General features: G+C 51.0%; 56 protein-coding genes, 1 riboswitch and 1 other annotated feature (1 of these 58 running past the window's edge). Of the genes, 36 read left to right on the top strand and 20 right to left on the bottom strand.

From position 1 onward, the window contains the following. Positions 1-5,021 carry the 3' portion of a carbohydrate binding domain-containing protein gene (locus JRJ22_RS24525; RefSeq protein WP_206101928.1) on the top strand. Its footprint begins 37 nt before the window's first position, so the window shows 5,021 of its 5,058 coding nt (coding positions 38-5,058); its start codon lies beyond the left edge, outside the window; it ends in the stop codon at positions 5,019-5,021. A 98-nt stretch (positions 5,022-5,119) separates the two neighbouring features. Here JRJ22_RS24525 and JRJ22_RS24520 read toward each other — a convergent pair whose 3' ends face one another. Next, positions 5,120-5,686, bottom strand: coding sequence for a GbsR/MarR family transcriptional regulator (locus JRJ22_RS24520; protein ID WP_206101927.1), 567 nt, complete (start codon positions 5,684-5,686; stop codon positions 5,120-5,122). 255 nt (positions 5,687-5,941) lie between these two features. Here JRJ22_RS24520 and JRJ22_RS24515 point away from each other — a divergent pair, with 255 nt between their 5' ends. The 7 genes from JRJ22_RS24515 to JRJ22_RS24485 all read left to right on the top strand — a co-directional run bounded on the left by JRJ22_RS24515 (position 5,942) and on the right by JRJ22_RS24485 (position 13,749). Beyond that, the gene (locus JRJ22_RS24515) at positions 5,942-7,141 is read left to right on the top strand and encodes a quaternary amine ABC transporter ATP-binding protein (protein ID WP_206101926.1); all 1,200 of its coding nucleotides are present in this window, start codon (positions 5,942-5,944) and stop codon (positions 7,139-7,141) included. Further along, on the top strand, positions 7,138-7,971 hold the full coding sequence (locus tag JRJ22_RS24510) for an ABC transporter permease (protein ID WP_206101925.1): 834 nt from the start codon (positions 7,138-7,140) through the stop codon (positions 7,969-7,971). The genes JRJ22_RS24515 and JRJ22_RS24510 overlap by 4 nt, the downstream gene beginning before the upstream one ends. Positions 7,972-7,984: 13 nt before the next feature. Then, the gene (locus tag JRJ22_RS24505; protein ID WP_232380944.1) at positions 7,985-8,860 is read left to right on the top strand and encodes a glycine betaine ABC transporter substrate-binding protein; all 876 of its coding nucleotides are present in this window, start codon (positions 7,985-7,987) and stop codon (positions 8,858-8,860) included. Between the two features lie 265 nt (positions 8,861-9,125). Next, positions 9,126-9,737, top strand: a complete 612-nt coding sequence (locus JRJ22_RS24500) for a TVP38/TMEM64 family protein (protein ID WP_206101923.1) — start codon at positions 9,126-9,128, stop codon at positions 9,735-9,737. Between the two features lie 141 nt (positions 9,738-9,878). Then, on the top strand, positions 9,879-11,039 hold the full coding sequence (gene yunB, locus JRJ22_RS24495; protein ID WP_332461344.1) for a sporulation protein YunB: 1,161 nt from the start codon (positions 9,879-9,881) through the stop codon (positions 11,037-11,039). Positions 11,040-11,155: 116 nt separating this feature from the next. Then, positions 11,156-11,824 carry an alpha/beta hydrolase gene (locus tag JRJ22_RS24490; RefSeq protein WP_206101922.1) on the top strand — a complete coding sequence of 223 codons (669 nt, stop codon included), beginning with the start codon at positions 11,156-11,158 and terminating at the stop codon, positions 11,822-11,824. Between the two features lie 224 nt (positions 11,825-12,048). After that, entirely contained in the window at positions 12,049-13,749 is a 1,701-nt protein-coding gene (locus JRJ22_RS24485) for an alpha amylase N-terminal ig-like domain-containing protein (protein WP_206101921.1), read from the top strand. 22 nt (positions 13,750-13,771) lie between these two features. Here JRJ22_RS24485 and JRJ22_RS24480 read toward each other — a convergent pair whose 3' ends face one another. After that, entirely contained in the window at positions 13,772-14,860 is a 1,089-nt protein-coding gene (locus JRJ22_RS24480) for a M23 family metallopeptidase (protein WP_206101920.1), read from the bottom strand. A gap of 255 nt (positions 14,861-15,115) precedes the next feature. Here JRJ22_RS24480 and lipA point away from each other — a divergent pair, with 255 nt between their 5' ends. Next, positions 15,116-16,018, top strand: coding sequence for a lipoyl synthase (gene lipA, locus JRJ22_RS24475; protein ID WP_206101919.1), 903 nt, complete (start codon positions 15,116-15,118; stop codon positions 16,016-16,018). Positions 16,019-16,414: 396 nt separating this feature from the next. Continuing rightward, entirely contained in the window at positions 16,415-17,020 is a 606-nt protein-coding gene (locus tag JRJ22_RS24470; protein WP_206101918.1) for a YutD family protein, read from the top strand. Between the two features lie 85 nt (positions 17,021-17,105). Here the strand turns inward: JRJ22_RS24470 and JRJ22_RS24465 are convergent, their stop codons facing one another. The 4 genes from JRJ22_RS24465 to ylbJ all read right to left on the bottom strand — a co-directional run bounded on the left by JRJ22_RS24465 (position 17,106) and on the right by ylbJ (position 22,165). Then, positions 17,106-18,548 carry a S41 family peptidase gene (locus tag JRJ22_RS24465; protein WP_206101917.1) on the bottom strand — a complete coding sequence of 481 codons (1,443 nt, stop codon included), beginning with the start codon at positions 18,546-18,548 and terminating at the stop codon, positions 17,106-17,108. Positions 18,549-18,613: 65 nt separating this feature from the next. After that, entirely contained in the window at positions 18,614-19,780 is a 1,167-nt protein-coding gene (locus tag JRJ22_RS24460; protein WP_206101916.1) for a copper amine oxidase N-terminal domain-containing protein, read from the bottom strand. 182 nt (positions 19,781-19,962) lie between these two features. Then, the gene (locus JRJ22_RS24455) at positions 19,963-20,766 is read right to left on the bottom strand and encodes an NAD kinase (protein ID WP_206101915.1); all 804 of its coding nucleotides are present in this window, start codon (positions 20,764-20,766) and stop codon (positions 19,963-19,965) included. A 133-nt stretch (positions 20,767-20,899) separates the two neighbouring features. After that, positions 20,900-22,165 carry a sporulation integral membrane protein YlbJ gene (gene ylbJ / locus JRJ22_RS24450; protein ID WP_206101914.1) on the bottom strand — a complete coding sequence of 422 codons (1,266 nt, stop codon included), beginning with the start codon at positions 22,163-22,165 and terminating at the stop codon, positions 20,900-20,902. Positions 22,166-22,529: 364 nt separating this feature from the next. Here ylbJ and JRJ22_RS24445 point away from each other — a divergent pair, with 364 nt between their 5' ends. After that, positions 22,530-22,913, top strand: a complete 384-nt coding sequence (locus JRJ22_RS24445) for a globin domain-containing protein (RefSeq protein ID WP_206101913.1) — start codon at positions 22,530-22,532, stop codon at positions 22,911-22,913. 31 nt (positions 22,914-22,944) lie between these two features. Next, positions 22,945-23,646 carry a DUF2225 domain-containing protein gene (locus tag JRJ22_RS24440; protein WP_206101912.1) on the top strand — a complete coding sequence of 234 codons (702 nt, stop codon included), beginning with the start codon at positions 22,945-22,947 and terminating at the stop codon, positions 23,644-23,646. A 120-nt stretch (positions 23,647-23,766) separates the two neighbouring features. On the opposite strand, the gene JRJ22_RS24435 is transcribed toward JRJ22_RS24440, so the two are convergent. Together JRJ22_RS24435 and JRJ22_RS24430 are read right to left on the bottom strand one after the other, a co-directional pair. After that, on the bottom strand, positions 23,767-23,997 hold the full coding sequence (locus JRJ22_RS24435) for a hypothetical protein (protein WP_054942935.1): 231 nt from the start codon (positions 23,995-23,997) through the stop codon (positions 23,767-23,769). Beyond that, positions 23,994-24,176: a YycC family protein gene (locus tag JRJ22_RS24430; RefSeq protein ID WP_206101911.1), complete on the bottom strand. Its 183-nt coding sequence runs from the start codon at positions 24,174-24,176 to the stop codon at positions 23,994-23,996. The genes JRJ22_RS24435 and JRJ22_RS24430 overlap by 4 nt, the downstream gene beginning before the upstream one ends. A gap of 129 nt (positions 24,177-24,305) precedes the next feature. On the opposite strand from JRJ22_RS24430, the gene JRJ22_RS24425 reads away from it, so the two are divergent. Both JRJ22_RS24425 and JRJ22_RS24420 read left to right on the top strand, forming a co-directional pair. Continuing rightward, positions 24,306-26,105 (top strand): M3 family oligoendopeptidase, encoded by a 1,800-nt coding sequence (locus tag JRJ22_RS24425; RefSeq protein WP_206101910.1) that lies wholly within the window; start codon positions 24,306-24,308, stop codon positions 26,103-26,105. A 473-nt stretch (positions 26,106-26,578) separates the two neighbouring features. Continuing rightward, positions 26,579-26,992 carry an O-methyltransferase gene (locus tag JRJ22_RS24420; RefSeq protein WP_206101909.1) on the top strand — a complete coding sequence of 138 codons (414 nt, stop codon included), beginning with the start codon at positions 26,579-26,581 and terminating at the stop codon, positions 26,990-26,992. Positions 26,993-27,117: 125 nt separating this feature from the next. Here the strand turns inward: JRJ22_RS24420 and JRJ22_RS24415 are convergent, their stop codons facing one another. Both JRJ22_RS24415 and JRJ22_RS24410 read right to left on the bottom strand, forming a co-directional pair. Further along, the gene (locus JRJ22_RS24415; protein ID WP_206101908.1) at positions 27,118-27,351 is read right to left on the bottom strand and encodes an alpha/beta-type small acid-soluble spore protein; all 234 of its coding nucleotides are present in this window, start codon (positions 27,349-27,351) and stop codon (positions 27,118-27,120) included. 101 nt (positions 27,352-27,452) lie between these two features. Next, complete coding sequence (locus JRJ22_RS24410) at positions 27,453-28,427, bottom strand: aldose 1-epimerase (RefSeq protein ID WP_206101907.1); 975 nt, start codon at positions 28,425-28,427, stop codon at positions 27,453-27,455. Between the two features lie 135 nt (positions 28,428-28,562). Further along, positions 28,563-28,802, top strand: a binding site (T-box leader). A gap of 61 nt (positions 28,803-28,863) precedes the next feature. Here JRJ22_RS24410 and trpS point away from each other — a divergent pair. Next, the gene (gene trpS / locus JRJ22_RS24405; RefSeq protein WP_054942930.1) at positions 28,864-29,853 is read left to right on the top strand and encodes a tryptophan--tRNA ligase; all 990 of its coding nucleotides are present in this window, start codon (positions 28,864-28,866) and stop codon (positions 29,851-29,853) included. Here the strand turns inward: trpS and JRJ22_RS24400 are convergent. Together JRJ22_RS24400 and JRJ22_RS24395 are read right to left on the bottom strand one after the other, a co-directional pair. Next, on the bottom strand, positions 29,850-30,044 hold the full coding sequence (locus JRJ22_RS24400; protein ID WP_054942929.1) for a hypothetical protein: 195 nt from the start codon (positions 30,042-30,044) through the stop codon (positions 29,850-29,852). The two genes, trpS and JRJ22_RS24400, sit on opposite strands and share 4 nt — an antisense overlap. 209 nt (positions 30,045-30,253) lie before the next feature. Further along, positions 30,254-31,258 carry a metal-dependent hydrolase gene (locus JRJ22_RS24395; RefSeq protein WP_206101906.1) on the bottom strand — a complete coding sequence of 335 codons (1,005 nt, stop codon included), beginning with the start codon at positions 31,256-31,258 and terminating at the stop codon, positions 30,254-30,256. 259 nt (positions 31,259-31,517) lie between these two features. Between JRJ22_RS24395 and cyoE the strand changes: the two genes are divergently transcribed. Beyond that, on the top strand, positions 31,518-32,441 hold the full coding sequence (cyoE, locus tag JRJ22_RS24390) for a heme o synthase (RefSeq protein WP_206101905.1): 924 nt from the start codon (positions 31,518-31,520) through the stop codon (positions 32,439-32,441). Between the two features lie 17 nt (positions 32,442-32,458). Beyond that, a complete protein-coding gene (locus JRJ22_RS24385) occupies positions 32,459-33,076 on the top strand; it encodes an SCO family protein (protein WP_206101904.1) in 618 nt (205 codons plus the stop codon). A gap of 75 nt (positions 33,077-33,151) precedes the next feature. On the opposite strand, the gene JRJ22_RS24380 is transcribed toward JRJ22_RS24385, so the two are convergent. Both JRJ22_RS24380 and JRJ22_RS24375 read right to left on the bottom strand, forming a co-directional pair. Continuing rightward, complete coding sequence (locus JRJ22_RS24380; RefSeq protein ID WP_206101903.1) at positions 33,152-33,508, bottom strand: DNA primase; 357 nt, start codon at positions 33,506-33,508, stop codon at positions 33,152-33,154. A gap of 197 nt (positions 33,509-33,705) precedes the next feature. After that, positions 33,706-34,878: an MFS transporter gene (locus JRJ22_RS24375; protein WP_206101902.1), complete on the bottom strand. Its 1,173-nt coding sequence runs from the start codon at positions 34,876-34,878 to the stop codon at positions 33,706-33,708. Positions 34,879-35,134: 256 nt separating this feature from the next. Here JRJ22_RS24375 and JRJ22_RS24370 point away from each other — a divergent pair, with 256 nt between their 5' ends. From JRJ22_RS24370 to JRJ22_RS24310, 13 genes are all read left to right on the top strand, one after another. Then, positions 35,135-35,575 (top strand): hypothetical protein, encoded by a 441-nt coding sequence (locus tag JRJ22_RS24370; RefSeq protein WP_206105287.1) that lies wholly within the window; start codon positions 35,135-35,137, stop codon positions 35,573-35,575. A gap of 3 nt (positions 35,576-35,578) precedes the next feature. Beyond that, on the top strand, positions 35,579-36,724 hold the full coding sequence (locus tag JRJ22_RS24365; RefSeq protein ID WP_206101901.1) for a transglutaminase domain-containing protein: 1,146 nt from the start codon (positions 35,579-35,581) through the stop codon (positions 36,722-36,724). 98 nt (positions 36,725-36,822) lie between these two features. Continuing rightward, the gene (locus JRJ22_RS24360; RefSeq protein ID WP_206101900.1) at positions 36,823-38,961 is read left to right on the top strand and encodes a peptidoglycan D,D-transpeptidase FtsI family protein; all 2,139 of its coding nucleotides are present in this window, start codon (positions 36,823-36,825) and stop codon (positions 38,959-38,961) included. 59 nt (positions 38,962-39,020) lie between these two features. Beyond that, positions 39,021-39,764 carry a Cof-type HAD-IIB family hydrolase gene (locus tag JRJ22_RS24355; protein WP_206101899.1) on the top strand — a complete coding sequence of 248 codons (744 nt, stop codon included), beginning with the start codon at positions 39,021-39,023 and terminating at the stop codon, positions 39,762-39,764. Between the two features lie 17 nt (positions 39,765-39,781). Next, positions 39,782-40,267: a DUF456 domain-containing protein gene (locus JRJ22_RS24350; RefSeq protein WP_206101898.1), complete on the top strand. Its 486-nt coding sequence runs from the start codon at positions 39,782-39,784 to the stop codon at positions 40,265-40,267. Positions 40,268-40,293: 26 nt separating this feature from the next. After that, complete coding sequence (locus tag JRJ22_RS24345) at positions 40,294-41,922, top strand: putative polysaccharide biosynthesis protein (protein WP_206101897.1); 1,629 nt, start codon at positions 40,294-40,296, stop codon at positions 41,920-41,922. A gap of 111 nt (positions 41,923-42,033) precedes the next feature. Beyond that, a complete protein-coding gene (locus JRJ22_RS24340) occupies positions 42,034-42,378 on the top strand; it encodes a thioredoxin family protein (protein WP_206101896.1) in 345 nt (114 codons plus the stop codon). 103 nt (positions 42,379-42,481) lie between these two features. Next, entirely contained in the window at positions 42,482-43,408 is a 927-nt protein-coding gene (locus JRJ22_RS24335; RefSeq protein ID WP_232380943.1) for a COX15/CtaA family protein, read from the top strand. Between the two features lie 28 nt (positions 43,409-43,436). Next, positions 43,437-45,209 (top strand): UbiD family decarboxylase, encoded by a 1,773-nt coding sequence (locus JRJ22_RS24330; protein ID WP_206101894.1) that lies wholly within the window; start codon positions 43,437-43,439, stop codon positions 45,207-45,209. A gap of 34 nt (positions 45,210-45,243) precedes the next feature. Then, complete coding sequence (locus tag JRJ22_RS24325; RefSeq protein WP_206101893.1) at positions 45,244-45,972, top strand: Cthe_2314 family HEPN domain-containing protein; 729 nt, start codon at positions 45,244-45,246, stop codon at positions 45,970-45,972. Positions 45,973-46,095: 123 nt separating this feature from the next. After that, positions 46,096-46,235, top strand: a riboswitch (SAM riboswitch). Between the two features lie 100 nt (positions 46,236-46,335). Next, positions 46,336-47,352 carry a methionine ABC transporter ATP-binding protein gene (locus tag JRJ22_RS24320; protein WP_206101892.1) on the top strand — a complete coding sequence of 339 codons (1,017 nt, stop codon included), beginning with the start codon at positions 46,336-46,338 and terminating at the stop codon, positions 47,350-47,352. Beyond that, positions 47,352-48,020 carry a methionine ABC transporter permease gene (locus tag JRJ22_RS24315; protein WP_206101891.1) on the top strand — a complete coding sequence of 223 codons (669 nt, stop codon included), beginning with the start codon at positions 47,352-47,354 and terminating at the stop codon, positions 48,018-48,020. The genes JRJ22_RS24320 and JRJ22_RS24315 overlap by 1 nt, the downstream gene beginning before the upstream one ends. 54 nt (positions 48,021-48,074) lie before the next feature. After that, complete coding sequence (locus JRJ22_RS24310) at positions 48,075-48,953, top strand: MetQ/NlpA family ABC transporter substrate-binding protein (protein ID WP_206101890.1); 879 nt, start codon at positions 48,075-48,077, stop codon at positions 48,951-48,953. A gap of 182 nt (positions 48,954-49,135) precedes the next feature. On the opposite strand, the gene JRJ22_RS24305 is transcribed toward JRJ22_RS24310, so the two are convergent. Continuing rightward, a complete protein-coding gene (locus tag JRJ22_RS24305) occupies positions 49,136-49,384 on the bottom strand; it encodes a NifU family protein (RefSeq protein WP_054942914.1) in 249 nt (82 codons plus the stop codon). 82 nt (positions 49,385-49,466) lie between these two features. Between JRJ22_RS24305 and JRJ22_RS24300 the strand changes: the two genes are divergently transcribed. Beyond that, entirely contained in the window at positions 49,467-49,721 is a 255-nt protein-coding gene (locus tag JRJ22_RS24300) for a YuzB family protein (protein ID WP_206101889.1), read from the top strand. A gap of 13 nt (positions 49,722-49,734) precedes the next feature. Here JRJ22_RS24300 and JRJ22_RS24295 read toward each other — a convergent pair whose 3' ends face one another. Beyond that, the gene (locus tag JRJ22_RS24295) at positions 49,735-50,796 is read right to left on the bottom strand and encodes an NAD(P)/FAD-dependent oxidoreductase (RefSeq protein WP_206101888.1); all 1,062 of its coding nucleotides are present in this window, start codon (positions 50,794-50,796) and stop codon (positions 49,735-49,737) included. A 40-nt stretch (positions 50,797-50,836) separates the two neighbouring features. Next, the gene (gene mqnE / locus JRJ22_RS24290; RefSeq protein WP_206101887.1) at positions 50,837-51,943 is read right to left on the bottom strand and encodes an aminofutalosine synthase MqnE; all 1,107 of its coding nucleotides are present in this window, start codon (positions 51,941-51,943) and stop codon (positions 50,837-50,839) included. A 299-nt stretch (positions 51,944-52,242) separates the two neighbouring features. Between mqnE and JRJ22_RS24285 the strand changes: the two genes are divergently transcribed. The 3 genes from JRJ22_RS24285 to JRJ22_RS24275 all read left to right on the top strand — a co-directional run bounded on the left by JRJ22_RS24285 (position 52,243) and on the right by JRJ22_RS24275 (position 53,964). After that, a complete protein-coding gene (locus JRJ22_RS24285) occupies positions 52,243-52,602 on the top strand; it encodes a HesB/IscA family protein (protein WP_054942910.1) in 360 nt (119 codons plus the stop codon). Between the two features lie 217 nt (positions 52,603-52,819). Beyond that, positions 52,820-53,245, top strand: coding sequence for a hypothetical protein (locus JRJ22_RS24280; protein ID WP_206101886.1), 426 nt, complete (start codon positions 52,820-52,822; stop codon positions 53,243-53,245). Positions 53,246-53,295: 50 nt separating this feature from the next. After that, a complete protein-coding gene (locus tag JRJ22_RS24275) occupies positions 53,296-53,964 on the top strand; it encodes a DUF4304 domain-containing protein (protein ID WP_206101885.1) in 669 nt (222 codons plus the stop codon). Between the two features lie 237 nt (positions 53,965-54,201). On the opposite strand, the gene JRJ22_RS24270 is transcribed toward JRJ22_RS24275, so the two are convergent. Both JRJ22_RS24270 and JRJ22_RS24265 read right to left on the bottom strand, forming a co-directional pair. Then, a complete protein-coding gene (locus JRJ22_RS24270; protein ID WP_206101884.1) occupies positions 54,202-54,411 on the bottom strand; it encodes a hypothetical protein in 210 nt (69 codons plus the stop codon). A gap of 88 nt (positions 54,412-54,499) precedes the next feature. Continuing rightward, a complete protein-coding gene (locus JRJ22_RS24265) occupies positions 54,500-54,841 on the bottom strand; it encodes a DUF805 domain-containing protein (protein WP_206101883.1) in 342 nt (113 codons plus the stop codon). A 349-nt stretch (positions 54,842-55,190) separates the two neighbouring features. On the opposite strand from JRJ22_RS24265, the gene JRJ22_RS24260 reads away from it, so the two are divergent. Beyond that, positions 55,191-55,853: a YheC/YheD family protein gene (locus tag JRJ22_RS24260; RefSeq protein WP_206101882.1), complete on the top strand. Its 663-nt coding sequence runs from the start codon at positions 55,191-55,193 to the stop codon at positions 55,851-55,853. A 323-nt stretch (positions 55,854-56,176) separates the two neighbouring features. Continuing rightward, positions 56,177-56,320 (top strand): sporulation histidine kinase inhibitor Sda, encoded by a 144-nt coding sequence (gene sda, locus JRJ22_RS24255; protein ID WP_082452054.1) that lies wholly within the window; start codon positions 56,177-56,179, stop codon positions 56,318-56,320. 141 nt (positions 56,321-56,461) lie between these two features. On the opposite strand, the gene JRJ22_RS24250 is transcribed toward sda, so the two are convergent. After that, entirely contained in the window at positions 56,462-57,436 is a 975-nt protein-coding gene (locus tag JRJ22_RS24250; RefSeq protein WP_206105286.1) for an NAD(P)/FAD-dependent oxidoreductase, read from the bottom strand. Positions 57,437-57,671 lie beyond the last annotated feature (235 nt).

Raw genomic sequence — 57,671 nt, 5'->3', positions numbered from 1 at the left:
TCCTAGTAACCGGCCTGCTTACGCCGGTGGGCAGCGGGACCGTTACTGCAGCGCCAGCGTCAAATCTACAGCAGTCTGTTGCAGCAAGTAATATGAAAGCGTTTACCGATGTGAAAGCAGACCATTGGGCTGCCCGGTCGGTGCAGCGCTGGAGTGACACTGGCATCATCGGAGGGTACGCAGACGGCACCTTTCGTCCGAATAACCAGGTGACGAAGGCGGAGTTCGCTGTCATTATGAACCGGATCTTTAATTACAGGGCCGAGGCAGCTGTGCTTCCTGCCGATGCTGCAGGGCATCTCTGGTTCAGCAAAGATATCGCCAAAGGCATAGCTGCAGGATATTTAAGCGCGGACCCGGCTAACCTGATTCATCCTTCTGCGATGCTCTCGCGTGCGGAGGCAGCGGTGGCGCTGCAGAAGATTTTCCGGCTGGAAGCCGCTAAACCGGATGCGGTTTACACGGATTTGGCAGGCGCCGGCAGTGAGCTGACCGATGCCATTACGGCACTTACGGCAGCCGGTTATTTACAAGGCTATCCAGGGGGCTTATTTAAGCCGGGTGGAGCGATCAGCCGCGCTGAGCTGGCCCGGATCGTGGATCTGATGGTTCCCGGTCTCGTTACGTCGGCGGGAGAGGTTTCTTTGGGAACAGTAAAAGGCAACGTAGTGCTGAACAGTACTGATATTCTTTTGCAGGACACGGTAATCGAAGGCAATCTTTACCTTACCGAAGGGATTGGCGAAGGTAACGTCATGCTTCAAGGGGTGCAGGTCACGGGTACAACCTTCATTCGCGGAGGCGGAGAGCATAGCGTAAGCCTGGATAACAGCAAGCTTGGAAAGGTAGTGGTGGCCAGACCCGGCGGCAATGTGCGCATTCAGGCCAGCGGCGGGACAGCCGTGGGAACGGTACAGCTGGACTCCGGGGCAACACTGGAGGAAGGGAAGCTGACCGGGGCTGGATTTACGGATGTTGAAATCCGCCCAGGAGCCAAGGCGGTGACATTGAAGGGGGAGTTCAGCAATGCCAGTACAGCGGATAACCGAGCAGGCAGCTTAGCGCTAAGCCTCTCCGGCAAGCTGGGTAAGCTGATTTTGAATACCCCAAGCCAGGTTCTGCTTGCCGGCAATGCCCGGGTCGCAGAGCTGCTGATATCCGCGAATGCCGCGGGCACAGCGCTGCTGGGCAGCGGCAGCTTCGGTGCTGTCACGAATAATGCCGAGGGCGTCACAAGCGGAGGTAGAGCGCTAACTAAAGGCAGCAGCAGTGAGCTGAAGGTGGCTGCACCAGCCTCCAGCCCGTCTCCGGTGAGCGGAAGCTCCTCCGGCTCCGGCGGTACAGCGGCCCCGACGGATGCACCAACACCGGCAGCGACGCCGACAGCAACAGCAACACCAACACCAACACCAACACCAACAGCTACACCAACAGCTGCACCAACAGCTGCACCAACGCCAACAACCACGCCTACACCAACGCCAACGTCAACACCAACAGCAAAGCCAACACCTGCGGCGGATCCATGGACGCTGGTGTGGAATGATGAATTTAATGATGGTGTTATCGATCCGGCAAAGTGGACTTATGATCTTGGAGACGGTTCGGCTGTCGGCAATCCCGGCTGGGGCAACAATGAGCTGGAATGGTACACAAATGACGAGAAGAATGTAAAAGAAGCGGACGGCAAGCTCATTATTACCGCACGCAAAGAGGCGCAGAATGGTAAGGAATATACATCCTCGCGGATTAAGACCAACGGGCTGTTCGGCAAGAAGTACGGCAAATTTGAGATCCGGGCGAAAGCTCCGACCGGCAAGGGCTTCTGGCCGGCGATCTGGATGCTGCCGGAGAATTATGAGTACGGCAACTGGGCCGCATCCGGCGAGATAGATATTATGGAAGGCTGGGGCAGCCGTCCGAACACCGTTGCCGGCACCATTCATTACGGATCCCAGTGGCCGGATAATGTGTACTCCGGCAAAGAATACGTATTCCCGGATAACGGAACCATCGGACAGTACCACACCTATTCGATTGAATGGGAGCCAGGGGAAATCCGCTGGTATGTGGACGGTGTGCTCTACTCGACCAAAAATGACTGGTACAGTCTCAGCAGCGGCCAGCCGGCTAACAATGCCTACCCGGCACCGTTCAACCAGGAGTTCCATCTCCTGCTGAATCTGGCTGTAGGCGGCAACTTTGACGGCAATCCGACAGAGGAGACGGTATTCCCGCAGTCGATGGAAATCGATTATGTACGGGTATACGAGCTGACAGGCAGAGCGTACCGTGAGCCGGTGCCGGTAACACTTGCGAAGGAGCCTTATCTGGAGGGCTCACTTGCTCCGCTGGCGGACGGCAACTTTATCCATAACAATGGATTCACGGAGCAGGTGGAGGGCGATGCCGGGTTGGGTATTCCGAATACAGCGCACTGGGTGCTGTACAAGGAACCAGGAGCCGATGCAGCAGTATCGCTCGAACCGCTTGGCGGAGCGAATTTCCTCAAGGTAAACATCAGCAGCGCAGGCGGAAATTCCTATTCGATTCAGCCGCAGGCAATCGTGTCATTGGCTAAAGGAAGATTCTACAAACTCAGCTTTGATGCGAAGACGGATGCCACGCGGAGCATGAATGCGAGGCTGACCGGCGGAGCATCCCGCGGCTATCAGGCGTATTCGCCGGGACTCAAGGCTGAGCTGAACGGAACATTGGGTCACTATGAAATGATGTTCCAGATGAAGGAGAATTCCGATATTGCAGCACGGGTTGAATTCAACCTGGGCACGAACAGCTCGCCGGTGTGGCTGGGCAATGCCCGGTTAGAAGAGATCGACAGCATTCCATTCGAACATGACAGCGCCAAGACGCCGCTCGGCAGCGGTAATCACTTATACAACGGCACCTTCGACCTCGGTGAGACAGACCGGCTGAGCTACTGGCATACCGCAGCTTCCGGCGGGGCAGAGGTCAGCAGCAGCGTTGACGATGAAGGGCGGCTGCGTCTGCAGATCACGGGCAACGGTGCTGCAGGGGCGGATGTACGGCTGCTGCAGAAGGGCATTTATCTGGTGCAGGGCCAGGATTACAAGCTGACCTTTGACGCGGATGTCACTTCCGCGCGGACAGCAACAATAGAACTGCTCGGCAAAGATGGAACGCTCTATACCTCGAAGGAGGTGCAGCTTACTGAGGGGGCGCACAGCATCACTGCCGAATTCCCGGGACTTGCCGGAGCTACGGATCATGAAGGACAGTTCGTTGTGCGCCTCGGCGGCGCGCCGGGCATCGTACGTCTGGACAATTTCATCCTGCTTCGCACCAGCACCTATTTTGATCCGTCTCTGGTCTATTATCCGCTGGTCAATGGAGATTTCAGCTTTGGATTTAACAGCTGGGAACGCCTGTTGACCGAGCAGGGCGGACAGAGCGCGGCAGCCGTAACGGACGGGGCCGCTAAATTTAGCATTACCAATACCGGCAGCCAGAATTATTCGGTCATGCTGTTCCAGAACGGGCTGAAGGTGGCTGGCGGAGAGGAATACATCATTGAGTTCGATGCCAAATCCAGCGTCGCCCGCAAGATCAGCGTCAACGCGGAGAATGCGTCTTATAAGCCTTCTTTTAGCCGGATCATTGATGTGTCGCCGGACGGTGCCCATTACAAGTTCGAATTCCGCCAGGGTGTGAAGGATACGCTGTCGCTGAAATTTCTGATGGGTAAGGTGGATGGTGTCAGCATTTCCGGATCCCATGACATCACCATCGATAATGTGAAGTTTGAGATCAAGAACGCTCCCGCTAAGCCGCAGGAGCTGCAGAGCGACAGTACCAATAACAGAGTCGGGCAGCCGATTGAGCTGACATTCATGGACAATGCCGCCTGGCGCAGCAAGATTAGCGCGGTCAAGGTGAATGGCACTGCAGTAGCAGAAGGACAATACACGATTCAGCCCGGCGTCATCACTATCCCCGCAGCAGCCTTCCCGGCTGAAGGCAACTACACGGTCACAGTGGAAGCCAGGGGTTATGTGAATGCGGCTGTCACGCAGGCCATTCTGGCGAATGACAATAATCTGGTGGTTAACGGGTCGTTTAGCAACGGCCGCACCGGCTGGTCCACATGGTCCGGGGAGGGCGGGGCTGCTGCATTTAGTGTAGATGAGGGTGTGGCTAATATCGCGATCAGCGCCGCCGGCAGCCAGACTTGGGCTAACCAGTTCTTCCAGGAAGGCATCCGGCTTCAAGCCGGCAAAACCTATGAGCTGAGCTTCAAGGGCAAATCGACGGTACCCCGGCAGATTATCGTGGAATACAGCGGAACTTCTGCCGCTTCTGCACAGGCGCGGTTTGACATTACGGCCACTTGGGCGACCTATAGCGCACAGTTTACAGTGGCGGACGGCAGTCCGCTGAAGCTGAATCTTCTGATCGGCAGCAGCGCGGGTGACGATAAAACGGCAAACAGCACGCCGCATACGCTATCCTTGGATGACATTGCCATTAGAGAGGTAACTACCGGTACACCTGTGGAACCGGCTAGCGGCACACTGGATAACGGAACCTTTGATACAGTAAAAGGGATGGCCGGCTGGACGCAGTACTTCGACGGAACCGGCTCCGCCAAGGCCATGAACGGGGAATTGGCTGTCAGCCTGACGGGAACCGGCGGAGCCCATTACAGTGCACAGGTGGATTACGCGGAGCTGAAGCTTGAACAGGGCAAGACGTATAAGCTGACGTTTCAGGCCCGCTCCGACATTGACCGGCTGATCGAAGTGGCTGTAGAGCATAAAGGCGGGGATTACACCAAATATCTGCCAGCCCGGCAGGTTGCGCTGACGGACGAAATGAGCGAATACAGCTATACCTTTACTATGGATGGGGCAACGGATTCCTTGGCGCATCTGGTGTTTCTCATGGGACTTATCGCAGGCAACAGCGCGGAAACGAATCAAGCGGTTAAAGCAGGCAATCAGATTGTAATTGATAACGTAACACTCGTAGAGATTCCTTAAGCGGAAATAATAATAGCTGCTGGAACAACAAATGGCCGTGGCCCCTTAAATGGGGACACGGCCATTTTTGAAAATATAAGAATTTATTTGATATACGATTAGGTTTCCTTAGGAATAAGTTCAAAAATTTTGCCGGTTTCCAGCGCCTCGATCAGCTTCAGCAGCCAGCGGTAGTATTTGATGGCTTCCTCAATTTTGGCTTCATCATTCGTCAGCAGCCGCAGCACCTCCGCATCCTCCGCATCCTCCGCGTATTCGGTCTGCATCGCTTTGATTTCGGCCAGTGACTTTGCCAGTGCAGTCATATTGCCCTCCACGGCTTTGCGCCACTTAATGGAGAAATAATCGCTGAAATTCTGATGCCAGTCAGGCACGACCTCGAACAGATCCTTGCGCGTTCCTTTTCCCCACACTTTGTCAATCATCTTAAGATCAAGCAGCGTACGGACGCCGGTGCTCATAGAGGTCTTGCTCATCCCCATGGTGCGGCTTAAATCATCCAGCGTTACGGGGCCCTCATTAAAATACATATATCCATATAAATGCCCGATGGACAGTGTAATTCCGTACAAATCCATATTTTTGCCGATGGAATCAATCACCCGTTCGCGGGCCTTGCTGATTCGCTGTATCTGCTCGGGCGGAAGCCCTTCTAAATCGTTCATGATGTCCCTCCTGAGGAATAGGCTGATAGACTGTAAACCTCTCAAATGTATTGTAATCAAATCCTTATCGATAAGTAAAGAATTCATGCGGAACGGAATATGGCGTAAAACAGAGTATTCTTTATGTAAAGTACGTAAAGTTAAAACTGTACACTAAATTTTTAGCGTATACGGGCTTTGCGTGTCTTTTCACAACTCCGCTACACTTAGTGAGAAGCAACTACCTGAATAACATAAGGGGAAAAGGAGGTCACCATGGCAATTATAGAGGTGAAGCAACTTACCAAAGTATTCGGTAACGATGCAGGACGGGCTCTTCCATTACTGGAACAAGGCTGGTCCAAAGAGAAAATTGCCCGGGAGGCCAAACTGACGGTTGGCGTCAATAAGGCCGAATTCAGCATCGGCGAAGGAGAAATATTTGTCATTATGGGCTTGTCGGGCAGCGGCAAATCGACGCTAGTCCGTTTATTGAACCGTCTGATTGAGCCCACCGGGGGCCAGGTTTTGTTCAAAGGCAAGGATGTAGTCAAGATGAATTCCGAAGAGCTGCGTACGTTCCGGCGTAAAAATATCGGTATGGTATTTCAAAAGTTTGCCCTGTTCCCGCACCGGACGGTGCTGGCCAACGCCGAATACGGCCTTGAAGTGCAGGGTGTAGATAAAAAAGAGCGGACCAGACTTGCGATGGAGGCTCTGGAGCTGGTAGGCCTGAAAGGCTGGGAGAACCACCGCCCTGATCAGCTTAGCGGCGGCATGCAGCAGCGTGTGGGCCTTGCCAGGGGACTTGCCAATGATCCCGATATTCTGCTGATGGATGAAGCCTTTAGTGCGCTTGATCCGCTGATCCGCAAGGATATGCAGCAGGAGCTGCTGGAGCTGCAGGCCAGAGTGAAGAAGACGATCGTCTTCATCACCCATGATCTGGATGAGGCGCTGCGCATCGGCGACCGGATTGCCCTGATGAAGGATGGCGTGATTGTGCAGATCGGCACACCGGAAGAAATTCTTATTCAGCCGGCCAACAAATATGTAGAACGGTTTGTCGAGGATGTGGATTTGTCCAAAGTACTGACCGCTTCCCACGTCATGCGCCAGCCGGAAATGATACGTCCGGAGCGTGGACCCCGGGTTGCCCTGCAGCTCATGCGGGACAGCGGCGTATCCAGCCTGTACGTGGCGAATAATGAAATGAAGCTGCAGGGTGTGCTTACGGCGGACGATGCTTCAAGAGCGCTGAAAGAAAATAAAAGCATTCTTGAAGTACTGCAGCGGGAAATTCCCCGTGTCGGCCCGGATACCCTGCTGAATGACCTGTTTGAGCTAATGTCGGAGACTCATCTGCCCGTTGCAGTGGTCGATGAGAATGACCGGCTCAAGGGGATTGTCATTAAAGGGGCCGTGCTGTCTGCACTGGCCGGCAACGCGGTTCCGGAAGGAGGTACAAACTCATGAATATTCCCAAAATTCCTATAGGTAAAGGCGTAGAGTGGATCGAGGATTGGCTGATGACTTACTTCGGTCCGCTGTTCGACCTGATTCACGCTATTATCGGCGGGATGGTCACCGGGATTGAAACGGCCTTGACCTTTCTTCCGGCGATTGTGCTGACTATTATTATAGCCGCGCTTGCTTATTGGATCGGCAAATGGCGTATGGCGCTGTTTGCGGTGATCGGGCTGCTGCTGATTGATAATCTCGGCCTGTGGAGCCCGTCTATGCAGTCGCTGGCGCTGGTATTGACCGCCTCGGTACTGGCTGTACTGATCGGCGTTCCGGTCGGCGTGCTTTGTGCCCAGAGCAAGACGGTGCAGAATATTGTGACTCCGGTGCTCGATTTTATGCAGACCATGCCTGCGTTTGTGTATCTGCTGCCTGCGGTATCCTTTTTCTCGCTGGGCGTCGTTCCCGGAGTGATTGCTTCTATTATATTTGCGATTCCGCCAACGATCCGGCTAACGAATCTGGGAATTCGGCAGGTATCGCCTGAGCTGGTAGAAGCGGCGGATGCCTTCGGATCTACGCCAGGCCAGAAGCTGTTCAAGCTTCAGCTGCCAATTGCCCTGCCGACCATAATGGCCGGCATTAACCAGACGATTATGCTGTCACTGTCCATGGTTGTCATCTCTTCGATGATCGGTGCGCAGGGCGTAGGAGCCTACGTATACCGGGCGGTATCACAGGCGAAGACCGGAGCGGGCTTTGAAGCGGGTATTGCGATCGTCATCATTGCGATTCTGCTCGACCGCCTGACACAGAAGCTGTTCAAACCCAAACAATCATAGGAGTGTGATGAGATTGATAAAGAAAAAAAGTATAGGATTACTGCTAACAGTGCTGCTGGTAGCTGTCTTGGCCGGATGTTCATCCGAATCAAGCGGCGGGAAAACGGTGAAGCTGGCTTACGTGGCCTGGGATTCGGAGATTGCCAGCACTTATGTTGTTAAGGAAGTGCTGGAGTCGAAGCTCGGGATGAGCGTGGAGATGCTGCAGGTGGATGCCGGCCCGATGTGGGCAGGTGTCGCTGACGGAAGTGCCGATGCGATGGTGGCAGCCTGGCTGCCCGGCACACATGCTTCATATCTGGAACAATACGGCGATAAAATGGAAGATCTGGGCGCGAATCTGGAGGGCACAAAGACCGGCCTTGCTGTTCCGACGTATGTGGATATCAACTCGATTGAAGATCTGAAGAACAGTGCATTGGCCGGAACGCTGCAGGGCCGGATTGTCGGCATTGAGCCGGGAGCCGGGATTATGATGTCTACAGAGCAGGCTATCGCAGACTATGGCCTGAGCGATTATACACTGCTCGAAAGCTCATCGGCGGCAATGGTTCAGGAGCTGGAAAAAGCGTATCAGAACAATGAGCCGATTGTAGTGACGGCCTGGACCCCGCACTGGATGTTCGCCAATATGGACCTGAAATATCTGGAAGACCCTAAAGGTGTATACGGGGGAGCCGAGGAGATCCATACTATGGTGCGTACGGGCCTAGCGGAGGATATGCCGGAGGTGTATCAATTCCTGGATCAATTCAACTGGACGCCTGAAGATATGGAACAGGTTATGGTTGATATTCAGGCCGGAGCAGCACCGGAAGATGCAGCCAAGAGCTGGGTGGAAGAGCATGCCGATCAGGTGGAAAGCTGGACTGTTCAGGCACAAGAATAGCATAACCGGGCGGCTTGTCCGCTTTTGCAGCAGTTGAAAATGTATGCTATGATGAAAAGAATATATGGCTACAAAATTGTAACCGTCCCTGAGGTGACGGTGAACCTGTTTTTTAGCCGTGATTGTTCTTTACATACATTTTCATACGCACCATATAATCCTTGTTCAATAAACACCCCGTAAGGGGTGTTTTTCTTGAAAAATAAACCATATATAAGTACTTAGCGGAGCTGATGAAGCAATAGCCGAGAAAGGAGACAGCTCCATGACAGAGATCATAAACAACTGGATTGATTGGCTGCTGCAAAGTCTGGGCCTGAGCGGTCCCTACATTTTACTGGCGACGATTCCTCTTACCCTGCTGCAGAGTTTATTCGGGTTTTTTCCGCTGGCTGTACTGATTGTTCTGCATGTATCCGAATTTAATATCATTGGCGGGATGCTCGTCAGCTGGATGGCCTGCAATTTAGGCTCGGTGCTTGTTTATTTCCTGTTTCGCAGATACCTGTTTGGCTGGTTCGACCGGAAATGGCGCTCCAAGCTGAAGCGTTATGACAAGTGGCAGCGTTATCTCGACCGGTACGGGATCTGGACACTGGTCCTGCTGCGTACCGTGCCCATTATGCCCAGCAATATTATTAATTTCATGGCCGCGGTCTCGCCGATTAAAGCCCGGGCTTATATCTGGGGCACGGTGCTTGGCAACCTGTCCTACATCTGGCTGTTTGGAACGATTGGTTCTTCCCTTATTGTCCCGCGGGAGGAATGGAACGGGTTCCTGCTCTGGTATGCGGTATTCATCGCGGTTCTGCTCGGAATCTTTGTGCGTTTCCACTGGGGACATTTGCAGGAGGATAAGCGGAAACGGATGGAGTAGCACCCTATTAATCATCGTACAAGAACGTTTCTTACAGTGCCTGCACTGGAGGGACGTTCTTCTTTTTTGCCCCCTGTCTGAATACCCTATAGTAATTAGAGGCGGCTTGACCGCAGGGATATCGGGAGGGACGAACATAACATGGGCAGAATTCGTAAATGGGGAAGCCGGAGAGCCGTGATGCCGAACCTTGGCCGCCTGCGGCTGCCGAAGGTAAGCTTGCATGGCTTGCCGAGACCGGCAGGGCGCAGCCCGGCATTCAAGGCGAAGCCGTCGAGAGCGGGAACTACGCGTCAGGCGGGGCGCAGTCCGGCCTTTAAGGCAAGACCGCGGGGCTCCGCTAGCCGGCTGTCCGGCCAGGGCATGACCGGCGGAGTCCGGGGCAGCGGGAAGCTGTTCAGGCTGCCGGGCAGCAGCGGCGGCAGGAATGGGGGCAGCGCCGGAGCTGCACCGCGTCCGCGCAGGCGGGGGCGCTTCTGGCTCATTCTGAGCCTTGTGCTGGTACTGGGTGTGCTGCAGGGCCTGCGTTATGTGGAGAAGCATTTGCGTCCGCCGATCATCCATCTGGCCCAGATCAGGGTAAAGCAAATCGCCACGGAATCGATTAACAAGGCGATTACCTCCCAGGTTGCCGATGGGGGGGACGCGGAGGCGCTGATCGACTGGAAAACGGATAAGAATGGCAAAATCTCAGGCTTCATGCTTAATTACAGAGAGCATATGCGGATAACTTCACAGGCGGCAGAGGTCATCCAGTCCACGCTGCAGGAGCTGCATAACCGGACAGAGCATATTCCGCTCGGCCAGGCGCTGGACAGTCCGCTTATTGCCTCCTTCGGTCCCGATGTTCCGATTAAGATTGAACCGCAGGGAGCGGTGAAGGTAGAGCTGAATACCCGCCAGAAAAATGCGGGCATTAATATGATTCTCGTCGAGGTATACATTCATATCGTTACCGAAGTCGCCGTCGTCGTTCCATTTGATATGGAGCCGCAGGTGGTGGATACAGAAATTCCTGTGTCCTATCTGATGGTTGTGGGAGATGTGCCGATGTATTATTACGACAACCAGGGCAGGCCTGTCGGAGAGAACGGCAGCAACGCGCCGGGGATTGCAATTCCGGCGCCTGAACAGTCCGGAGCCAAGACCGGGGGAACGGATAACGGGGCAGATGCCGGGGAAAGCGGAACAGGCGCGGATCAGGGCAACGGTTCTGCAGACATACCGTCTTCCGGCAGCGGGAATTCAGGAAACGCGGGGAATGCGGAGAACAGCAACACAGATGCGGGCGGAGGGGAGTAACCCTGAATTAAACCTTGACGATTATACCGTTAAGGTTTAATTTTCAATAAATGGATAAAATAAGCCGCATAACTCAAACTCTGCGGTATATCCACTATAGGAAAAGAGGACAGGTCATGAACGGCTGTTTATTCATTCACGGCTTCACCGGCGGCGAATATGAAATCTCCCCGTTGTCACAGTTTATGGAGCAGCATAATTACCATTCCCGGACGTTTACATTGAAGGGCCATGGCGGCAGCAGACAGGATCTGCTGCAGTCAGACCGGTTTGACTGGCAGAAAAGTGCTGAAGATGAATTGAATAAGCTGCTTGAAGAATATGAGGCGGTTCATCTTATCGGTTTTTCCACCGGTGCGCTGATCGCCTCCCATCTGTCTGTGCAATATCCTGCCCGTATCCAATCACTCACACTGCTGTCAACGCCTGTATTCCCGCTGAATCCGCTGGAGATTCTGAGAACCTTGGGCAGTTTGACCATGCTTAAGAATTACTTCAGCAAATTCGGCTCCACACCGGCAAAGGCTACCCGGGAGTTTCAGCGGCTCGTCCGTGAGAGCTTTGACATCTACCCGCAAATAACAATCCCCACCCTGATCGTGCAGGGCAAAAGGGACCATCTGGTAAAGACCAAAAGCGCAGGCTTTCTTAAGCAGGCTATTCCCTCCGAACGCAAGCAGGTGCTCATGATAGAAAAAAGCGGCCATATGGTCTGCCATTGCAACGACAGTAAGCGGGTTATGAACGAAGTGCTGCAATTCATTGAAAGCTCGGGAGCTTCATGACGAGCATGGAACTTGGGGAACAGCGGTATCCCCCACGATGAGCCTATTTCACATCAGTCTGTGGAATAGGCTTTTGTTGTATGGAATACGTCTGAATTACATTGACAACATATCCAGTACATGTTAATTTCGATTGAGGGAAACCGGTTTCCTAGCATCGGGAAATAGTTATTTTTATCAATAGAACCGGATTAATCATCCCTTCAAAAGGAGACTGTATAAATATGCCGACACACTGGTTTTTCTATCATACGGCCGAAGATCCGTTTGCTTTTCCCGCCGGCCCGGGTGCATTGAAGCTGCGGTTATTCGTGCAAGGCGGCCAGCAGTTATGCTGTACCGTAATTCATTCTGACCGTTATGATTCACCCGGCAGTGAACAGCCGCTGCTGATGGAACGGATCGGTTCTGCCGGTGCCTACGAGATTCATGAGGCCGTCATTTTAACGGAAACCGGTAAATGCAGATATTTATTTCATGCCCAGAATCCGGCAGGTGAGTATGTATGGTTCGGAGAGAGGGGAGTGGCTGGAAACAGAGAGCATGCCGGGTCTTTTCAGTATGCTTATATGCACAGGCCCGAGGCGCTGAAGCTGCCGTCATGGAGCACCGGGGCTGTTGTCTATCAGATATACCCCAGCAGCTTCAACCACGGAACCCTGCAGGGTATCACCGAAAAAATACCATATCTCCAGGAGCTGGGAGTAACGGCTATATACATGACCCCTATCTTCGAGTCACCTTCTGAACATAAATATAATACTTCGGATTATTACCGGATTGACCCGGCCTTTGGCAGTATAGACGACCTTAAGGCACTCGTTGAAGAAGCGCACCGCCATGGCATTAAAGTATTGCTGGATGCAGTGTTCAACCATGCGGGAGATACGTTTTTTGCGTTCAGAGATGTCCTGGAGCATGGTGAGCATTCACGCTATAAAGACTGGTTTTTTATCCGTTCCTACCCGGTCCGTCAGCTTCCCTCTCCTACCTATGAAACCTTCGCCAAAGCAGAAGCTTCTATGCCAAAGTTGAATATGGATAACCCCGAGACAGCTGATTATATGCTTGCCGTGGCCAAATATTGGGTACGTGAAGCGGGAATTGACGGCTGGCGTCTGGATGTGGCGAATGAAGTGAATCCGCAGTTCTGGACACGGCTGCGCCGGGAGCTGAAAGCGGAGTTTCCCGAACTGCTGCTGATTGGGGAAATTATGCATGCATCCGGCCCGTGGCTAAGGGGAGATCAGTTTGATGGCGGGATGAATTATGTTCTGCGGGAGGCGGTGCTGGAGTTTTTTGCACTGCAGGCGAGCGGTCCGGTGCGCTTTATGGAACAGCTGCTTCATGCTGAAGCCCTATGCAACGATCAGGCCAACTCGGCCATGTTCCAGCTGCTCGGAAGCCATGATACAGAGCGCTTCCTGACAGCCTGCAAGGAGAATGGACGCGGCTGGGACCGGGAAGGCACGGCACTTAAGCGGATGAAGCTGGCTGTTTTTTTTCAGCTGACTTATATCGGCATTCCGATGATTTATTACGGAGACGAGGTTGGCATGGAGGGGGCGACCGATCCGCACTGCCGGAAACCCATGCTCTGGCAGGCGCAGGAGCAGAATGCGGAGCTGCATGAATGGTACAAGACGCTGATTGCCCTCAGAAGACAGCATACCATCCTGCAAAAGGGTACTTTCCGCCCCTGGTTCACAGACGAAGTGCGGGGTGTGCTTGGCTTTGTCCGGCGCTGGGAACAGGATAAGATCGGCGTGATTATTAATAATTCTCCGAACGCCTACCAGCTTGAACTATGCAGCCTCCATTCTGACAAAAATGTGATGACCGACCTGCTCAGCGGGGCAACCATCCGGAATTCTGGCCGAATTCTCGCGGAGATTGAACCCTTCGGCTGCTTGCTGCTGTACTGAAATCCGCCATGTTCAAGAATGCTTATTTGTTCTTCTTATTTTTCCGGAGCGCCCGGTACTCCTGATTCTCCCACTGCTTCAGCAGCGGATATGGATCAAAGGCCCATTCCGTAGTGCCGCGGTCACGATAAATGCCGTAATGCAGATGCGGAGGGAATTTGCCTTGAGTGCCGGGGCTGCCGTAGCCGGAGCTGCCGACCCAGCCGATAATCTGGCCTGGTGTTACAATATCTCCGCGTGTGACCGACTTATCGTAACCGGATAAGTGCGCGTAGTAGTGGTAGCGGTTTTCAATATCCCGGATACCAATCCGCCAGCCGCCATAGCGGTTCCAGCCTTTCGTCTCAACAATGCCGAAGCAGGTGCTGCGTACAGGCAGGCCTTGAGGGGCAAAAAGGTCCGTTCCTTCATGAATGCGGGCACCTCCCCAGCTTCTGCCTGTGCCCCAGGTGCTGCGGTAAGCATATTTATTTCCGAGGGGCAGCGGAAAGGCGCTGCCGGATAAATCCAGCCGTCCAAAATGCTCGTACAGCTTGGCAAACTGGGCCACCCGCTGGGCGGCACGGCCGTTATGATAATATTCCCAGACGCCGATACTGAAATCATTGGCAGAATTCCCGTATTTCAGCAGATGTCTTGCCATGCTGTAGAGCTGATCGGCATCGTTAGAAGAATCAGCTAGGCCATCTCCAGAACCGTCAACCCCCATTCCGCCAAAGAAACTGATCGAATCCGGAGAAGTATCCGCCTGGTCCGGATTCAGCGGGCCGGACCATACCGGTCCAGGAATACTGATGGCGGTAATGCGGGAGGATGCTAAAGCATCTGCGGTTGATTTTTTCTTGGCGATGGTCCGTTCGTATTGATCAATCGCAGCGAAGCGGAACCAGGGAATGCCGGTGGCTGCACTCATCTGCTCATACAATTCTTTTCGCGCTGCCGCAGGGTCTACTATGCTTGCTGCGGAAGAGCTGCCGGACTGGACTGCAGGAGGGTTGACCCTCCGGGCGGCTTCAGCGGCGGCAGCCTGGCTTGCACCCCACAGCATTGCGGCTGCGGACAGGCACAATACGGTTCTCCATGGTAGGGTCTTTTTGAACAAGGCAAGCATGATAACTACCTCCTATAATCCGGGCGTGGAATAACGGCAACGGCCTTAGCTTAGGCAGCTGCCGGGTGCTTTTGTTATAGATTGGAGCAAAAAGCTGTTTTTTATCCGTATCTGCCAAAGCTCCTGAATGGGGAGATAAAATTTAGTCAGGCAAATTTCACAAAAACAGGCAATTGCCTATTGCACATGCTATAATATGAGGCAGCAACTTTTAACCATGAGACTTATATTCAGGTGAAAGCGGGGTTTATTATTTTGACTAACCGAACAGCCAAACAGCCCAAGCCAGACTGGATTAGAATTAAGTTAACGACCGGTGATAATTATCAGGATATTAAAGGCATGATGCGGTCCAAAACTTTACATACCGTATGTGAGGAAGCACGCTGCCCGAATATTTATGAGTGCTGGGCGAACCGCACGGCTACCTTTATGATTCTCGGTGACATTTGTACACGTGCCTGCCGGTTCTGTGCTGTTAATACAGGCCAGCCTACAGAGCTTGATCTTCTCGAGCCGGAACGCGTTGCGGAAGCCGCAGAAGGAATGAAGCTTAAGCATTGTGTAGTAACCAGCGTAGCCCGTGATGATCTGAAGGATGGAGGCGCCAGTATCTTTGCCGAGACCGTGGCGGCTATCCGCAAGCGGCTTCCGCTATGCAGTGTGGAAGTGCTGATTCCTGATTTTCTCGGAGACCGGGAGAGTCTGGAGATTGTTATGAACAGCCGCCCGGATATCCTGAATCATAATATCGAAACCGTAGAGCGGATGTCTGACCGTGTACGGGCAAAAGCCAAGTACCGCCGGTCCCTGGAGCTGCTGCGCCGGGCCAAGGAGATGAAGCCGGATATTCCGACCAAATCGAGCATCATGCTTGGCGTAGGCGAGGAATGGGACGAGATCCTGCAGGCCATGGATGATCTGCGGGCAGTAGATTGTGATATATTGACATTAGGGCAATATCTGCAGCCTTCCGACAAGCATTTGGACGTGGTGAAATACTATCCGCCGGAAGAATTCGCTGCGCTTAAGGAAGAGGGGCTGAAGCGCGGTTTCAGTCATGTGGAGGCAGGGCCGCTTGTCCGCAGCTCGTATCATGCGCATGATCAGGTCAAGTCCGCTGCTAAGACCCGTGAGGAGCGTTCTGTGAGCCTGTAAGGCTTGGGGATTTCAGAGAGGTTTATTTGGTTATTTTGTTAATTTTGGTTTTGTGGTTTAACAAAATGCTCAGTAACACAGTCACAATTAGTATTATTTTTTGTTTAGTCTTAAGTGTTTAAACTTAAGATTTAAGTTAATAAAGGTGGGGGGTTGGAGCGGGAGCGATCAACTAACCTTCGGGTTTGCTACACCACCCCCGTTGATGGGAGTCATGGAGAGGGATTTTGGAATTGGAGGAGCGGCAGCGTTCGCCTTTGTTGTCTGATTTCAACCGCTTAGCGGTTTAATCGAGGAAATCAGACAACAACAGCGGCCGGAAATCCAAAATCCATCGGAATGACAGGCTCCATCAACGCTCCCCCTCAGATAAAATGAAAGGCAGGCGACACACGCTTGATCGTTATAGGTGGAAAAGGCTACGAGCTGATGCTCGATCATAAAGACGGCTGGAACCCGGAGGCATTCCGCGGGCGTTACAGCGAGGTCCTGGACCGTTACGATTATATCATCGGCGACTGGGGCTACAGCCAGCTGCGCTTAAAAGGCTTTTACCGGGACAATCACCCTAAGGTGAACCGGGATACAGCGATTTCCGGCATGGTGGATTATATTAATGAGTATTGCAACTTTGGCTGTGCCTATTTTGTGCTGCATAAGCTGAAGGAACTGCCGAAAGAGGGTACCTTTAAGGATATTCTGATCAAAGAAATTCCTGAACCCGGCTCGGAAGAGGAGTCCTTAGAGGAATCCGCAGAGACAGCGGCAACCAACCGAGAACAACGGGAGGCTCCAGCCAAATCCTCAACGAATGGAGGGGCTTCCTCCAGAGAGCATACCAGCAAGGATAGACCGGTACGCGAGCATCAGAGCCGGAATCACCGGAATAAGGACTCGCAGGGCAAGAAGAACCATAAAGAGTCTCAAGGCAGACAGCACAACCAACATTCGAATCACTCGAACAACCAGGCTCCGAATCCGCCGCAAAACCCTTCGAATTAAGGGCGGTCTATCAAAAAGAGCACCTCATCAGCCATTAAAATGGTGTGATGGGGTGCTCTTTTCGTTTTACTGTGTGATGAAGATGTTATTTAACTGATAATTTCAATTGTTTTGTTGAAGCATTGTAGCTCCAAGTGAACGCGGGAAACTTCTTCGCGAAAGCACCAAGTTCAATCAAAGTTTCATAGTCCTTGGAAATGGCATCTTTGGAGGCCAGCGTGAAGCCAAATGCTTTGCCGGCTCCGTTCGTGAGCAATACCTTCTTGTTTTTGGCATCCCAAGTAATGTCACTTTCCACAAGCGCTGCGAGAACGCGTGCCGAAGCATATACCTTATTTCCCTGCTTCACCAATCCCAGGTTTCCGGCAAATGCATGACCGTTGACGTCCAGGATATGGTTATCGCCGGCCAGGGTGATGCTGGTCAGACCTGCAATCTGCAGGGCAGTGATCAGCTGAGCCGTGGAGCCCTCTACTTCAATATCCGGAGCCAGTCCGATATGGTTGAAGTCTTCTTTATTCGGCGTCAGATATTTCATGGTGGTCAGCTTAAGCATATCACCATTGGAGACCGGAAGAAGGCTCTGGATCCGAGCCTTGCCGTAAGATCGGGTACCGACAATGGTTGCCAGCTTGTTGTCCCGCAAGGCGCCTGTCAACGCTTCAGAAGCGCTGGCAGTATATTCATTGGTGAGTACAACCACCGGTACGCCAATTTTGCTGCCGGCAGTAATCGTTACCGGAGTCAGCGCGCCGCTTTGATCAGAGGTGTACATCATAATCCCTGAATCTATGAATTTAGAAGCAATATTATAGGCAGAATCCATATAGCCGCCTGTATTATCGCGTAAATCCAGAACCATTGATTTCATACCGGCTGCCCGCATGCTGTCTAGAACTGTAGAGAATTCTTCATCAGCATTCTGGCTGAAACCGGTAATCGTGATATAGGCGGTATGATCACCAATGATATGACCGGTGACTGAGGCCGAAGTGATATCATTTCTAGTCACGCTGATGGTTTTGCTAACGCCGTTTCTGCTGATGAGCAGGGATACCTTCGTTCCCGCGGTGCCGGCGAGTTCATCACCCGCAGTGTCACTTACCGCAACTCCATTGATTTTGAGGATGGTGTCCCCGCGTTTCAGGCCGGCCTGCTGAGCCGGTGAACCTGCAATAACCTCTTCAATATATAGCTCTTTAGTAACAGGAGTATATACCAGTCTGACACCGATGCCTACATATTCAAGATCAACCATACTCTCAAACTCAGCGGCTTCTTCTTTGGTAAAGTAGGTGCTGTAAGGATCCTCCAGTGTGTTAACCATTCCGTCAATCGCGCCGCGGATCAATGTATCCTGATCTACGCCTTCTACATTATATTGTTCTAAATACTGCATGATTTCATTAATCAGATCGGTATTCGAAGAGGTCTGCGTGCTGTCGGCGGCCAGAGCTGCTGGCGAGAAGATGACAGACAGTGCCAGACAGCCGCTGAGAACAGCAGTGATCACTTTAGGTGATTTCATTAGTGGATGCACCCTTTGAGTTTATTTGGTAATGCGATGGCAATGCTTCCGAGCTTGCTGCCAGCCTAATCGAGATAGTAGAAATCATCGATCGTCCAAGTTCCTGTCTCCGATTGATAGAACAGGAAGAGCATTGGCTGTTCGTAGATCTCCCCGGTCCCAGCATCCTTCACGGTAACTTCTGCATAAACAGCGGCTTCATCTGAAGCATAGTAAAAAATATTTGAAGTATTCAGTGTGTATTGAAGATCGTAATTATCGAAAATATCCTGCAAATCCGCCTTGCTTGAGGCATCATACTCTTCCCCGTATGAGCTCATCTGGGCCATCGTTCCATCGATGTTCTCGCTGGTCATTGCCTGGAAGTACTTGCCGAGATTGTCCTTGATGGTGGTTGCATAGCCTTGCGGAATATTGGCGGATTTCATGCCTTGTTCACGTGTCAGCAGTACTGTCTTGTCCTGTGTATTGATTTCGGAAATTTTCCAAACACCATTGACGCGGACGAGATTGTACAGATATTCGACTTTCTCATCCGGGATATAATATCCGCCAGTCCGGATCTCATTCTCGACGGTGTATACAGTAGCTTCATCACCTTGAATACTTAGGATTTTAAAAGTCTCAATGGTGGTTTTCATATCATAATTCTGGAAAAAGTCGTTCAAGGAAGAGACCTCATCCGTATAGCTGTCCCCGTCATCCACAAGGGAGTAATAGCTGACGGCTTTTTCCTCATTATAGTATTGAACGGCCTGTTTAATGAGTGCTGTAATAGCTTTCTCATCGCTTGCTGCTGTCGAGGCAGCTGTGGTGATCTTCACACTTCTGTTAACTGCATCCCAGACCGCAGTGCCGCCAGTCGCCTCAGCTACAAAACGGAGCGGGACGTAGGTGGTGCCTTTGCTGGAAACAGGGGCTACGGTCAGTTTCTTGACCATACCGTTAACGGAAGCGCGGTTGCTGCCGATTTTGAGGCTGATTGTAAGATTAGCGCCGGTACCGGTAACCGTTCCAGTCTTGGCATCCCATAATACCTGCATCCCAAGCTTCTCAAAAACAACCCGGAAAGGTACCAGAACAGAGTTATTATCAAGATATGGGGCGCCGGCAGGGAAGGTAAGACTGCTGCCGTTGACATAGACGGAGATCGGTTTGGCGGCGGCAAAAGCGGGGACCGCAAGCACGAGAGCCAGTAGACTTACTCCAATTAAGGACAATAGTTTTTTCAACAGTTTCTCTCTCCTTTAAGTAGCAACACTATGTAAAATAGGTTCATTATACCATTTGATTTTTCTCTCTGTCTATCAATTCATGTCAGATAGAATAGAAAAGTTTGTAAAATTTACCTGCGCATAAAAGAGCCGGGATTGCTTGCATTTCCCGGCTAGTGAATCATAGGTGAGTCCGATCCTCAGATCAGAAAAGCTTCGCGGACACGGTTCCAGAAAGGGAACGGGCGGTACCGCGCAAAGCTTATTTTTTTGTCGGATACTTGGCAGCGGACAGAAATCAGATCATCCACAGGAATATTGTTATGGTCAACCGTCAGCAAAAGACGCTGATCCTTCCGCGAAAAAATGTCGCAGTGATGATGCTTGGGCAGCATAAGAGGTGAACCCATCGTACGGAATACCCGATTATTAATGGAAGCTATTTCGGCAATCTGCAGCGCTTCTATTGAAGGATGCACCATTGCGCCGCCAAGGCTCTTGTTATAGGCTGTACTGCCTGACGGCGTAGAAATGCACAGTCCGTCCCCGCGGAACATTTCGAAGGTAACATCATTGATATCCATCTGGATGACCACTGTTCCGTCAACACCCTTTAGAGTGAACTCATTAAGCGCAATGTGGGAAGTAGTACCGGATTTCTTGTGAATTTCCAGCTCCAGCAGCGGATAGCGCACGATACGCGGCTGATGTGGTGCTAAATCGGTTGTTCCGCACATATGGTCGATCAGAGCAGGCAGCTCCTCTGCCTTCCAATCTGCATAAAAGCCCAGATGACCGGTATGCACGCCGACAAAAGCTAGATTGGGAATCTGATCGATAAACGTATGAAATGCATGCAGCATGGTCCCGTCTCCGCCAATGGAGATGACGATTTCCGGAGACTCTGCATCCAGCTCCAGGTTACGCTCCGCCGCCAGCTTGTGAAACTGCTCCGCAAGTTTAATGGACAACTCGTCTCCGCGGTCCAGAACATAATATCTCAAGATGTACAGGCTCCTTTGTATGTTTCAGTCATACAACGATCATAATCAATCTTGACCTGGAACACAATATTTGAACCTGTAAAGAATCGCCGCGGCGGTGTGCAAAATGCTTGAAGGGATCCTAATAGTCTGCTTAGGGCCGCGGCCGGAGCAGCGGAGTTTTTCGCAGCAGCCAGACCAGCAGCGACAGCACCAGGGCTGCTCCCAGCAGCACACCCAGCAGACCGAGGCTGGCGGCCAGGCCGGAGACTGGTGAAGAAGAGAATCCGGTAAAAGCAGGTAAAGAGCCGAAGCCTGCAGACAGCCTGGAACCAACGACAGGTTTCCAGAGAAGGAGCAGCAAGACCGCCGACAGGAAGGCATGCACCAGCCTTGCTGCCATAAAGGGCAGATAGCGCAGGCCTGAGCCATTCAGTATGCTTGCTACCTGGGCGTGAACCGATAATCCGCCCCAAGAGAGGATGAAGGCTGCCGTCGCTGCTTTGAACTGCAGGGGTACTGAGGCAACGGCTTCACCGGCTGAACGGGCGCCTATCGTCACCTCGAAGAAACCGCTGGCAAGCGCCGCCGACAGCCCGGGCGGGAAACCCGCGAAGGACAACAGGCTGCCAAGGACGCTGAACAGGGCTGACATAACTCCGGCGCGGGTGAGCAGCTCCATTAGAACGTTGAAGAATACAACCAGGCCTCCGACGACAATAATAAGCTGCAGTGAAGACTGCACTGCGCTTTTGAGCAGCTCGCCCAAACTCCGTCCGTCCCTTCGCCGGGCCTCAGCCATGGAGTTCAGCGCCAAGCGGAGCCTTCCTTCGCGTTGTCCCTCCGCAGCCTGTGACAGCCCGGGCGACCCGCCAAGGAGTGTAGAAACGGCAGCGGGTTTGTCCTGGCGTCCGTGAAAGGACATCAGAAGACCCACAATCAATCCGCCGCCGTAGTGCGACAGTGCCAGCACAAGCCCTAAGGAGGCATCATGAAAAAAGCCGACCGATACCGCACCCAGCAGAAAAATCGGGTCCGAGGAGGTTGTGAAGGCCACCAGCCGCTCGCCTTCCACCCGGCTGATCAGTTGCTGCTCGCGCAGCTTTGCGGTTAATTTGGCACCGACTGGATATCCTGATACATATCCCATGGCGGCCACGAAACCGCCGCTGCCGGGGATATTGAACAGCGGGCGCATGAGCGGATCGAGCAGAGCCCCGAAAAGATGCACTACCCCGAAGCCAAGCAGCATTTCGGAAATGACGAAGAATGGAAACAGTGAAGGGAACAGTACGTCCCACCAGATGGCCAGCCCGCGCAGTGCTGCGGCAAGCGTATTTGCCGGGTGCAGCAGCATCAGCAGCATACAGCCGGACAGGAGCAGGCCCAGCAGCGGTCCGCCCAGCTTTTTCAAAGTCATAAGCAACGCCTCCCCGTCTATGGTTAGATGTATGCAGAAAGTAGGACAAACAGCACAAAAAAGTTAGGAAAGCGATTACATTTCTCTGTGATTTTCAGCTTGAATTATGGTATTATAAAATTAATTAATGCACACCTTTTTTATATTAATAATTAGGGATGGAGTGATGGTGATGAGTGTAGTTGCCGGAGTTCTCGTTTGTGCTTTTGTCTATGTTATCCGGGTCTCGCTCGTCCCTCCAGGTGATGAGGAATTTAGGACCTATTAAATAACTCCCAAGGTGCTAAACTTAGGTTTAGCGCCTTTTTTTTTGGTATAATAAATTTAGCCTTACATTAATATGGAAGAAAGCTGGTAACCTCCGATGAATCCAAACGCTAGTCTATATGACAACCTGGGGGGCGCTGAGGGACTACACCGTCTGGTGGAAGTGTTTTATGCCAAGGTGCAGCTTCATCCGCAGCTAAGCCCGTTATTCCCTGCCGATATTACTCCTGTTATGGAAAAGCAGTATCAATTTCTCAGTCAGTTTTTTGGCGGACCTGCACTATTCTCACAGCAGCATGGCCATCCGATGATGAGAGCAAGACATATGCATGTTCCAATTACACCGGAGCGTGCTGAAGATTGGCTGGACTGTATGAAAGAGGCGCTGGAGGAAACCGGTGTAGAGGAACCGCTCCGTTCATTTGTTTTGAGCCGGCTTGCTGGACCCGCACATCATTTTGTCAACATGCCTGAGGAATAAGGAGTAGTTGATCGCGAAAGGATGAGGGCATTTGACAGAGTTAGTCCCCCTGTATTCAATTAACGTAATTTGCAGCAACTGTGAACATGAATTTTCCACCTCACGGGTGCGCCCAAGCCTTAAAAGAGCCATACGCCGTGATGCAGATTTCTGCTCCTACTACAAAGATGAGAACCCCGATTATTATGTGGTGCGCGTCTGCCCGAAATGTGGGTTTGCCTCCACGGAGAATTCAGCCGACAAACTGGCCGACTGGCAGCGCAAAGCATTTAACGAACAGGTAGGAAGCCGTTGGAAGAACCGCGATTTCGGCGGCAAACGCAACTGGGAAACCGCTCTTGAAACCTACAAGCTTGCACTGATATGCGCTCAATGTATCCAGGACAAGGAACGGATTATTGCCAGCCATCTGCACCATATCGCCTGGATGTACCGTTATAAGGGCGAGACGGCGCTGGAGCAGCGTTTCCTGCGGTATTCCCTGGATGAGTATATCAAGGTATTTGAGAACGACGGAATGGGCGGCAATGATGCCCGCCTGATGTTTCTGATTGGTGAGCTGAACAGACGAATAGGGGAGTATTTGAACGCAGTGAAATGGTTCTCGCGCCTGATCAATGACCAGAGGATTATGGATGCTGCGATGATCCGGGCGGCCCGTGAGCAATGGACGCTGCTGCGTGAACAGATGCGCGGTGAAAATGTTGATCCGGACAGTATTCCCAATCTATAGCCGATAGCGGAGTGCAGGTATGTGCAGACAAAAAAGCGCAAAACAGAGCGAGCCCTCTTTTGCGCTTTATAGCAGCTGTCTTGTTAACAGCGGTATTATTGAGTTGTTTATTCCGATAACTCAGCGGACAACACGGTCAAACAGCAGATAGTCGGCGTCATTATCGATGACCGTTGGGCTTGTACTGCAGCAGGGGAAAACCAGCAGCTTTTTTTTGCCGTCGCGCACGAGCTGCAATTCCTTCGGCTTCATCGGCAAAAGCACATTTTCCTCGTTGCAGAATGGACAATATTGTACATACAGGTCACCATAAATAATGTCATAAGGCCAGGTATGGCTGAAAGGGATCATTCGGTTCCCTTCTCAGGTGATGCCTCTGTTCCGCTAGTACCTTCACTCTGCTTCTTGGATAATTCGGCGATTTTTTGCAGCAAAATATGTTGAGGCATATGCATCAAGTGTTCCAGGGGAACGCCCAGCTGTTTGGATAGGGTGATCGCTGTTTCCGGTGAAATTTGCAGTGGTTTCATGTTGCAGCCCTCCTAAGTTTAATGTTAGCTGTGGAGCCGCTGGCGCCACGCTTTTCGTAATTCACTTTACCATGGCTTCAGGCCAAATACAAAGAAAACCAAATGATAGCAAAGGAATGGTGGAAATCAATGAAACAACCGATATCGTTAACCTGGGATTTGGATTCTATTTTTCCGGGAGGCTCATCCTCTCCCCAATTTGAGGACTTTCTTAAGAAGCTCGAAGCGGATATTGAGTCTTTGCGCAAGCAGGTAGCTGGTGCAGAATCTCCTGCTGACGCAGACGCTACCACAGCGCTGGATGGCGTAATTGAGCTGCTGCAGAGCTGTGCCGGCCGCCTGACCCAGGCAGCGGAATTTACCGGCTGTCTGGGTGCCCAGAATCAGCAGGACAAAGGAGCTGTCCGGCTGTCCTCTAAAGTAACAGGGCTGCGCGCCGGGTTCGAGGGGGTCAGCTCGCAGTTTGACAGTGTACTTCGCCAGACATCAGACGCGGTTTGGGCACAGTGGATGGCCCGTCCTGAGATCGCACCGCTCTCTTTCGTACTAAGTGAAAGCCGTGACCTGGCCCGTGAGAAGATGAGCCCGGAGCTGGAGAGCCTTGCGCTGGAGCTTGCCGTAGACGGCTACCATGGCTGGAGCGAGCATTATGAGACGATTGTAGGCTCGATCCAGATTCCCTTCGAAGACAAAGACGGAACGAAGCTGTTGTCTGTCGGTCAAGCGTTCAACAAGCTGAGTGATGACGACGAGAGTGTACGTGAGACCATGTTCCGGAAATGGGAAGAGGCCTGGGCTGCTGCTGCGGATTACAGTGCCGACACCCTCAATCATCTGGCAGGCTTCCGCCTGAAGCTGTACAAGGGAAGAGGCTGGGATGATGTGCTCAAGGAACCGCTTGGCATCAACCGGATGTCACGTGCCACCCTGGATATGATGTGGGATGTAATTACCAGAAACAAACCTGCACTTGTATCGTATTTGCAGCGGAAAGCCAAGGTTCTCGGCAAGGATGCATTGTCCTGGGTCGACGTTGATGCACCGGTCGGCAAATCCTCCGGCAAAATTCCTTATGAAGCAGCAGCAGCAGACATTGTAACGCAATTCCGCAAATTCAGTCCAAGGATGGCGGATTTTGCCGAGCATGCTTTCGACAATAACTGGATTGAGGTCGAAGACCGTCCGGCTAAGCGCCCAGGCGGCTTCTGTGTATCTTTCCCCGAGAGTAAGGAATCACGCATTTTTATGACCTATAGCGGCACGCCTTCCAATGTTTCGACACTGGCGCACGAGCTGGGCCATGCCTATCACTCCTTCCTGCTCGATGACCAGCCGCTGTTCAATCAGAACTATGCGATGAATGTCGCGGAGACAGCCTCGACTTTTGCCGAAGTGATTGTAGCCGATGCTCAGGTGAAGGCATCCACTGAAGCTGATGAGAAGCTAGCCTTACTTGAAGCAAAAATTCAGAACAGCGTTGCCTTTTTCATGAATATCCACGCCCGTTTCCTGTTTGAGACCCGTTTCTACGAGAAGCGCAAAGAAGGTCTGGTTAACGCCGAAGAACTGTCGGCACTGATGGAAGAAGCCCAGAAGGAAGCCTTCTGCGGGGTCCTGTCTGAATATCACCCGCATTTCTGGGCGTCCAAGCTGCATTTCTATATCACGGATGTACCGTTCTACAACTTCCCGTATACTGTCGGGTATATGTTCAGTACGGGGCTGTACCGGTTAGCCCTGCAAGAAGGTCCATCGTTTGCTGATAAATATGATAGCCTGCTGCGGGATACCGGTGTGATGACACTGGAGGATCTGGTCTTGAGACATCTAGGCGTTGATCTTAAGAAGCCGGACTTCTGGCAGGGAGCTGTCGATTTGATTGTTGAAGATATTAACGAATTTCTGCGGATGACCGAGCAATTTGCTTAAATGTTTGTCAAAAGTTAGACAATTCATTTTTTTTGAATAATGGTTTATAATGCCAAAACTATGTGTGAACGCGCAAAAGCCCCTGTTTAGGGGCTTTTTTTGACTGCTTATTTGTCGAAAATAGTCGTTATATAACGGGAATTCTATTTATCGATAATGAAAATTGCGCATTTATAGGGATATTCACCCAATTATGTTGAATAATGTTGTGGCGCTGAATTTAGTATCCTATAATGAGCCTAAAGCCTTATATAAGGCCCGCTAGACATAAATGTGAAGGTGTTTTTCTGCAAAAACTGAACAAGTGAAAAAGCATTGCTAACAAAACTTAAGTTTATGCTTACGAAGCCAGTTTTGTACGAAGAATAAGCGAAGAAGCATTGCTAACAAAACTTAAGTTATGCTTCCGAAGCGAGTTTTGTACGAAGAATAAGCAGAGAAGCATTGCTAACAAAACTTTTAGGAGGAACAATATGCTACGGACGGAACAACTCTCGCTAGCGAGACAGGTGGATTTAGTGTTTAAGGAACTGCAGGAGGAATTGTCAGGGCTAAATTCCGGCACGGTTTTTATGCAAATCAGGAATAATGTCATCGGCAAGTTTGGTATCCGCCATAATCCGCTGTCCGGCCGCGGTGGTGCAATTATAGCAGAGCCTGATGGACTCAGCTCCGGCCAGCAATCTTCGTTCCGGCTTATGGCGCTGGAGAGCCTCAAATACAAACGGCGCTGGACACACGGCGAGATCAGCTATGAATTTGCGGTCCGCCAGGGAATGGTGGTTGTCGATGCAATTCTTGAGTCGAATTACAATATGGCCAATCTGATGATCCGCGCACCGAAAGTCCCGCATTCCGGGGATGCTTCTGATCAATATTTCGGCTGAGCTATACATAGATTACCCCTTAGCAAAAAGCCCGCCTACGCTTCGGCAAGAAGCGATAGACGGGCCGAAAAACTACTCCGTATCAGGTATTAGCCTGCCGGATAAATCCACTTAAAATAAGGCTACTACGAACGACCAGACAGTTGTTGTTCTGCCAGTTGTACCAGACGTTTGGTGATATATCCTCCCAAAGAACCTGTTTCGCGGGAAGTATAGTTACCGTAGTAACCATCTTGAGGAATCGTTACACCAAGCTCTTGTGCTGCTTCATATTTCAACTGCTGCAGCGCTGCAGTCGCTTGTGGAACGACCAGGTTATTGGAACGGCTTCCACGACCTTGTTGACCTGCTTGACCCATGTTTGTTCACCTCCTTCGTCCGTTGTGAAGATAGTATGGGCGCAAGGAGAAGAAATCATGCACGAGATCAGAAGGTTTTAAGGATGGTAATTATATGAAGTTTAGAGCTTAGGATAGATCATTTCTAGGTTGCACGGCAAAGTCAGTGTTTCACCAGGGTTCAGTGTAATTAACCCTGTGAAGGAATCATCCTGCTGAAGGTTTGGCGCGTCCGGCAGCCAGGTATAGGGCTCGGCACACAAATACTGTTCCGCCGGGCCTTTGGTGTAAACCACCCAGTGGCGGAAATGCGCTTTGTCCGCAGTATAGCGAATCCCGTACCCGTCTTCGCGCATCAGCAGAGCTTCTACCGGCTGTCCATCTCCAATTCTCAATACTGTGTCCAGATCCGCACCCTCCAGGTTCATTCCCTGATTTAAGGAATCCAAAGCCCGTAGAGGTAGCAGTTTGCCGCTCGGCAGCAGCTCAGGGCTCAATTCGTAGATGCTTTCAACCGGCATTCTCAGGTTCCAGCGCTCCGGTTCACCATCGATCATGAACCAGGTATGATATCCAATTCCGAAAGGAATGCTGTTAGACCCCAAATGAGTAACCTTCAGCGTCTGCTGAAGCCGGGCATCCTGAAGCCGGAATGTCATTTCAAGCCGCAGCGGCTCCGGGAATTGCCCCATCCAGTGGGCATCGTCTGCAGTATTGAATTCCGTCGTTACTGCGCAGCCTTCTTCATCTTCTTCGATATCGCTCACACACCAGGACTGCGTCCGGTGCAGGCCGTGAATATGGTTATATTCAGCTGTATTCTGATCGAACTGGTACCGGATGCCCTCAAACTCAAATTGTCCTTTGCGTATGCGCCCGGGGGGAACTAAAAGCGGGATGCCGAAATGGTATGGCTTCTGCATATAATAAGCTAAGTCACTTTCATCAGGCCTGCGCAGGATTTGCCGCTGTTCCTTGTGGTCCCATAAGGAAATAACGTTGTTTCCAAGCCGCGGCAAAAGCGTGACTTCCAGCTCGCGGCTATGCAGAATATAAGTATCATAACCGCCCCACTGCCCTTTGGTCACCTGTTTCATGAGAGATTTGCTCCTTTAACTTAACTTGATCGCAAAGAACACGAATATCCTTATCATAACAGATTTATGTACCCGTGGTTAGGCGATTTGACAACTTCTCTGTATCGCTCTATGATGAATGCATTAAGATATGATGACAATGTGATGACAGGGACAAGTAAGCGGAAAGTGCACCTTCAGAAAGCCGGTGGTTGATGCGAACCGGTGGGACACTCCTGACTGAATGGACCCTCGAGCGCCGTGTTTGAACAGGCAGCAGGCCTAAGTAGACCGGACGGTTCTTCCCCGTTAACGGAAGTTAAGGCTGTTTGGAGGGTATTTTGAGAAATGTCCAAACGGCGAATAAGGGTGGCACCACGGTCTCACGTCCCTTGCGGATGTGGGACCTTTTTGCGTTCACGGAAAGTGGAAAAAATTGATGGAGGCAGGTACTATTATGGCTAAAAAAGTATTATCAGGCATTCAGCCCAGCGGTTCACTTACACTGGGCAATTATATCGGTGCTATTAAGAATTTCGTAAAACTGCAAAATGAGCACGAATGTTTCTTCATGGTGGTGGATCTGCACGCCATCACGGTCGCCCAGGATCCTGCAGCGCTCCGCGAGAATTCGGAATCGGTAGCGGCGCTTTATCTGGCTGCCGGCATTGATCCGAAAATCTCGAATGTCTACATGCAGTCGCATGTGCCTCAGCACGCAGAGCTGGGCTGGATCTTAACTACGCTGACCGCCATGGGTGAGCTGGAGCGCATGACACAGTTCAAGGACAAATCCTCCGGCAAAGACTCTGTCGGCGCGGGATTGTTCGTGTATCCGTCACTGATGGCCGCGGATATCCTGATCTATAATGCAGACCTGGTACCAGTTGGGGAAGACCAGAAGCAGCATCTGGAATTAACCCGTGATTTGGCGGGCCGCTTCAATCACCGGTTTGGAGATTTCTTCACTGTTCCTGAGCCTTATATTCCAGAAGTGGGTGCACGGATCATGTCGCTGGATGACGCCAGCAAAAAAATGAGCAAAAGCAATCCAAACGCCGGCAGCTATATCGCATTGCTGGATACACCGGATATCATCCGCAAAAAAATCAGCCGTGCGACAACCGACTCGGGCCGTGAGGTTGTGTTCGATCCGGCGAACAAGCCGGAAATCAGCAATCTGATGAGCATTTATGCCGAGTGCTCCGGCATGAGTCTGCAGCAGATTGCCGACAAGTATGAAGGCCAAATGTACGGAGGCTTCAAGAAGGATCTTGGTGAGGTCCTGGTAGCTACGCTTGAGCCGCTGCAGCAGCGGTATCATGAGATCCGCAGCTCCGGCACCCTCAGTGACATCCTTGCTGAGGGGGCGGAACGCGCCCGCAATGTAGCTTCCCAGACTCTGGCTGGAGTTAAGGAGCGGATGGGCTTCCTGCCTTACCGTTAAGAGGACTGCTGTCTACTGTTCTCCTGTTTGCGTCTAAGCCGGGCTTTCAGGATAAACCCCCAGCCGATGTTGAGAACACACAGAACGCCCAGCAGCAGTGCCAGCCAGATATTATAGCTGATACAGATGGAGGCGGCTGTAAGAATCAATATTGATGAGGTTGCGAACCAGAGTGACAGACCTTTACCCATACATGCAGCCTTCCTTTCTATACTAGCAAGTGAATGAACCCGTAGCGCTCCCGCGCTGCGGGTTTTCTTTGACGTGATCAATAGGTGAAAACGCTTTATGGTGATTGTGCCTGAAGCTGCGCCAGGCGTCAAGAGGGGATACAACAAAGCAGTGATCCTCCGGTTACGGGAGGACCACTGCTTTGTCGGCTGTTTCATTTGCTCCAGAGCTACAGCTTCATCGAGCCGGGATCAATCGCAAAGCGCTCGTCCAGCTTCTCGCTGCTGAGCCAGCCCACATAGGTATTGAGCGGATGATACTGGCCGTCCATCACGAGCACCGCCACGAAAGGGAATTGCTTGCGGTGTAAATAACGCACATCCCCCCAGCGTACAATATAACCAGAGGTCAGTTCTTCGACCTCGGCTACGGCGTAGGAGGTAAAATAAAGAAAGGCCTGAATATCCGGATGTGACTTGGAATGCTCTACAGCGGGGTGAGTGGAGCACACCGCATGCTTAAACCATTCGAGACGCCCGCCATTCAGTAAACCGACATTGTAGCTGCCATCCGGTTTGGCTTTAACTACATTCCAGCGGGAAGGCGAGATCGTAGGGATGACGAAGTAGCGGTCACCCGGATCGTGGTGCACATCCTTATTTTTGATGTTGCGTGTAATCCGAGCGTGCACAAGCGTCCGCCAGATGTAGTACACGGCCACGCAGATATACAGAATGATAAACAAGGGGGCCGGAGGAATAATCCCGCTGATCCAGAGAATAATCGCGGCCGCATGGCTGCCGAAGATAAATGGATCAAAGATATGGATAATGTTCCAGGCAATCCATTTCTCCGTAAACGGGCGTGCAGCTTGAGTTCCATAGGTATTGAACAGATCTGAGAACACATGGACGGCAACTCCGATGAAGCTCCAGAGAGCAATATGACTCAGGTTATGAAGATCTGTAAATCCGAATATCGGCCCGATAACAAGCGTAATCAGAGCCGGCCAGAGCAGCAGAAAGGGCAGAGAATGGGTGATTCCCCGGTGATTGCGGATGTACAGGGCGTTGTTCTTCAGACGCAGCGCAGTGTCGGCATCCGGGGCTTGAGAAGCCAGTACTGTGGCGATCATAACAGCACCAGCCAGCGTCGGCTGTGAGGCCACGGCAGGATCAACGAAAGAAAGTCCGGCGAGTCCGAGGCCCATTACAAAATGTGTTGCAGTATCCATTGGTCAGATCTCCTTTGTACGGAAGTTCCCTATTAATAACTACCCAATTTTACACTGACTTATTTAAGGGAAGAGAATGAATTTAGTCACGCAATTGTCAAATTGATGAACATCTTGGTCAATGATTGTCAAAGTCTTTCCCGGTTTGTTATGATAAAGTTAACAGCGGGGTGGATAACATTCTCAATTAAGAACGAAGTAACCATTCTTAAACTCCGACGGATCGCTTAGAAGTCCCTTAGAAGGAGGAACACCATACGTGGACAATCAATTGAGATATTCCGATTCCGCAGCTGCTTCCGCCAAGTCGCCCCGGGAAGGCGCCAGCTGGCGTGATTTCATTACGGTAACGAAGCCGGGCATCATCCGCTCTAACCTGATCGCTGCTTTTGCAGGATACTGGGTGGCCTCGGGCTGGGATGTAGAATACGGCAGATTAATACTGACATTGCTTGGAACAATGCTGGTGATGGCTTCAGCCTGTGTGTTCAATAATTACTTTGACCGCGACCTCGATATGAAGATGGAGCGGACCCGCGAACGCGGACTGCCGACCGGCAGACTTAAGCCGAACACAGTACTGCTCTATGCAATCGGGCTTGGTATTGCAGGTCTGGCTGTGCTGTTTGCTTTCTGCGGTGTGCTCGCCGGGCTGTTCGGCATTGTCGGCATGTTTGTTTATGTAGTAGTTTACACGCTTTGGCTTAAAAGAACATCTACATGGAGTACCTCAGTAGGAGCAATATCCGGAGCAATGCCTCCCGTGATCGGGTATGTAGCGGTTACAGGCAAAGTGGATCTCGGGGCCTGGCTGCTCTTCGCCATGCTGTTCCTGTGGCAGCCGCCCCATTTCTGGGCGCTTGGCATCCGCCGCAAGGAAGAATACAGAGCGGCAGGTTTTCCGCTGCTGCCCGTAGTTAAGGGAGTCCGGCGGACCAAGTTTCAGATGATTCCTTATGTCGCGCTGCTGCTGCCTATTCCGGTGCTGATGTACATGTACGATTACGCCGGAATTTTTTACCTCATTATATCTGCGGGCTTATCCCTGGTGTGGCTGTATTTAACTCTGACCGGTTTCAAGGCGAAGGATGATGATGCCTGGGCCAAGAAGAATTTCTTTTTCTCCATTAATTACCTGACAGTCAGTCTGATCGTGCTTGTGCTGAATACGATTCACGGTTAAGAGGGGGAGAGACACCTGTGCATACCTTGAAACGCTACAAATGGACCTGGCTGCTGCTGCTAATTGCGCTGGGTCTGGCGGTTTATTTAGCAGTCAATTCGCTGAGCTTCGCCAAAAGTAAACTGCCGGTGATCGGGGAGGTACAGGATTTCTCTCTGGAGAATGTGGATGGAAAGCAGGTCACGCTGGCCGATACGCAGGGGAAGGCACGGCTGGTCTATTTCTTTTTTACGGAATGTCCGGATGTCTGTCCCATAACTACGTACATGCTGTCCGAAACCCAGGATTTGCTGGAAAAGAACGGCAGCTTCGGTAAAGACGTGGAATTTATCTCCATATCCTTTGACCCGAAGAATGATACGCGTGAGGCTATCAAAACATTCGCTGACCGCTTCCATGTTAATTATGACGGCTGGTATTTTCTGCGCGGAGATCAGGAGCAAGTCCGTAAGCTTGCGGCGGATTCCTTCAAAGTTCTCATCTATGGGGACAACAAGGATAATTTCGCCCACGCCAATCTCATTGGACTGGTGGACCGGGACAATCAGCTCCGCGGGCTCTACGATGCCGGAGATTCGGAGAACGTAACGCCTGAGTTTCTTGCAGAAGCATTGAACAAGCTAGCCCGCGATTAAATAATTTCTACATTAAAAAGCCTTGCACGGCTCCGCTTCTTACGCGGCAGACCCGACAAGGCTTTTCTTGTGGTGCTATGATTCCATAAAAGGAAACGGCTGCGGATAGATGATATATTCCTCAAGCCCGGCTTTTTCGAGCTGGGTAATGCTGTATTCATCCGGGGTGCCCTCCACACCTGCATATCCTCTGCGGGTGTAAATATGAACGGCATCTGGAAAGGCGTCGCGCAGAATTCCGCGGATTTTTTTGCCTGAGCTGTCGTTATCCATGTAGAGATAGACATCTCCGTCACCGATTTTATGCCGCAGTGATTCCAGCTTGAGGGTGCTCAGTGTACCGAAGGTGCACAAAATGTCGACTTCCGGATCAAGCAGACGGCGTAATCGGCTCCGGTCGTTTTTGCCTTCGACAATGATGGTAATGGACATATGCGATCGCCCCCGTAAGTAAAGTAATTATTACGTGCCTGTGCTTACATATATTTTACCTAAGGTTCGTCATTTTTAACAGGGCGGCGCGTAAGAGGTGTTCATTCCCCGGGAAATGTCGTAAAAGAAAGATCACCCGGCCGCGGCCGGGTGATCCTCTAACTAACCTAATGGTAATATAAAGAGCTGTGTATTCTCTAAGCAGCATGACTGTTCAGGCCGGTGCGGTAAGGTGCAGGCTTGTTATCCCCTCTAGGCGGAAGCAGGAGAAGTGCAGTCATCAGCAGCACAAAGGCAATGAAATATGGGGATACGTAATCGCGCAGTTGTCCGGCTGCAACCGGTCCGGCAAAAGCGCCAAGGGACATTGCGATCGACTGCAGCGAGAACGTACGGCCTAAATGGCCGCCGCTGCCCAGGCTGATGAACAGTGAAGCCATGGCCGGAAACAGCACGCCTTTTGCTGCTCCGAGCAGAAAGAGCACGACACCCGGAGGAATGCTGGTAAATGCAGCCAGGGTGAAGAAGCATAGAGCCATACCGAGCAGCGCGGCAGAGATCCGGGCAGCCGGTGAGAGGCGGTTCAGAAAAAGCAGGCTGAGCGTGGCCAGCGCCCCGAGACTCAGCAGGGAGAGCAGGATGCCAGTGGAGACCATTCCGTCCTTTCCCTGGGATAGCGGCAGCTCGAAGAACAGCACCCCTTGGGAACAGGAGACGAAGAAGGGCAGCAGATAATAGCGTTTTGTCACTTTGGCCTGAACAGCGGCCGTTCGGGCCGGTTTATCCTGTAATGCTTGGGGTATTGAAACTGGGGATAACGCAGGGGAATGCTTCGGGACGCTGAACAAGGCCATGAGCCCGGTAGCGATCAATAGCCAGCCAAGTGTGCTAAACGTGCCGGAGTAGCCTGCCTTGTGCACGATGTAGGCTCCGGCTGCCGGAGACACTACCGAAGCCAGGGTGTGGATGATGCCATGTCCGGACATGTATTTGCCCTGAGTCTCTGCATCAGACGACAGCGAGGCCAGCAGCGTCATACAGGCAGGCGAGAGGAACGCAAGCGCAAAGCCGCTGGCCGCCCGCAGCATCAGCAGATGCCAAGGGAGCTGTGCATGGGCCTGCAGCAGCAGAATCGCACCGGCTGCCGTCAGGCTAAAGACGATATAGCGGCGGCTGCCATTGCGGTCAACCAGCACGCCGGCCAGCAGATTGCCGGGAAGGTGAGTCAGCGAATACATGCCCATCATCCAGCCGATGAAGGCCGGGCCCGCGCCGAGTGAGATCGCAAACGGAGTCAGGATGGGATACTGGGCGTGCAGATCAAAGAAGGCCAGAAACAAAAACAAATAAAGCCACAGTGCGGTTTTCACGGAATACACCTCCTAAAGGGCCGGTCCTGCACCGGATGGCACAGCCGGCTTTATCAATGATAGGGATGGAATAAGGCCTACTTGTACTTTACGTGAGACCCGGGGGGCTTATACCAATTTGTTCTGCTGCAGCGCATACGGACAGGCAACCATGAATTATAAGAGGCATTCATGTATAATAATTAATATTAATGAAGATCTTGAGGGACTTGCTCCCTGATCGAACGAAATTTGTGATAGGGGTGTTGTAAAATTGATGGATCCGGCAGTGTGGTCACAATTTATTAGAGAGAACTGGCTTGTTATTGTAATAGCGCTTGTCCTGCTGTTTGCTGTAATTAATCTGGTCAAAACGGTACTAAAATGGGCAATCGTTATTGTTATCGTAGCCGGTCTGTTCATTTACAGCGGAGTTACGATGGATCAGCTCGGCAACGCTGTGAATAAGGTTGCGGACAGTACTGTAAGCACGCTGAAGAGCGAAGCACAGGAGGTCATGCTGAGCGAAGCCAAAGAAGCGAAATATACTTCAGGCGGTGACGGCACGTTTACCATTACAACGCCGAATCTGGAAGTGAAGGGAACAGCAGGAGAGGACAAGGTTGAAGTGACCTTCCGCGGGGTCAGCCTGGGCAAGTGGAGTGTAACCGATACAACCAAAACCTTTATCGAAGAAGCCCGGAAGAACGGTAACTAGGGTATGCTGAACAGCTGGATCGAAAGCCTTAGTGAGGCTAATGTCATCTCAATTATATTACTGCTAATTGTACTTTTCTCTCTCTTGCAGGGCTGGAGCCGCGGGTTCAGCCGGGCAGCAGGGGGGTTGTTCGGTCTTCTGGGAACGGGACTGCTTGCTGTGGCAGCTCTGGTAACCGCAGTTCCCGCAGCGCTCTATATATCTCCCCGTGCCCAGGTCTGGGCTGCGGGAGTTGTGCTTCCGGATAGCCGGCTAAGCGGCTGGCAGCAGTTATACTACACCGCTGTATCGGTGCTGGAAGGCTCTCCGCTGGTGCGTTTTTTTCTGCTGCTCCTTTTATGCTACAGTCTCATCCGCCCGCTGCTGGGTCTGCTCTTTATGCTGCTGCCGTTTCGCCTGCCTAGACGGACAGTGAGGCCCCATGACAGGAAGATTACCCAGGCCAGCCGGCTAAGCGGAGCGGTCATTGGACTTGCGATCGGGCTGGTCCGCGGACTGGTGCTGGTTTTTGCCCTCTATATTGGAGTGGGACTGAATCCGGACAGCAGTTTCAGCCGCTATGTGGAAGCCTCTCCAATCTACAGTCAGAGCGCGGCTGCCGTGTTCGACCCGCTCGCCGGTGAGAAAGTGCGCAGCAGGCTGCCGGTTCTGACCAAAGCGGTGGCCGCAGAGATGAATGATATTCTCCGGCGGAAATATGAGGTCATCGATCATGATATTTCTGCGAATATCGTGGAGGCCGCTGCGGAAATAGCCGGTCCGGGCAAGGATGAGGAGCAAAAAGCCAAGCTGCTGTATGATTGGATAGGCTCGCGGATTTCTTATGACTATGCCAAGGCGGAGAACTATGAGCAGAACCGGATCTGGCATGAGCAGACGCCGCAGGATACGTTCGATACCCGGCTTGGTGTCTGTATAGACTATGCCCGGCTGTATGCGGTAATGGCCCGTTCGCAGGGACTTCAGGTGCGTGTCGTGACCGGACGGGGTTATGATGGACAAGGCGGATATGGCCCTCATGCCTGGAATGAAGTGTACATCCCCCTCAGACAGGCCTGGATTCCGCTGGATTCCACCTGGGCATCCAGCGGGAACTGGTTTAACGTCCAGGATTTTGATAAAACCCACATGAAAGAGGATGTACTGTGACAAAGAGGCGGTACGCCGTGATTCTATGGTACAATTCGAGAGGGATAATCCCCTGGATGCTATAAAGGTTTATTTAGGATGTAAAGGAGTGAAAAATTGTGAGTTTTTTCCGTAAGCAGGCCTCTCCGCCAGACGAAACCACCAGCAAGAGTTCACTTGGCCTGCGGATTAACGTGTTTTTCTTCAGCACGTTTATTATTTTTTGTGTCATCATCATTCGTCTTGCAGTCTTGCAGTTTGTGGAAGGACCTACCTTGACAGAGGTAGAGACCAGCCGTGATACCAAGAATGTGCCGCTTGCGGCTATCCGGGGCGTCATTCGTGCAGCGGGGGGCGAAGAACTCGCTTATTCGACCTCGGTGCAGTCTCTGTACATTACGCTAACCAAAGAATACACTGCCAAAACCACAGACAAAGCAACTGGTGAAACAACACTGACCCCGGAAGCAAAAGCCAAAGGGGAGGCGCTTGCCGCCAGGCTGGTTAAGGACTTTCATAAATACGGTGATCCAAATGCAGTACAGCTGACGCAGGAGGATATCATCGATTCACTGGACTTGTATTTCAAAAAGTATTCAGGATTTATGGCGCGGCGGATTAAGGCGGGGCTGACTTCAGATGAAGTAGCCTATTTTATGGAGCATAAAAATGAATATCCGGGTCTGGAAATTGTCGAGGAGAGCAGCCGCCACTATGACAAGGATACGGTAGCCGTGCAGACAATCGGCTATATTAAGCCGTTCAAATCCTCAAGCAGTCTGGATATTTATAAGAATATTCAATCGGCCATGAAGAAGATCGATGCTGATCCCGGCCTGAGCTATAAAGATGATGAATTTGTCGGATTCGACGGGCTTGAACTGCAGTATCAGCGTGAGCTCCGCGGCAAGAACGGCTATCAGGTCATTTCCGTTAATCCTCAGAATATGGCTGAAAAGGTTGAAGAGGTGGTGCCACCTGTCAAAGGCAACGATATTTGGACCACGATCAATAAAAACATCCAGCTGAAAACAGAACAGGCCATTACGGATCAAATCAGCTGGCTGCATTCCCATGCTGTCCAAGGGCAGACCCATCCGGATGCACTGACCGGTTACGCGGTTGCGATGGAGGTAGACACCGGAAATATCGTTGCCATGGCGAGTATGCCGGACTACGATACCAATGTATGGACAGCTGAAAAGATGGACACCGATATGTGGAATAAAATCATGGGCAACTATCAGAACGGAACCATTACTCCTTATTCTTCGGGGATGTCGGGCCATGAATTTGGTTCTACGGTCCTGCTCGGCTCCACAATCAAACCGCTGAGTGTACTGATTGGTCTGAATGAAGGTTTCTTTTCCACTTCAACGGTTTATAACGATAAGGGTATTGCTTATTTCGGTAAAAATGATAATGCTTCAGTGCGGAACGCTTCCGGTCACGTGTACGGTGCAATGGATCCGGCGAGAGCGATTGAGAAATCCTCCAACGTTTTCATGGTCGATATGGTCGGTAAAAAACTCTGGGAGAAGTACCACAACAGCGGGATCGAAGTATGGGATAAATATATGAAGGAATTCGGTCTGGGCGTCTCGACGCAAAGCGGATTGCCAAGAGAGTATCTGGGGCAGATCAACTATACCAATACTGAAGCAGCCGGCAGTGCGCAAGCCGCATTGATCTATGCTTCATTTGGCCAGCAGGGGCGCTATACGGTGCTTCAGCTTGCCCAATATGCTTCGACACTGGCGAATGAAGGGGTGCGGATTAAACCGCAGCTGGTCAGCAAAATTACAGACTCCGAAGGCAACACGGTAAAAGAGTTCGGGCGTCAGGTGCTGGATGAGGTAACCACTTTCGATAAATCCTTCTGGAATGAGATCAAAAAAGGTATGAACAGTGACGTCACTGCGTTCACTGATTTCCCTTATGATTTTGCCCGCAAAACAGGGACCTCGCAGCAAACGGACAGAACCAACAAAAACCGCGATAACGGGGTATTTATTGCTTTTGCTCCGCGCGAAAATCCCAAGCTTGCTGTGGCTGTAGTTATTCCTGAGGGCGGCTTCGGTTCCAACAGCGCGGCGCCGATTGCCCGTAAAATTTTTGATGCTTATGACTGGGAATATGGTCTCGACGGGGTGCCGAAGAAGAATGTGAAATCCGCAGATTCTGCTGCTGATGGGGCGGGTGCTGCGACAGAGGGAACGGAAGCAGATCCAACAGGAGCAGCGGATACAACGAACTAAGGAAATACAAATCAGCCCTTCAATTCATATAGGGCAAAACAAGAAATGGAGGGGTGGCAATGACTGCCAAATACCGCCTGCTTGCACTGGATATGGATGGAACCTTACTGAATGACGACCAAGTGATTACCCCGAAAACGGTGGAATGGATTACAAAAGCGGTCGATGCCGGCGTTCACGTCTGCCTGTCTACCGGGCGGGCGTTCAGAAGCGCTATGCCTTACGCGGAGCAGCTTGGCCTTAAGACGCCAATGATCACCGTTAACGGGAGCGAGATCTGGCGCGAGCCTTATGAGTTATACCGCCGCTCCCTGATGGATCCGGCGCTGATTGAACAGCTGTACCAGATTGCAGAGGATTACGGCATCTGGTTCTGGGCTTACTCCACCGAGCAGGTCTACAACCGCAAGAATTGGGATGGGGACATTATGGGCAGAGAATGGCTTAAATTCGGCTATTCTACGGAAGATGATGAAATCCGCCATAAACTGCTGATGCAGCTTCAGGATCTGGGAGGACTGGAAATCACTAATTCCACCCCGCATAATCTGGAGATTAATCCGCTTGGCGTCAACAAGGCCTACGGGATCGGCGAAGTCTGCAGACTTCTCGGGATCGAGATGTCCGAAGTGGTTGCAGTTGGCGACAGCCTGAACGATCTGGCGGCTATCCAGCAGGCCGGGCTGGGCATCGCTATGGGCAACGCCCAGAAGACCGTACAGCAGGAGGCGGACGCTGTGGTCGCCACCAACAACGAGGACGGCATCGCGGAAGTCATTGAGAAATATATTCTACCATCATAACTTTAGGGGATGAACGAATGGCAATCCTGGGTTGGATCCTGATCATTGCTTTGTTTGCGGTAGGGCTGGCCGGGGCGGTATATCCGATATTGCCCGGTGCGCTGGCGATTTATCTGGCCTTTTTTGTGTACGGATGGTTCTTCTCCTTCCACTCCTTCGGCGCTTTTTTCTGGATTATCCAGACGCTGATAGTGGTCGTATTGTTTGTGGCCGACTACGTAGTAGGTGCCTGGGGGGTCAAGAAATTCGGGGGCTCACGCGCATCAGTCATCGGCAGTACGATCGGACTGATTGTAGGTCCATTCGTGATTCCGGCCTTTGGCCTGATCATCGGCCCGTTCGTGGGCGCATTTGTCGGTGAGCTGATCGTGGGCTCCAAGCCGGGCAAAGCGGTCAAGGTCAGCTTCGGTTCCTTGCTTGGCTTATTTACCAGCACGGTAGTCAAAGTGATCTTACAGATTGTTATGGTGGTCCTGTTCTTTATCTGGATCAGTGTGTATTAAATTAACAGAGAAGAAGGCGAAACAGCTTGTCCAAGAAAGAGTCTTTTGTCAAAGGTACGCTTATTCTGGCCGCAGCGGCACTGGTGGCCCGCGTGCTGGGGCTGGTTCAACGGGTTCCGCTGGACCATATATTCAATGATATCGGGCGGGCATCCTTCGGGGTGTCCAACAATATTTACTTAATGCTGCTGACTGTAGCTACTGCCGGCATTCCAAGTACCCTAAGTAAAATGGTCTCAGAGCGGTATGCGTTGAACCGTCCGGAAGAGGCAAGACAAGTGTACCATGCAGCGCTCCTCTTCTCGGTCGGGGCCGGTGTCATTATGACCCTGCTGCTGTACTTCGGAGCGCCGTTTTATGCCACTCATATCGCTGATGTACCCGAATCAGCCATGGCGGTAAGAGCGATCGCACCGGCACTGCTTTTATTCCCGGCCATAGCTATGATGCGGGGGTATTTCCAAGGGCGCAATAATATGATGGCCGGCGGGATTTCTCAGATCGTGGAGCAGGTTGCACGGGTATTAACAGCTATTTTACTCGCTTATATTTTACTGCAGCAAGGATATAACAATACCGTTATCTCTGCCGGTGCTTCCTTCGGCAGTGTGCTGGGAAGTATTGCGGCATTCGCTGTAATGATTTATTTTGCAATGAAGCTGCGCCGTGCGGATAAGGAGCAGAATCTGAATTATAATTCAGATAAGAAGCTGCCTATCTGGAGTATATACAAAGATATTTTCACCTTGTCCATTCCAATTGTGCTATCTTCCCTTACCATTCCTGTAGTAAATGTTATTGATACATCGCTTGCGGTTCCCCTGTTAATTGATCAGATCGGACGGGAGAGTGCGACAGAGGCACTAGGTATCTTAACCACCCGGGCCCAAAGTGTAGCTGGCATACCTCCGGTTCTGGCCATCGCACTTGGAACATCGCTGATTCCGATTATTTCGGCAGCTTATGCGCGACGTGATGAAGTTCATCTTAAGCGTCAGATTACACTGGCTTTGCGTATATCCATTCTGACGGGTATGCCGATTGTATTGGCACTCTCTGTCGCCGCCTATTCCGTGAACGGACTGCTGTTTTCCGGTTTGGGAGGCAGTGGAATCGTCGCCATGCTGACGATCGGGACGATTTTCCAGATTACGATGATGACGACCAACTCGATCCTGCTGGGAATGGGGAAATCGCGGATCTCCATGTATTATGTGCTAGCCGGGATTCTCGTGAAGCTTGCGGGCAGCTTCCTGCTCAGCAAGGTATTCGGTATTTACGGTATTATCGGTGCAACGGGACTCTGTTTTATCGTCATTACTTTGCTGAATCTGCGCATGCTTAAATCGGTTGTGCCCTTTGAGATTATGGGCAAACGCTGGGGCGGCTTCGCCGTTGCCGTGCTGGCGTCCGGCGGGATCGGCTACGGCCTGAACGAAGCAGGTATTATGCTGACCCACTTCATGCCTGCACGCATTGCCTTCCTTATTACCTGTCTGGTTGTGGGTGCGGCGGTTGTAATCATTTATCTGGTACTGTTGATTGTTCTGGGTGTGCTCAGCCGGCAGGAGATTGCCGGTTATCCGCGTGTTCTGCAGAAAGTGCTGAACCCGCTGATGAAACTGCAGCCTGCACGGGTACGCTCAAACGAATAATGCTGTGATATTTGTTTTAATTTGTCTTTTTTAATTGACTTCCTGAGCACAATTTGCTTCACTTAGAGAGAAAGGCAGTATACAGTTTAACCCAGAAAGGATTGAACCTTAATGGATAAAATCTCTTCCCCTGCGGAATTTCAGGTGGCGATTCAATCGCCCCGCTTAACAGTTGCCGTGTTCAAAGCCGACTGGTGCTCCGATTGCAAATTTATCGACCCGTTTATGCCGGAGGTTGAACAGAAGTATGAAGACCGCCTCACGCTGGTTGAAGTCGACGTAGATGCAGTCGGTGATGTCAGCCAGGAACAGAATATACTGGGCATTCCAAGCTTTGTCGCTTACAGCGATGGCCGGGAACTTGTGCGCTTCGTTAACAAGCTGCGCAAATCCCGTGAGGAAATCGAGAACTTCCTGAACAGAGCCCTCGAGGTTTATCTGAGCATTCACAAGTAATGAAGCCTGAAGCACCGCTTTCGCCCTACCAGAGCAGAAGCGGTGTTTTTTTCAATCTCTCCATGATTTCTTCCATCCATTCCTACAAATGCGGGTGATCCAATTGACGACAACACATTTGAAATGGCTCAGCTACATAACCTGCCTCATTATGTTCCTCGCCTTGTTCGGAGGCGCCGTAGTAACCAAGACTGGTTCAGGGCTGGAATGCGGAAATGAATGGCCGCTGTGTCATGGTAAACTGATTCCGGCTTATACCATCGGCTCGCTGATTGAATACACCCACCGTCTGTTCAGCGGACTGGCGGGTCTATTATCGCTGGCCTCCGTGTATGCCTTCTGGCGTTATGGACGGAAGCAGAAGGATTTATTGGTTTATGCCTTGTTAACGCTCCTGTTTGTCGTTGTGCAGGGTGGAATGGGAGCGCTTGCGGTAATCAAATCCCAGTCTGCTGCGGTAATGGCGCTGCATATGGGTTTCTCTTTGATTGCGTTTGCAAGCTCACTCATGCTGGCTCTGGGTACGAAACGAAGTCTTGAATCGGGTGAAGAAAAGGATGACCGGGAGCCGGCAATCAGCCGGGGCTTCCGCAACTTAACGTGGATTACAGCGTTATATTCTTATATCGTTGTCTATATCGGGGCTTATGTCAGCCATACAGATTCACAGGGAGGCTGCTCCGGCTGGCCGCTCTGCAACGGGGAATGGGTTCCCGAGCTAACAGGCGGTGTGGGCATCGTGTTTATGCACCGGATCGCGGCGGCACTGCTGTTTCTTCTGGTGGCAGTACTAGGCCACTTGGCGTTCTGGAGGTACAAAGGACTGGCTGAGCTGAGAGCGCTTGGCGTTAGTGCCGTTACGCTCTGCCTGCTGCAGGTATTGAGCGGTGCAGCTGTAGTTCATACACTGTATAACGAAAGATTGTACATATTTGCCGCATTGGCCCACATCCTGCTGATTGCCGGATTGTTTGGTGTCCTTTGCTACATGAGTGTACGTGTGTGGCAGCTTAGTAAATTGAAAAAGTAATCTGCCATGTTCGAGGAGGAACAATATAGTGGGATACGGAAATTTGCGCCAGTGGATTGAGCAGCTTCGCAAAGACAAGGATCTTGCCGTAATTGAAACACAGGTGGACCCTTATCTGGAGCTTCCGGAGATTCACCGGCGTGTGGCACGGGAGGAAGGGCCGGCACTGTTATTTACCAATGTAAAAGGAACGCCATTTCCCGTAGCGACTAATTTATTCGGGACCGCTATGCGGGTCGAGAGAGCGTTTGGCAGCCGTCCGGAGCAGCTAGTGAAAGCACTGATGGGTGCAGCTGAAACGCTGCTTCCGCCTACCCTCACCAGCCTGTGGAAGGAAAAAGCACTGATCTTCGACCTGCTGAAAGTGGGCACTAAACATGTGCCGCAGGGTGAGGCTCCGGTGCTGGGGGTATGCCGTACTTCCGATCCGCTTCGCGAGCTGCCGCCTGTAACAAGCTGGCAGGAAGCGGAAGGGTCTTATATTACCCTTCCGCTTGTCTACACAGAAAGCTTGAGTAATCCGCAGAAGCATAACCTCGGAATGCACCGGATTCAAATCATTGATGACAATACGGCAGGGATTCACTGGCAAATGCATAAAGGAGCCGGACTGTATCATCAAGAGACCGAGATTCAGGGTGAGGCGCTGCCGGTATCTGTATTTATCGGCGGCCCCCCGGCGCTGATTGCTGCAGCAAGCGCTCCAGGACCGGCATGGCTGCCGGATCTGGTCTTCGCGTCAATTGTCCTGGGCGGGAAACTGCCCATGGTCAAAGATCCGCTCGGCGGACACTCCATCCCGGCTGAAGCGGAATTTGCGCTCCGCGGACTTGTCTCTCCGTATGGGCAGAGCCAAGCAGGCGCTTTTGCAAATAATGATAAGTATAATTTCCCGCAGCATACTGCCCCAATAATGCATGTGCAGCGGATGTGGCACCGCAAGGATGCGATTTACCCTGCGACGATTGCCGTCACTCCGCGTGAAGAGAATTACTACTTAGTCGATTTTCTCCAGCAGGTGCTATCCCCGGTCCATCATTTGGCTATGCCGTCGGTACATGCATTCTGGACTTATTCTGAATCTGGTCCGGATGGAGTGGCTGCCGCGGTTGTACAGGATAGTTCACCGCAGGATGCTCTGGGTACGGCTTTCCGCATATTGGGGGAGCGGCAGCTGTCTGTTTGCCGGTTCCTACTGCTGACGAGCGAGCCGACCGCTTTTTCCGATTTCCCTAAATTACTGGAAACTGTGCTGGAACGATTCAACCCCGGAACAGATCTGCATGTGTTTAGAAGCACAGCACGAGTCAGGCTGGAACCGGTTGAACGCGCACCCGGCCCGGACAGCCAAGCTGTGATTATAGGTATCGGACCTGCGGTGCGGGAGCTTCCCCGTACTTTCACGGAAGGCCTCCTGCCAGGAATTACAGAAGCCATTCCGTATTGCGGCGGATGTTTAATCGTTTCCGGTGCATCCTATGAAGAAGACCCTGACCTTCCGGTCCGGCTGAACACTGCGCTGCGCGAACGGAATACAGCCTGGCCGCTGGTGATTATGGTGGATCACGCTGCGGAGGCAGTCCGTACACAGACCTCTTTTCTCTGGACAGTGTTCACCCGGTTCAATCCGGCCGACGATATCTACGCAGAAGCCGAAGTGAAGCAGCACCACATCGGCTACAAGCTGCCCATTGTGATCGATGCACGTATGAAGTCTGGTGATGATGAAGAGCAGTCGACATGCACGAGTACGCTGGATATGGTGGACCGCAACTGGAGCAGCTATTTCCGGCAAGGATAGTATACATTTTTCTTTATTTTGAGGGGGATAAGAGATGCTGCGGGTATTACTGGGAGAACCTCCGCGCCAGAACAGCGGCGTGCTCGCCGATGCGATGGATAACATGGCGAAGGTGGCATCCATGCTGCGCAAGGAGATGAACGCACATGAAGACCGGGACCATGAATACCGCAAGCTGGAGGTTTGGACACGCGGGCTGATCTCCTCACTGGATGAACTGGAGCAGAGCTGGTTCGCGGCCGCCTTTTACCGCAAATTGGTGGTTGCCGGGTATATGGATGATATGTCGGTAACGGAGCAGGGCGAATATGCCCGTTATGTTTATTTCTATAAAAACGGCTTTATCCGTGTCTTCTCCCTGCTGGACAAGCTGGGAACGGTGCTGAACAGCCTGTATAATCTGAATACAAGCCAGACCAAAGCCCACTTCTCCTATTTCACGGTACTTCGGCAGTTCCAACTGCTCAAAGAGCATACCCCGCTGGCGGATGAACTGGAAAATATCAAGAACTCTTACCGGGAGCCGCTGCAGAATCTGCGCAAACGCCGCAATGCAGAAATTCATTATATGAATGCCGAAATGCAGGATGATCTCTGGCAGAGGCATCAGGGGCTGCACGACAAAATTCAGCTTGAGGATCTGGACAGTCATTTGGAGGATTTGAGGCAGGGTTTGGAGATGGTCTGCAAATCTTTATGTGCCGCCTTCCGGTACAGTAATGAGCAGTGGCACAAGAATGCCTCCAGCCAAAAGCGGGTGTGAAGACAGACTCACGTTAAAGCGTAAAAATCTTCCTTTGACAAAAAACCTGAAACTCACTATACTTAGGCTTGCATTATACTCTTACATCCTAAGATAACTATACGGCACTAATTTCATATCATAATCTTATCGAGAGCGGCGGAGGGATAGGCCCGATGAAGCCCGGCAACCGATTTGTATCCAGTAAACCAAGTGTACTGAGTACAAGTGTCATGGTGCTAATTCCTACAATGGCGAGGGTAATCGCCGTTGGCAGATGAGAAGGCATTGTAACTAAACGCACAGGGCCTCTTGCGATCTGCAACCGATCGTAAGGGGTCTTTTTGATACATGGAAATATGCATTAAGGGGGAACGACAGAAATTGATAGAGTTAAAAGAGTTGACTAAGGTATACGGAAAAGGCAGTAAAGCTGCTGTGGCGCTCTCGGGCTTAAATCTGTCCATTCAAAAAGGCGAGATCTTCGGCGTGATCGGTCATTCCGGTGCAGGCAAAAGCACGCTGATCCGCTGCATCAATCTGCTGGAGCGCCCGACGAAAGGTGAGGTTTGGGTGGATGGCGTCGAGCTGACCAGCCTCAGCCAGGGCCAGCTGCAGGAGAAGCGGCGCAAGATCGGCATGATTTTTCAGCACTTTAATCTGTTGTCTTCAGCTACGGTATATGACAATATTGCTTTTCCGCTGCGTCTAGCCGGTACGCCGAAGGCGGATATTGAACGCAAGGTCAAGGATTTGCTGGTTCTGGTCGGACTTGAGCAGCACCGGAACAAATATCCGGCGCAGCTCTCAGGCGGACAAAAACAGCGGGTCGGCGTAGCCCGTGCGCTCGCCAGTGATCCGGATGTACTGCTCTGCGATGAAGCGACCTCGGCGCTGGATCCGCAGACCACTGACTCCATTTTGCGGCTGCTGCTCGACATTAACCGCAAGTTTCATCTGACCATTGTACTGATTACCCATGAGATGCATGTCATTCAGAGTATCTGTGACCGGGTAGCGGTTATTCATGGCGGTGGAATTGTTGAACAGGGTGAGGTGGCGGAGGTGTTCCTGAAGCCCAAGCATGAGGTGACCAAGGACTTTATCCGCAGTGAAACCCAGCAGGACGGTCCGTTAAGAGCGGCTATAGAAGCGGTAAACGGAGAGAACACCAAAGCGGTCAAGATCACTTTTCTCGGACAAAAAACCTACGAATCCACGTTATCCCACGTTGTGCGCGGTACAGGCGTCAGCTTTGCGATTCTTCAGGGTACGATCTCGACCATTAAAGATGTGCCTTACGGCCAGCTGATTGTCCGCTTTGAAGGATCGCTTGAGGCGATTGATGCTACCCTGGCGGAGCTTGCGGCACAAGGTCTTGATGTGGAGGTGATTTCCTAATGGCCGGCTTGAATTTTAATGATATCAATTGGGAAGAAATGCTGGATGCATCCGTAGCCACACTAAAAATGTTAGCCTATTCCGGAATATTCACAATTATTCTTGGTTTACCACTCGGAATTGTGTTATATTTATGGGGGAAGTCCAAAAACAATATTATCAGGGCTGTTTACTCAGTATTATCACTGCTTGTTAACATCCTGCGGTCCGTTCCATTCCTGATCCTGATGGTGGCTCTGATTCCGCTGAGCAAGACGATCATGGGCACCTCGATTGGTGTCCTGGGAACAATTCCGGCACTGGTCATCGGAGCGGCTCCGTTTTTTGCCAGACTGGTGGAGACGGCACTCCGTGAGGTTGACCGGGGGGTAATTGAAGCGGCACAAGGCATGGGAGCCTCTACGGGGCAGATTGTGCTGCGTGTGCTTTTGCCGGAGGCTCGTCCAGGTTTACTGGCCGGTGTGACGATTACACTTGTAACCCTCGTCTCCTATACAGCAATGTCAGGGATGATCGGCGGCGGCGGTCTTGGTGACCTGGCAATCCGTTATGGCTATTACCGGTATGAGAAAGAAGTAATGATTATCTCTGTAGTGCTGATGGTTATACTAGTGCAGCTGCTGCAGATGGCCGGTGACCGGCTGGTTCAATATTTTACCCGGAAATAAGGTACTTCCAGATATAGCCTTATTCATACACACATACTAGAGGGGGATTTACTGATGAAAAAAGTACTTTTGACGTTCTTTAGCTTGACCTTAGTACTCGTGCTGGCGGCTTGCGGCAACAATAACAATGCCAATAATGCAGCGAACTCCGCGGCAACGAATGCACCGGCAGCAGATGCTTCCGCAGAACCTACTACTGAACCTGCAGCAGACCCGGTAACACTTGTTGTCGGTGCGTCTCCTGTACCGCATGCAGAAATTCTGAAGGCTATCGCTCCGCTGCTTGAAGCACAAGGCATTAAACTGGAAATCAAAGAATTCACGGATTATATCCTGCCGAATACACAGCTGGCCGAGAAAGCACTGGATGCGAACTTTTTCCAGCACCAGCCTTACCTGGATGACCAGAACAGCAAGAACGGTACCGACCTGGTAGCTGTAACAGCTGTACACGTGGAGCCCTTCGGCGCCTATTCCAAAAAGATCAAATCGATCGACGAACTGGCTGATGGTGCAAAAGTAGCGATTCCCAACGATGCAACCAACGGCGGACGTGCTTTGATTCTGCTGGCCAAGAATGGTCTGATCACCCTGAAGGACGATACCAACATCACCTCCACGAAAGCTGATATTACTGAAAATAAAAAGAACCTGGACATCATCGAACTGGATGCAGCTATGCTGCCACGCCAGCTGGATGAAGTTGACCTGGCCCTGATCAACACTAACTTCGCACTCGAAGCGGGTCTTGTGCCAACGAAGGATGCCCTGTTCATCGAAGGTACAGATTCTCCTTACGCCAACATCCTGGTGGCACGTCCGGACAATAAAGATTCCGATGCCATCCAGAAGCTTGCTGCAGCACTGAACTCTGCAGAAGCAAAAGCCTTCATCGAAGAGAAATACCAAGGTTCGATCATCCCGGCATTTTAAGCAGCTGCCTTACGCGGCTGCATGAATAACGAAAAGACGTCCCAAGTCATACTAATGACTGCTGGGGCGTCTTTTTTTAACCTGCCAGAAAGCTGCTCCGGGTTGTGGCTCCTGGAGAAATCCTCTATAATATAAAAAATCCCGGCTCTCCAATAAGAGAGTCCGGGACGTATAAAACGGGATTAGAATACTTGAACAACTTCTTCTACGCCTTCTACTTCTTCGAGTAGGGCACGTTCGATCCCGGCTTTCAGCGTGATCGTGGAGCTTGGGCAGCTGCCGCAGGCACCCATAAGCTTCAGCTTAACAATGCCGTCTTCAACATCAATCAGTTCCACGTCACCGCCATCGCGCTGCAGGAACGGACGAAGTTTATCGAGCACTTCCAGAACCTCATCATACATGGTGGTGCTTTGTGCATTCTCACTCATTTCTCAATCACTCCTTTCGTATGTTCATTATAGTACAAAAAGTTAAAAAATAAAATGGTTAGGGCAGAATAAGGAGAACAACATGAGACCAATTATTGAATTTTGTGCCAGCAATATCGGGCACGGGACTGGGCCGCTTAAAGACAAGCTGGAGCTGAATCCCGAATATGATGTCATTGAATATGGTTGCCTGAATAACTGCGGCGAATGTTACCTGAGACCGTTCGCCATGGTCGACGGCGAAATCATCGAGGCGGATTCCCCGGCAGAGCTGGAGGAAGCCATCGAGACTGCCATCAAAGAGCAGGAAGCCTGGGACAACCTCGAATTGGACTAGTCCTGAGAAAGAGTTAACCGAAATGCCGCTTGGACATCCAGAGCACACCGCTTTTGAGCAGGCGGGGAACACGCCCCATAACAGACCGGCGGCCCATAAGGCCGAAACCGGCATTTTTGCCGAGCGAGCCGAGGGTCCCCTTAAGCTTGATCCTGCCCAGCTTCGGAGTATCGCCGCGCCATAGCGCCTGCAGGACCTGTGCAACCTGTTCGCCTTGGGCACCAGCGGCCTGTGCGCTTGGTGCAAAGGGCAGGCTGGCACAGTCCCCGATTACGTATACTTCCGGATAATCGGCTACATTATAATGCGGTCCGAGAATAATCCGACCGCCGCGGTCTTTGGCCAGCTCCAGCTGCTGCACGACTTTCACTGGCTGGATACCCGCTGTCCATACCGTTACATCCGCAGGAATCTCCTGGGTGCCGTTAAAAATGGCATCCTTTTCGACATGGGAAACTGATACACGCCCCAGCGTCTGCACCTGATGTTCGCTGAACCATTCCTCTACGTACTGCGACAGCTTGGCCGGAAAAGCGGACAAAACACGTTCTCCCCGGTCCAGGATCGAGATATTGAGGTCTGGGCGGCTTTCACGCAGCTCTGCGGCCATCTCTACTCCACTGAGGCCCCCGCCCACGATATTTACTGTTCCGTAAGGCTTAATATCGTTCAGCCGGCGGTAGGTTTCCCGGGTGCCGGAGAAGCTCTGGATACTGCAGGTATATTGCTCCGCCCCCGGAATTCCATGGTAATTATCCGTGCAGCCCAAAGCAATCGCCAGGATATCATAGGAAACCGGCTCGCCGGATTCCAGGATGACGATCCTGCTGTCCAGATCAATGGAACCGACCTCGCCGTAGCGTACAGTTAAACGCGGGTGGACCGGAAACTGGATGCGCAGATGATAGTCGTTCACAGTACCTGCGGCAAGGGCATAATATTCGGTCTTGATTCCCTGATAGGGCATCCGGTCAATCAAGACGATCTCAACATCGTGCGGGAGATGGTGGTCGAGTAATTCCTGGATCAGGGCAAGGCCGCCGTAGCCGCCGCCTAGGACGAGTAATGTTCTCATGCGGACCGATCTTCCTTTCAATTATGGATCATTGCTGGCGCTATTCGTAAACCTTAATCTCGTTATAGAAGGTGTCCCGTTCCACCGGAATACGTCCGGCGCCTTTCACGAGCCAGATCAGTTCTTCACGCGTAATGCCTTCAGGAGTCAACGCCCCTGCCGCATGGCTGATCCGTTCCTTCAGAATGGTTCCGTGTACATCGGATGCCCCGAAGCTAAGGGCTACCTGAGTCAGCTGTACGCCGATATTAATGAAGTAGGCTTTGATGTGGTCGAAATTGTCCAGCATTAACCGGCTGACCGCAATGGTCTTAAGATCCTCATACGCCGAGTTGCGGCGCATAATTCCGGCATTCCGGTTCTTAGGCTGCATGGACAGCGGGATGAACACCATGAAGCCATTCGTCTCATCCTGCAGCTCGCGGATCTGCAGCATATGGCGGATCCGGTCTTCGCGGGATTCGATCGAACCGTACAGCATGGTGGTGTGGGTCTTCATGCCGATTTGATGTGCCGTCCGGTGCACCTGAAGATATTCCTCTACATTTGCTTTATCAACCCGCATTTTTTTACGGTACTGGTCGGACAGAATTTCCGCACCGCCGCCTGTCAGCGATTTGAGCCCGGCCGCCCGCAGCTCTTCCAGTACTTCGCGGATGCTAAGTCCGCTGATGCGGGTGAAGAAATCAATTTCAGCTGCCGTGTAGGCTTTGAGGGTTACCTCAGGAAAACGTTCATTCAGGGCTTTCAATGAATCAACGTAATACTGGAAGGGCACCTTATCATTATGGCCCCCGACAATATGGAACTCACGTACCCCAGGATGAATATGCTGTTCGACATATTGCACCATTTCCTGACCGGAAAGGGTATAAGCGCCTTCTTCGCCGTCATCTTTGCGGAAATTGCAGAATGCGCAGCGGGATTCGCAAACATTGGTGAAGTATAGACTCATATTCTCAATAAAATACACCTTATTACCGTTTTTGCGCAGATTGACCTCGTTCGCAAGCTGGCCGATCGTGAGCAAATCATCACTTTCATATAAATAAACGCCATCTTCCAAGTTTAATCGTTCTCCGCCGCGAACTTTCTCAATAATGCCCGCCATTCTGGCATCCGTGTGTGGTGTTATAAGTGTAGACATATGATTTCCTCCTGAAGGTTGGCGAGGCGAAAGCACCCGCAGAATTAATACCGGAATACCTAGCCGGTGCTATTAAGCATAAAAATAGAGGCGACAACAGCCTCGTGACAAATTTCCGAATTTTACAGCGCATCGCTTTCCCTATTATAAACCTCTCTCCAAGGGTGAGCAACCAGTGGAGAAAGTTCGCATATCCGGTTCAGCCCCAGCTCTGCTGCGGCACAGTTATGACTTGAGGGAAGGGGAATAGTGGAGTATACTTAGCTTTATATAGTGCATTTTTAAGGAGGCTAGAGAACATGATTACAATCAGTGAAACAGCAGCGGGACAACTCAAGACGATGCTGGCTGAACAGGAAGTACCGAATATGTTCCTTCGCCTTGGCGTAACTCCGGGCGGCTGCAGCGGGTTCTCTTACGCTATGGGATTTGACGATAACGAAACCGATCAGGATGTATATATGGATATTGAAGGTCTTAAAGTAGTCGTAAGCAAAGATGATATCCGTTACCTGGACGGTTTGGAGATTGATTTTGAGGAATCCGGCATGACCGGAGGCTTCACCATTAATAATCCGAATGCTACCGCTACATGCGGATGTGGTTCATCGTTCCGTACGAAGGAAGATGCGGGTCAGCCGAGCGCTGAGCCGTGCTAATGTCGGTTAGGTAACCGTTTTGAACCTCTTGAATGGTGTATGATGTACTGCACTTTTCAGGAGGTTTTTTTATATTGGTGAGGAGGTTTACAACTGTCAGAAATTGAATTTAGATTCATCCATTACAGAGGACCGTTTAACAAGATTAAGACCGGTGATGAAATCCTTTTTAAGGTGTAAAATTGCAGACTTGCGCCATCACTCAGGAGGAGTGTACATGATTAAATACATAAGACGAAGAATAGCCCGGAAAGAGCTGATTAAATTGCGGGACGAGCTCACCTTCTATGAGCCGTTGTATCCGCTGATCGGCCCGTTTCATCTATGGTTTACGGAAAAATGGAATTACATATGGTCGAAACAAACGAACCGTTACGAGATTGAACCGGAGTTTTTCGCTGAAATATACAGTGTAATTCCAGGTCAGTTGACGGTATTTAAGCAGGCTATTGCAGATTACGGCCAGAAAGTAGATACGAGTTATATTAAAGATAAGATAGTGATCATGGAAAAAATGCTGGCGGATGGTGATTCGGAGCGTATATTGACCCTTATGTTTCTCTACTTGCAGATCTTTGAGCGGGCGGAGCGTTACCTTCACCTGAAGAAAAGGGAAGCGGAATTGAATGAATACATAAGGTAACTAAGCTTCAACGTAACAAGCAGCCGGAAGGCAGGCGGGGGAATTACAGCATGCTTACAACGGAGTTTAGAAAACTATTGCAGTTACATCTGAAGCCGCGGTTGAACCAATTGGGATTCATGGGTTCGGACCACCACTTCCGCAAGAATTCGGATGAGCATTTTATCTATACCTTGGTTATACAAGGAAACCGGTACGGTGGGTCGTGCATCATGGAGCTGGGAGTTCATTTGGATTTCTTGCCCATCGGATTGAGTGGAAAGGCGGACAACCATAACCTAACCGTCTACGACTGTGAATTTAGAGAGCGAATAGAAGCCGGAATCCCCTGGAATCAGAGAATATTTGGTCCCGCACAGGCTCAAGCCGGCTGGTTTGAATATGGGAAAAGTGAAGCGGACGCCATCAGAACGATTAATAGAATGTACAAGGTATTCAAAGTGCGCGGTCTGGAATATTTTGACCAATTCAAGGGTTTTCCGAAGCCTATTCTGTCCATAAGCTTGGAGGAATTGAAGGCTGGAAGGAGCAAACAGCAAATGAGTATGGGGGCTCCGCTGGATTTGCGTCTTGCACTTGTTATTGCCAGAACCCATGAATTCGTCGGGGATTTGGATTCTTCGTTGAAGTTTGCGGAGTGGGGGTTGAATCATCTGGGACAAGCAGCCGGGCTGAAGCCTCATTTCGAAGAGTTGATTAGCCGAATTACACGTGTATAGTATGTACAAAAGGAAACCACTCTTTTGAAATGGTTAGTTGCACTTCCATTTACCAAAAGAGTGGTTTCTTTTTTTATGAATTTTTTGAAAGGTTGTAGATACGATTCCCGCTTAAACAGCGGAGCGTCCCCACTATATTTACAATAGAAGAAACAGAATTCGGCGAATCAACCAGACTATGTGCACAAGCTGTTTGTTCTCTTTTTCATAGAGTATAGTATTACTCACAGAAGTCAATCAAGCAGGGACGATGAATTTGAAGTTAATCATAAAAACAATCAGTGCAGCGGCACCCAGGGAAAAGGCAATGCAGCCTGCACCCAGGATTCTACGGCGGTCCTTAATAAACTTGAATCCGAGCGCACAGACAAGAATTGTGGTACCCGCTAAGACAACAGACATGCCGATCATCGCAAACCAATACAATATTTCGAACAATTGTGCCATTAGGTAGCCCCCTCACAGGGTAATAATACAATGAATTTTAAGATTTTTCCAGTGTGGGAAAAGGCGTGTGATACATAAAATGCGAGATTCAATATTTGGGGCTTAGTCCATACTTGTTGGTTCCTTCACTATCAATACAAGCAAGTATAAATAATACAATGAACCCGACAAAAGGAATAAAGCTGATCAGGATCCACCACCCGGTTCTTCCGATATCATGCAGTCTGCGGGCAAGCACGGCCAAGGAAGGTATTAAAATGAACAGCGAATAGAGCTTGCTGATTAAAGTTGATACTCCGAAGAAGTCTTCCGCTATCCCGAATAGGATTCCAATCAAAAAATTAACCAGCACAAACATCCAGAATTCCTTACGCCTTGCCCTTCCTGAGAAAACGGCGTAATTTTTAACAACCTTCAGGTACCAATCCATACGCGGGAGCCTCCCTGTGTTATTGTATTTCCTCTTTTAGCAGAATTATGTATATGCATTATATCGGCATCGTATATACCTGTTATAAGTTCTATCAGCCCAGGGGCACTTCACTGATAGTTCGACAACGGGCAGTAATTGCCGAGGATCGTCGAAGGCACCGCAGAAAAATCAACAGTTTCCGCAATCTTCCCAGAAATCCGGGTGGATAGCCCTCAGGACATACGGCCCTGCTGCCATATGCCCTTTTTGCTGTGAGGAGCTTCTTACACGGACAATCATACAGGAGGGCGGGACCTTTTCTGAGTAATCTATAGGGTAGGCTGGGATTGCGAAAGGAGAGGGGAACATGGCAGGAAGAGAACTGGCCAGCAAGTGGCTGAAAACCGAGGCGCTGCTTAGCGATTCGCGGGTTGCCGGTTACATTCCACGAACGAAGGAATATAGTGCTGCCGGGCTGTCAGCTATGCTGGGAAGATACGGAAACGTAGTCATTAAGCCGATTGTAGGCGGCGGGGGATATGGAGTTATTAAGGTATTCCGGGACCGCCGGGGATATGGTTTCACTTATATGCATAGAACCCGTGTATATCGTGATTTCACATCTATGAAACATGCGCTTGACAGAGTAAAGGTTAAACGGCGTTATATGATTCAGCAGGGAATCTCGCTTGCCCGGATTGCCGGCCGTCCCATTGATTACAGAGTGAAGGTTGTAAAGAACGGCACGCATTGGGAATTCCGTTCTATGGTGGGGAGATTAGCGCGGCCGGGTCTGTTTGTAACGAATCTATGCAAGGGCGGTACGATGATGAGCTGCCGGCATGGTCTGCGCAAATCGCTGCCGCAGATCAGCACTTCGGCCAAGAAAGCGGAAATGCGCCGTCTGACGCATGTCTGTATTGAACTGCTGGAAAGACACTTTCCGGGTATCGGTGAGCTGGGTTTTGATTACGCTGTTGACCAGCGGGGAAAGATTTGGATCCTCGAAGTGAATACAAGACCTAAGTAACTAATAAATTTTTAAGAATTGACGATAAAGATAATAATAGGATAGAATTGCGTTTAGTCGTGCATTTTCTGAGGTAATATGTGGTATTAATTTCTATATTATGAACATTCCAAAATATTTTTTTAGGCTCTCTGTGTGGAAAGCTCCTGTGCATAACTATTATCCCCATATTCCACTGCGGAGTTAACGCCTTTGTAACCCTTATTAACATATTATGCACAGGATTTCCACAGAACCTTGTGGATAGTAAGAACGCTTGTTCGAAAAATGATAGTTTGCTATGATAGATTCAGATCCAAATAAAGGAAAGGTAGGTGAACGTTATGGTTGAATTGTCGGATGAGATGCTGTTGGACTCTTACCAAAGAGCGATAGAGCTCCAATTAGAGCATGATTTCATCGCTCTTTTGCTCGCTGAAATTCGCAAACGGAACTTACACTCTCCAGCACATGCGGTTCTACATTAAAACAAATAGTTTCATTTTTGCAGCAGCAGCTTAGTCAAAACCGCAAGCGGCACAAAATAGGGTATCTTTTCAAGTTGGAGTGGAATCAACCTGAAAGGATACCCTTTTATTTGTGGATTAGGCTAGCCTGTAAGCTGCCGTCTAGAGCTTAAGATTACTGCTGTGCCCCGGGGATAGCTTGGCATCTGGATCAAGGTATACCTTAGCATTGTTAACCGCTGTAGGGGCTTCTCCGAATCCGACTGCAATCAGCTTCAGCTTACCAGGGTAAGTAGTAATATCGCCCGCGGCAAAGATCCCAGGAATGTTCGTCTCCATACGTGAGTCTACAACGATCGAATTGCTCTCAATTTCAATGCCCCACTCGGCAATTGGACCAAGCGAAGATACGAAGCCGAAATTGACAATGACACTGTCTACTTCAATCTCCTGTGTTTCCTTGGTTTTGATATGGGACAGGGTAACCTTGGTTATGAATTCTTCCCCGTGCAGTTCAGTGATCTCCGAAGGGGTAATCACATTTACCTTGGAGGCCATCAGATTCTCCACACTGTGTTCATGAGCACGGAATTTATCGCGGCGGTGAATCAGCGTGACCTGCTCCGCGATCGGTTCAAGCATAAGTGCCCAGTCAACTGCGGAGTCTCCGCCGCCGCTGATCAGTACCTTCTTGCCTTTGAAGGCATTCAAATCGCTTACAAAATAATGCAGATTGGCTTTCTCGAACCGCTGCGCTTCCGGAAGCTCCAGACGCCGGGGTTCAAAAGCTCCTACACCGGCAGTGATGATAACCGCTTTGCTGTGGTACTCGGCTTTATCGGTAGTTGTTACGAAATGGCGTTCATCCCGCTTCTCGACCGACACCACCTTCTCCTCCAGGCAGATATTAGACTGGAACAGCTCCATTTGCCGGGACAGGTTGTCTACCAGCTCCTGTGCGGTGATTTTTGGGAAACCAGCCACATCATAAATATATTTTTCAGGATAAAGGGCAGCGAGCTGCCCCCCCAGCTGGGGCATGCTTTCAATAAGGGTTACCGACGCCTGGCGCATACCGCCGTAGAAGGCAGCAAACATGCCGGCAGGACCGCCGCCTATAATTAAGAGGTCGCTCATAGGAACGCCGGATTGCTCTAGTGTCACGTAATATTACACCTCCGAGTTGATAGTTTCAAAATGCCATACTTAACGTACTTACTCATTATAATCATTGTGGCACTGCCCTGCAAAGGCTTTGAATGAACTGAAAATTGTGACGTTTTTTTGTATGATTATATTTGATTAAAACGATACTAAGGTTTACAATGGATATGGTTATTTTAGAAATCCTTTAAGTTTGATTGGAAATTCT

The organism is Paenibacillus tianjinensis (assembly GCF_017086365.1).
Taxonomy (GTDB): Bacteria; Bacillota; Bacilli; order Paenibacillales; family Paenibacillaceae; genus Paenibacillus_AQ; species Paenibacillus_AQ tianjinensis.
This window is presented reverse-complemented; position numbering and strand designations above follow the sequence as displayed.

What these genes read in the sequence shown, in the direction of transcription:
- JRJ22_RS24520 (WP_206101927.1), bottom strand. Translation starts at nt 5,686, where the DNA reads ATGAACGATTTAGAAGGGCTTCCGCCCGAGCAGATACAGCGAATCAGC.
- JRJ22_RS24430 (WP_206101911.1), bottom strand. Translation starts at nt 24,176, where the DNA reads ATGAAACCACTGCAAATTTCACCGGAAACAGCGATCACCCTATCCAAA.
- JRJ22_RS24270 (WP_206101884.1), bottom strand. Translation starts at nt 54,411, where the DNA reads ATGGCACAATTGTTCGAAATATTGTATTGGTTTGCGATGATCGGCATG.
- JRJ22_RS24500 (WP_206101923.1), top strand. Translation starts at nt 9,126, where the DNA reads ATGACAGAGATCATAAACAACTGGATTGATTGGCTGCTGCAAAGTCTG.
- ylbJ (WP_206101914.1), bottom strand. Translation starts at nt 22,165, where the DNA reads ATGACTTTGAAAAAGCTGGGCGGACCGCTGCTGGGCCTGCTCCTGTCC.
- JRJ22_RS24265 (WP_206101883.1), bottom strand. Translation starts at nt 54,841, where the DNA reads ATGGATTGGTACCTGAAGGTTGTTAAAAATTACGCCGTTTTCTCAGGA.
- sda (WP_082452054.1), top strand. Translation starts at nt 56,177, where the DNA reads ATGGTTGAATTGTCGGATGAGATGCTGTTGGACTCTTACCAAAGAGCG.
- JRJ22_RS24310 (WP_206101890.1), top strand. Translation starts at nt 48,075, where the DNA reads ATGAAAAAAGTACTTTTGACGTTCTTTAGCTTGACCTTAGTACTCGTG.
- JRJ22_RS24480 (WP_206101920.1), bottom strand. Translation starts at nt 14,860, where the DNA reads ATGCTTGCCTTGTTCAAAAAGACCCTACCATGGAGAACCGTATTGTGC.
- JRJ22_RS24250 (WP_206105286.1), bottom strand. Translation starts at nt 57,436, where the DNA reads ATGAGCGACCTCTTAATTATAGGCGGCGGTCCTGCCGGCATGTTTGCT.
- JRJ22_RS24510 (WP_206101925.1), top strand. Translation starts at nt 7,138, where the DNA reads ATGAATATTCCCAAAATTCCTATAGGTAAAGGCGTAGAGTGGATCGAG.
- JRJ22_RS24380 (WP_206101903.1), bottom strand. Translation starts at nt 33,508, where the DNA reads ATGTCCATTACCATCATTGTCGAAGGCAAAAACGACCGGAGCCGATTA.
- JRJ22_RS24445 (WP_206101913.1), top strand. Translation starts at nt 22,530, where the DNA reads ATGAATCCAAACGCTAGTCTATATGACAACCTGGGGGGCGCTGAGGGA.
- JRJ22_RS24280 (WP_206101886.1), top strand. Translation starts at nt 52,820, where the DNA reads ATGATTAAATACATAAGACGAAGAATAGCCCGGAAAGAGCTGATTAAA.
- JRJ22_RS24485 (WP_206101921.1), top strand. Translation starts at nt 12,049, where the DNA reads ATGCCGACACACTGGTTTTTCTATCATACGGCCGAAGATCCGTTTGCT.
- JRJ22_RS24275 (WP_206101885.1), top strand. Translation starts at nt 53,296, where the DNA reads ATGCTTACAACGGAGTTTAGAAAACTATTGCAGTTACATCTGAAGCCG.
- JRJ22_RS24300 (WP_206101889.1), top strand. Translation starts at nt 49,467, where the DNA reads ATGAGACCAATTATTGAATTTTGTGCCAGCAATATCGGGCACGGGACT.
- trpS (WP_054942930.1), top strand. Translation starts at nt 28,864, where the DNA reads ATGGCTAAAAAAGTATTATCAGGCATTCAGCCCAGCGGTTCACTTACA.
- JRJ22_RS24515 (WP_206101926.1), top strand. Translation starts at nt 5,942, where the DNA reads ATGGCAATTATAGAGGTGAAGCAACTTACCAAAGTATTCGGTAACGAT.
- JRJ22_RS24370 (WP_206105287.1), top strand. Translation starts at nt 35,135, where the DNA reads ATGGATCCGGCAGTGTGGTCACAATTTATTAGAGAGAACTGGCTTGTT.
- JRJ22_RS24400 (WP_054942929.1), bottom strand. Translation starts at nt 30,044, where the DNA reads ATGGGTAAAGGTCTGTCACTCTGGTTCGCAACCTCATCAATATTGATT.
- JRJ22_RS24435 (WP_054942935.1), bottom strand. Translation starts at nt 23,997, where the DNA reads ATGATCCCTTTCAGCCATACCTGGCCTTATGACATTATTTATGGTGAC.
- JRJ22_RS24490 (WP_206101922.1), top strand. Translation starts at nt 11,156, where the DNA reads ATGAACGGCTGTTTATTCATTCACGGCTTCACCGGCGGCGAATATGAA.
- JRJ22_RS24425 (WP_206101910.1), top strand. Translation starts at nt 24,306, where the DNA reads ATGAAACAACCGATATCGTTAACCTGGGATTTGGATTCTATTTTTCCG.
- JRJ22_RS24395 (WP_206101906.1), bottom strand. Translation starts at nt 31,258, where the DNA reads ATGGATACTGCAACACATTTTGTAATGGGCCTCGGACTCGCCGGACTT.
- JRJ22_RS24415 (WP_206101908.1), bottom strand. Translation starts at nt 27,351, where the DNA reads ATGGGTCAAGCAGGTCAACAAGGTCGTGGAAGCCGTTCCAATAACCTG.
- JRJ22_RS24410 (WP_206101907.1), bottom strand. Translation starts at nt 28,427, where the DNA reads ATGAAACAGGTGACCAAAGGGCAGTGGGGCGGTTATGATACTTATATT.
- JRJ22_RS24465 (WP_206101917.1), bottom strand. Translation starts at nt 18,548, where the DNA reads ATGAAATCACCTAAAGTGATCACTGCTGTTCTCAGCGGCTGTCTGGCA.
- JRJ22_RS24285 (WP_054942910.1), top strand. Translation starts at nt 52,243, where the DNA reads ATGATTACAATCAGTGAAACAGCAGCGGGACAACTCAAGACGATGCTG.
- yunB (WP_332461344.1), top strand. Translation starts at nt 9,879, where the DNA reads ATGGGCAGAATTCGTAAATGGGGAAGCCGGAGAGCCGTGATGCCGAAC.
- JRJ22_RS24260 (WP_206101882.1), top strand. Translation starts at nt 55,191, where the DNA reads ATGGCAGGAAGAGAACTGGCCAGCAAGTGGCTGAAAACCGAGGCGCTG.
- JRJ22_RS24315 (WP_206101891.1), top strand. Translation starts at nt 47,352, where the DNA reads ATGGCCGGCTTGAATTTTAATGATATCAATTGGGAAGAAATGCTGGAT.
- mqnE (WP_206101887.1), bottom strand. Translation starts at nt 51,943, where the DNA reads ATGTCTACACTTATAACACCACACACGGATGCCAGAATGGCGGGCATT.
- JRJ22_RS24350 (WP_206101898.1), top strand. Translation starts at nt 39,782, where the DNA reads ATGGCAATCCTGGGTTGGATCCTGATCATTGCTTTGTTTGCGGTAGGG.
- JRJ22_RS24355 (WP_206101899.1), top strand. Translation starts at nt 39,021, where the DNA reads ATGACTGCCAAATACCGCCTGCTTGCACTGGATATGGATGGAACCTTA.
- JRJ22_RS24420 (WP_206101909.1), top strand. Translation starts at nt 26,579, where the DNA reads ATGCTACGGACGGAACAACTCTCGCTAGCGAGACAGGTGGATTTAGTG.
- JRJ22_RS24340 (WP_206101896.1), top strand. Translation starts at nt 42,034, where the DNA reads ATGGATAAAATCTCTTCCCCTGCGGAATTTCAGGTGGCGATTCAATCG.
- JRJ22_RS24295 (WP_206101888.1), bottom strand. Translation starts at nt 50,796, where the DNA reads ATGAGAACATTACTCGTCCTAGGCGGCGGCTACGGCGGCCTTGCCCTG.
- JRJ22_RS24305 (WP_054942914.1), bottom strand. Translation starts at nt 49,384, where the DNA reads ATGAGTGAGAATGCACAAAGCACCACCATGTATGATGAGGTTCTGGAA.
- JRJ22_RS24325 (WP_206101893.1), top strand. Translation starts at nt 45,244, where the DNA reads ATGCTGCGGGTATTACTGGGAGAACCTCCGCGCCAGAACAGCGGCGTG.
- JRJ22_RS24365 (WP_206101901.1), top strand. Translation starts at nt 35,579, where the DNA reads ATGCTGAACAGCTGGATCGAAAGCCTTAGTGAGGCTAATGTCATCTCA.